This window comes from Mucilaginibacter sp. SG538B, from assembly GCF_013376065.1.
Taxonomy (GTDB): Bacteria; Bacteroidota; Bacteroidia; order Sphingobacteriales; family Sphingobacteriaceae; genus Mucilaginibacter; species Mucilaginibacter rubeus.
This window is the reverse complement of the sequence record NZ_JABMJI010000009.1, coordinates 57672-100720: the sequence shown is the minus strand read 5'-3', so window position 1 is coordinate 100720 and position 43049 is coordinate 57672. Positions and strand designations below refer to the sequence as shown.

The 43049-nt window shown below is 42.2% G+C and carries 32 protein-coding genes (1 of these 32 only partly in view); 16 read left to right on the top strand and 16 right to left on the bottom strand.

Features of this window, described 5'->3' with window-relative positions; all coding sequences use genetic code 11:
- Nucleotides 1-92: 92 nt before the first annotated feature.
- From FHW88_RS29205 to ligD, 8 genes are all read left to right on the top strand, one after another.
- Nucleotides 93-3392, top strand: a complete 3300-nt coding sequence (locus FHW88_RS29205; RefSeq protein ID WP_218117336.1) for an ABC transporter permease — start codon at nt 93-95, stop codon at nt 3390-3392.
- A gap of 620 nt (nt 3393-4012) precedes the next feature.
- Nucleotides 4013-4387 carry a hypothetical protein gene (locus FHW88_RS29200; RefSeq protein WP_176629006.1) on the top strand — a complete coding sequence of 125 codons (375 nt, stop codon included), beginning with the start codon at nt 4013-4015 and terminating at the stop codon, nt 4385-4387.
- Between the two features lie 465 nt (nt 4388-4852).
- Nucleotides 4853-5020: a hypothetical protein gene (locus tag FHW88_RS29195; protein WP_176629005.1), complete on the top strand. Its 168-nt coding sequence runs from the start codon at nt 4853-4855 to the stop codon at nt 5018-5020.
- Between the two features lie 49 nt (nt 5021-5069).
- Nucleotides 5070-5681, top strand: a complete 612-nt coding sequence (locus FHW88_RS29190) for a DUF2652 domain-containing protein (protein ID WP_176629004.1) — start codon at nt 5070-5072, stop codon at nt 5679-5681.
- Nucleotides 5682-5718: 37 nt separating this feature from the next.
- On the top strand, nt 5719-6726 hold the full coding sequence (locus tag FHW88_RS29185) for a bestrophin family protein (protein ID WP_176629003.1): 1008 nt from the start codon (nt 5719-5721) through the stop codon (nt 6724-6726).
- Between the two features lie 56 nt (nt 6727-6782).
- Nucleotides 6783-7784, top strand: a complete 1002-nt coding sequence (locus FHW88_RS29180; RefSeq protein WP_176629002.1) for a hypothetical protein — start codon at nt 6783-6785, stop codon at nt 7782-7784.
- A 24-nt stretch (nt 7785-7808) separates the two neighbouring features.
- Nucleotides 7809-8261, top strand: a complete 453-nt coding sequence (locus tag FHW88_RS29175) for a carboxymuconolactone decarboxylase family protein (RefSeq protein ID WP_176629001.1) — start codon at nt 7809-7811, stop codon at nt 8259-8261.
- A gap of 65 nt (nt 8262-8326) precedes the next feature.
- The gene (gene ligD, locus FHW88_RS29170) at nt 8327-10402 is read left to right on the top strand and encodes a DNA ligase D (RefSeq protein WP_176629000.1); all 2076 of its coding nucleotides are present in this window, start codon (nt 8327-8329) and stop codon (nt 10400-10402) included.
- Between the two features lie 218 nt (nt 10403-10620).
- Here ligD and FHW88_RS29165 read toward each other — a convergent pair whose 3' ends face one another.
- Nucleotides 10621-11238 (bottom strand): DsbA family protein, encoded by a 618-nt coding sequence (locus FHW88_RS29165; RefSeq protein WP_175489946.1) that lies wholly within the window; start codon nt 11236-11238, stop codon nt 10621-10623.
- A 312-nt stretch (nt 11239-11550) separates the two neighbouring features.
- Here FHW88_RS29165 and FHW88_RS29160 point away from each other — a divergent pair, with 312 nt between their 5' ends.
- From FHW88_RS29160 to FHW88_RS29145, 4 genes are read left to right on the top strand one after another with little or no spacing between them, the layout of a single operon-like run.
- Complete coding sequence (locus FHW88_RS29160) at nt 11551-12117, top strand: DUF2652 domain-containing protein (RefSeq protein WP_176628999.1); 567 nt, start codon at nt 11551-11553, stop codon at nt 12115-12117.
- Nucleotides 12118-12149: 32 nt separating this feature from the next.
- Nucleotides 12150-13160, top strand: a complete 1011-nt coding sequence (locus FHW88_RS29155) for a hypothetical protein (RefSeq protein WP_176628998.1) — start codon at nt 12150-12152, stop codon at nt 13158-13160.
- A gap of 42 nt (nt 13161-13202) precedes the next feature.
- Nucleotides 13203-13541 (top strand): YciI family protein, encoded by a 339-nt coding sequence (locus FHW88_RS29150; RefSeq protein WP_090525871.1) that lies wholly within the window; start codon nt 13203-13205, stop codon nt 13539-13541.
- Nucleotides 13542-13586: 45 nt separating this feature from the next.
- A complete protein-coding gene (locus FHW88_RS29145) occupies nt 13587-14831 on the top strand; it encodes an RNA polymerase sigma factor (RefSeq protein ID WP_176628997.1) in 1245 nt (414 codons plus the stop codon).
- Here the strand turns inward: FHW88_RS29145 and FHW88_RS29140 are convergent.
- On the bottom strand, nt 14824-15327 hold the full coding sequence (locus FHW88_RS29140; protein WP_176628996.1) for a hypothetical protein: 504 nt from the start codon (nt 15325-15327) through the stop codon (nt 14824-14826). The two genes, FHW88_RS29145 and FHW88_RS29140, sit on opposite strands and share 8 nt — an antisense overlap.
- A 301-nt stretch (nt 15328-15628) precedes the next feature.
- Here FHW88_RS29140 and FHW88_RS29135 point away from each other — a divergent pair, with 301 nt between their 5' ends.
- Nucleotides 15629-17233, top strand: a complete 1605-nt coding sequence (locus FHW88_RS29135; protein ID WP_218117335.1) for a sigma 54-interacting transcriptional regulator — start codon at nt 15629-15631, stop codon at nt 17231-17233.
- Nucleotides 17234-17310: 77 nt separating this feature from the next.
- Nucleotides 17311-19389, top strand: coding sequence for a sigma-54 interaction domain-containing protein (locus tag FHW88_RS29130; RefSeq protein ID WP_218117334.1), 2079 nt, complete (start codon nt 17311-17313; stop codon nt 19387-19389).
- A gap of 192 nt (nt 19390-19581) precedes the next feature.
- Here the strand turns inward: FHW88_RS29130 and FHW88_RS29125 are convergent, their stop codons facing one another.
- The 13 genes from FHW88_RS29125 to FHW88_RS29065 form a co-directional block, all read right to left on the bottom strand.
- Complete coding sequence (locus FHW88_RS29125) at nt 19582-20322, bottom strand: SDR family NAD(P)-dependent oxidoreductase (RefSeq protein ID WP_176628995.1); 741 nt, start codon at nt 20320-20322, stop codon at nt 19582-19584.
- 51 nt (nt 20323-20373) lie between these two features.
- Nucleotides 20374-21228, bottom strand: coding sequence for a helix-turn-helix domain-containing protein (locus tag FHW88_RS29120; RefSeq protein ID WP_090525875.1), 855 nt, complete (start codon nt 21226-21228; stop codon nt 20374-20376).
- Between the two features lie 166 nt (nt 21229-21394).
- On the bottom strand, nt 21395-24088 hold the full coding sequence (locus tag FHW88_RS29115) for a sigma 54-interacting transcriptional regulator (protein WP_175489947.1): 2694 nt from the start codon (nt 24086-24088) through the stop codon (nt 21395-21397).
- A gap of 380 nt (nt 24089-24468) precedes the next feature.
- Nucleotides 24469-25503: an alpha/beta hydrolase gene (locus tag FHW88_RS29110; protein WP_176628994.1), complete on the bottom strand. Its 1035-nt coding sequence runs from the start codon at nt 25501-25503 to the stop codon at nt 24469-24471.
- A gap of 179 nt (nt 25504-25682) precedes the next feature.
- Complete coding sequence (locus FHW88_RS29105; protein WP_176628993.1) at nt 25683-26474, bottom strand: alpha/beta fold hydrolase; 792 nt, start codon at nt 26472-26474, stop codon at nt 25683-25685.
- Nucleotides 26475-26667: 193 nt separating this feature from the next.
- Nucleotides 26668-27180, bottom strand: a complete 513-nt coding sequence (locus FHW88_RS29100) for a Dps family protein (RefSeq protein WP_218117333.1) — start codon at nt 27178-27180, stop codon at nt 26668-26670.
- Between the two features lie 43 nt (nt 27181-27223).
- Nucleotides 27224-29266, bottom strand: a complete 2043-nt coding sequence (locus FHW88_RS29095; protein ID WP_176628992.1) for a ferritin-like domain-containing protein — start codon at nt 29264-29266, stop codon at nt 27224-27226.
- A 120-nt stretch (nt 29267-29386) separates the two neighbouring features.
- Nucleotides 29387-30862 carry a PLP-dependent aminotransferase family protein gene (locus FHW88_RS29090; protein ID WP_090525879.1) on the bottom strand — a complete coding sequence of 492 codons (1476 nt, stop codon included), beginning with the start codon at nt 30860-30862 and terminating at the stop codon, nt 29387-29389.
- Between the two features lie 268 nt (nt 30863-31130).
- Nucleotides 31131-31886 (bottom strand): SDR family oxidoreductase, encoded by a 756-nt coding sequence (locus tag FHW88_RS29085; RefSeq protein ID WP_090525880.1) that lies wholly within the window; start codon nt 31884-31886, stop codon nt 31131-31133.
- Between the two features lie 51 nt (nt 31887-31937).
- The gene (locus tag FHW88_RS29080) at nt 31938-32288 is read right to left on the bottom strand and encodes a Spx/MgsR family RNA polymerase-binding regulatory protein (RefSeq protein ID WP_090525881.1); all 351 of its coding nucleotides are present in this window, start codon (nt 32286-32288) and stop codon (nt 31938-31940) included.
- Between the two features lie 35 nt (nt 32289-32323).
- Nucleotides 32324-32752, bottom strand: a complete 429-nt coding sequence (locus FHW88_RS29075; protein WP_090525882.1) for a cupin domain-containing protein — start codon at nt 32750-32752, stop codon at nt 32324-32326.
- A 180-nt stretch (nt 32753-32932) separates the two neighbouring features.
- Nucleotides 32933-35239, bottom strand: coding sequence for a sensor histidine kinase (locus FHW88_RS29070; protein ID WP_176628991.1), 2307 nt, complete (start codon nt 35237-35239; stop codon nt 32933-32935).
- A 157-nt stretch (nt 35240-35396) separates the two neighbouring features.
- Entirely contained in the window at nt 35397-36503 is a 1107-nt protein-coding gene (locus FHW88_RS29065) for a sigma-54 interaction domain-containing protein (protein ID WP_176628990.1), read from the bottom strand.
- Nucleotides 36504-36904: 401 nt separating this feature from the next.
- Between FHW88_RS29065 and FHW88_RS29060 the strand changes: the two genes are divergently transcribed.
- On the top strand, nt 36905-38827 hold the full coding sequence (locus FHW88_RS29060) for a sigma 54-interacting transcriptional regulator (protein ID WP_218117332.1): 1923 nt from the start codon (nt 36905-36907) through the stop codon (nt 38825-38827).
- A gap of 310 nt (nt 38828-39137) precedes the next feature.
- On the top strand, nt 39138-41465 hold the full coding sequence (locus FHW88_RS29055; RefSeq protein ID WP_176628988.1) for a histidine kinase dimerization/phosphoacceptor domain -containing protein: 2328 nt from the start codon (nt 39138-39140) through the stop codon (nt 41463-41465).
- A gap of 693 nt (nt 41466-42158) precedes the next feature.
- Here the strand turns inward: FHW88_RS29055 and FHW88_RS29050 are convergent.
- On the bottom strand, nt 42159-43049 hold the 3' portion of the coding sequence (locus FHW88_RS29050) for a TIM-barrel domain-containing protein (RefSeq protein WP_176628987.1). Its footprint extends 1257 nt past the window's final position; 891 of the gene's 2148 nt are visible here — the last part of the coding sequence; its start codon lies beyond the right edge, outside the window; its stop codon occupies nt 42159-42161.

The window sequence follows — 43049 nt, the reverse complement described above, 5'->3', positions numbered from 1 at the left end:
CTGTTGATCTGCCAGACAGCCTCATGGGTTTAGGCCCTCTGATTTACTTTCAGGTATTGAAGAAATGCCGGCCACTTGAAAAGCTTACATCAATGCACACATGGCATTTCCTTCCCTTGCTCATCACTTTAGGCATTCCGTTATGCTATCCCGCAAAAGCGACATGGCTAAACGCGTTCTCCCCGGTTTCAGTCCTGCTTTACCTGGTGGCGGCTCATCGGGAAATAGTGGCCATGTATCATAGCCGAACCTTTATCGAGGGTGACCGTAACAGGAACGAAATAGAATGGCTTCACCGGCCTTTGATAATGTTAGGCGCAGTCTGGCTGCTCTTGTTAATTTTAGGGACCGGACATTATTTAATGATCAAAAATCCGGTACTATCCGCGATTGAACACTTCTTGTACCTGCTGTCAGCCATGTTGTTGATCTGGCTCGCCTTCCGGACTTTTATTCGGACACAAGGAAATTTGGATGTACCAGGAACCTCAGCTATAAAGCTTAACTTGAATGCTGATCTGAGACGTAAGGGTGGCCAATTGAAAGCAGCTTTGAAGCTGGAACACTACTACCGGGACCCGGAACTGGACCTCCGGTCGCTGGCTGAAAAAATGGATGTTCATCCTAATGAACTTTCCAGGATCATTAACGCGGTATTCAAAAAGAGTTTCAATGAGTTGATCAATGAATACCGGATCAATGACGTTATGCGAAAAATGCAGGACAGAAATTATGACCACCTGACCTTGCTCGGCATTGCTTATGAATCTGGTTTTAACTCTAAATCCACTTTCAACCGGACATTCAGGGAAATGACAGGACAAAGTCCCGCCGAATATAAAAACGAATTAAAAAATAAGCGCCCAACTTATAACCTGGGACGAACAGGACACTTCGCTGGCCGACCTTCGGGTCATAAAACAGCCACGATTCAGGCTAAACTGGAATTAAAGCGAAAACTCATGTTGAAAAATTATTTAAAAATCGCCTGGCGTAATTTAAAGCGAAACAAGATCTACACGACGATCAACATTACCGGATTATCCGTTGGTATTGCAGCCTGCCTGCTGATATTCCTGGTCATTAAATTTGAAACGAGCTTTGACGATTACCACCAAAAGCGTGACCGGATCTACCGGGTGGTCAGGATCAGCAACGGGCCCGACGGGGTGCATGCGGGCGTTGGCACACCGTTGCCGATAACCGAAGCTTTGAAACTTGACTTCCCGCAACTGGAGCAGGTGGCCAATATCATGCAAAATTCTAATTCGCACTACACCGTGGATGACCTGCAACATACAGGCGTTGCCCGAAAGTACAGGGAGCCGCTGGCTTATTACGCCGATCCGGAATTGTTCGGCGTGTTCGATTTCAAGTGGCTGGCGGGTGATCGAAATACCGCGCTTTCGGCACCAAATACCATTGTGCTGTCCCGCGAGGAGGCCAATAAATTTTTCGGCGATTGGCGGACCGCCGTGGGCAAAACGGTGAAGTTCGAAAATGCGCGCGACCTGCAAGTCACCGGGATATTTGATGATACACCGGTCAACACTGATATCCCGATGAAACTAGCCGTTTCATGGGCGACATTAACGGTGGCAGGCGGAGAACTTTATGATAGCCAGCAAGACTGGGTTAGTACCTTTGGGGCGAAGAACTGTTATGTGGTTTTGCCGCCCGGTTTAACGGCCGAACGGTTTAATAAGGACCTGCTTGCTTTTGCAAAGCGCCACTTGCCCGCAACTCAGCAAAAAGGTGGAAGCTACCAATTGCAGCCATTAAGCGATATACACTACAATACCGACACGACCGTTTACAGCGGACATCCTTTCAGCAGGCAGCTGATCAATGTGATCGGCCTGATCGGATGCTTTCTGTTGCTGATCGGCTGTGTTAATTTTATCAATCTGGCTACCGCGCAGGCGGTCAACCGTTCAAAAGAAGTGGGGGTGCGAAAGGTAATGGGCAGCAGCCGGCTGCAACTCGTTCTGCAATATATGAGTGAGACTATGATCATTACCACCCTGGCGGTATCGTTGGCCGTTGTGATGGCGGTATTGGCCGTGCCGATGCTCAATAACTTGCTGGATACTGAATTACGCCGTTCTTTTTTAAATGATCCTGTTATCATCATGTTTTTGTTGGGCGTCATTGCCGCCGTTACGCTGGTCGCCGGGCTTTATCCGGCCTTTGTACTTTCCGGTTTCAATCCCGTCGCAGCAATGCGTAACCAGGTGACCGCCGGCAGGGCCAGCGGCATGTCGCTCCGCAGGGTATTGGTACTGGCACAATTTTGCATCGCTCAGTTTTTGGTGATCGGAACACTGGTCCTGCTGCGTCAAATGGACTATTTTCAAAACAAACCGCTAGGATTCAATAAAGACGCAGTGATCACTGTCCCGGTTCCTGCAGACAGTTTGAGCCGATTGAAATTAAACAGCCTGAAGAATGAGCTGCTCACGCAATCCGGCATCAAAAATGTCAGCCTGAGTTTGTTCGGGCCATCTGATAAGAGCGGTTGGGCTACGGATATCAAGTACGACAACGCTGCCAAACCGGCAAATTTCGCGGTTAACTTAAAATGGGCAGACCGGGAGTATTTCAAATTATACGAAATGCAATTCGTTGCCGGCGGGCCATATCCGCAAGGCGATGTGGTAAAAGGCTATGTGGTCAATGAAGCGCTGGTTCGGCAACTCGGCATCTCCGATCCGAAACTGGTCATTGGCAAATATATTATGCTTTGGGACCGCAAGGATCTCTACGCCCCGATCACCGGCGTTGTTAAAGACTACCATATCAGATCTTTGCAAAACGCCATTCCACCGGTTTTGATGGGCGCTTCTTTGAATCAGTACGCAAAACTTAACATCAAGATCGATCTGCACCATGTTGATCAAACGCTTTCAGCAATTGAACGGCTATGGAACAAAACCTATCCTGCAGGAGTCTATGAGTATCAGTTCCTGGACCAGACCATCGCCAATTTTTATAAAAAGGAAAATGCGCTTGCGGTGCTGTATGAGATCTTCGCATCGGTTGCCATTTTTATATCTTGCCTTGGCCTCTATGGTTTGGTTTCGTTCATGGCGGTACAACGAATCAAGGAAGTCGGCATCCGTAAAACGCTGGGCGCGTCGGTGATCAATATCGTCTATTTGTTTTATAAAGAATTCACGGTGCTCATTCTAATTGCCTTTGCCGTCGCTGCGCCGATTGGCTATTACTGCATGGAAAAATGGCTGCTGGATTATACCTACCGCATTCAGATAGGACCCGGCGTATTTGTGATAGCCATCGCCAGCTCCGTTTTTATTGCCTGGGCTACTGTCAGCTCAAAGGCGATCAAGGCGGCGTTGACCAATCCGGTAAAGAGCCTAAAGAGCGAATAATTTTTTAATGTTACCCAGATCAACGGGATTGTAAGAGGCACTATATGGATATTCCGGTATGCTTGACCATGCTGTTACGTGCTTTTTAGGGCAACGAATTGTGTTAGTGGATCTTAAACTTGGCTATTTACTTCAAGAAGATAGCGTGGTCAAAGTGTAACGGAACACTGTGAACTCTTTTTCGGAATGCACTGGTCAACAGATCCGGATTATCCATGCTGGCTTTTGAGTCGGATTTTTTTGCGTTGAATTATGGCTGGGACAGAACATCTAAAAAAAGACCGGTAATTGATTCCTTTATTTTAAAAAATATATTTTCGGTCTGGACAACTTGCGATGCCTGCCAAACGCTGCTTTTCAAGTATATCCCTGCCACATATAATAACATTCAAGTTTCGTATTTAATCGTCCAATCGTAACGCTCTATTTCGTCAATCCAACCCGTTTATTGTCGAAATAAGGTCTATAACTTTACTATGAACACACGCTTAGTCTGAAAATCAATATTTTAAAAACTGGCATCGGTCTTGTCTCGCTCTCCCTATAATGATAGCTTAAACACATCTGGTTTAACTACAATTCCAACAAACAAAATAATTAACCCTCAAAAAATTAAAAAGATGAATAGTGAACAATTAATTGAATTAACCCGGGAACTGATTTATCACGCAACGCATTTTGACGTGGAATACGTTAATAAAGCGTATGCTGATAAATTACTTATTGTAAAAGTTGACGAAGATGGTGTCGTTGACACTATGAATAAAGAACAACTCATGGTTTTCATAAAGCAAAACAAAGATTTAAACACCGAACCATTATCTACTAAAACCGAATATCACTACGCTGTATGTGATGGGGATATGGGTATGGTTGTAATTACGCGTGAATTGGTTTTTGATGGAAAATTGAACAGAAAATATTTTACAGTGATTTGGGAATATCTATCAGGCAGATGGCAGGTTGTTAAAGAATCGGCAGTGGTTCGTAATTAATAAATCACAACCAGTTTCTACCTCATATTATCTTCCGTCTTCCGACCGCAATGGCCTGTACAGGTCTCCATTATCAAACAACCAACAGCGTACTGTCTTGCTGTTGGTTGTTTGAGTTTTAAAACATATTTCCGAAGCCTATCACTTTCCTGGCCGTGAAAAGCCCGCCATTTTAATTCGCTTATCACGGGTGTAAAAAAGCTTTCGATTCCGCTTTGCTTCTCTCAAGGCCCTATCCTCTCCTTCAATACGCTGTATTTGGTGTAACATCAGCATGTTCGGCGAAATAAGGTGCAATTAAAACTCAATCAAATCAACAAACAACTCAAAACCAATTAATTACCAGATGGCACAAGGCTTGCAAAAAGTAAAAAGCCGTCTCGCTGATGATTCAGAACATCAATACAGACTGAGCAAGGCGATAAATAAGGCTGGCAACAATTTAAACATTAAAAAAACATCAACATGGGAAACTGGCTATTCGGATCGCACAGCGATCCTCACAAAAAGAACGATCAATCAGAAGAAATGGCATCAGAAGGTTACGATCCAAATGAAGAAAGCCTTGAGGAAGGAGGCGAATATATGGACGACTCATTAAGGATGATTGAACAGCCGCTTCAGGATGAATAAAGCGAGCTGAATATATATCCACATAAAATCTAATTAAAACATTGAAGGAATGAACGAAGATCATAGGGGAACCATTTTTATTGTAGATATCAGCGGCTATTCAAAATTTGTTACCGAGACGGAGAATGAAGCAGGAAGCCTGATTGTTTGCAGTCTGCTTGAGTCAATTATTGATGCCAACCGGCTTTCATTCAACATTTCAGAAATTGAAGGTGATGCTATACTTTTTTACAGGCATGGCTCGGCTTTCCCTGTTAAAGAAATCCTTTCACAATTTGAACTTATGCTCGAGGCATTTAAAAACAGGCTCAAAACCTTTAAAGAAAGTTTTCCGCAAACCAGCTTTCTTTCAATTAAACTGGTGGTGCATTACGGGGTGATCGGGAGATTTGCTGTTGGGAGTTATTCCAAACTATTCGGTCAGGCTGTTGTAGAAGCGCATAGGCTTTTAAAAAACGGCATTGATACGCATACCTACGCGCTGATCACTAAAGAATATTTCAACGAACAGCGACAAAACGATTTTATGCTACCAGACGAAGCCACCGAGGTTTGTGAACTATATGATGTTGACCGGCTTTGCTACACCTATTTCCCGTTCAATACCGGTCCGCTCCCATTATACGCGCAGGATTTAAACCTCGGGCAAACAGGCACCTGAAACCATAAAACTTCATTCAAAACAATCATCTATCAATATGCACGCCGGAAAATCATATAAACTGCCAGAGTTCCTGGTTTGGACCAGACGAAAAATATACAAGCTTTTTGTGCTTGGCCTTATACCTGTCATCCTTTATGAGGTGCTGGGGTTTAAATGGCTTGATATTCCCTGGGCTATTATAGGATTGGTGGGTACAAGCGCCGCATTTATAGTTGGTTTTACTAACACGCAAACTTACCGGCGTACCGACGAAGGGCAACAAATGTGGACCAGCATATTCAGTCAAAGCCGGGCATGGGGACTTATCAGCCGCGATTTTTTTAATAATCCAGAGAAAAGCAAACTACTTATTTATCGCCACATTGCCTGGCTCACGGTTCTGCGTTTTCAGCTAAGGGAAGAGCGCATTTGGGAAAGCGTTGGTAAAAAGCACAACGCCGAGTACCAACAATACTATACCGTACCCGAATGGAAAACGCCACTTGAGAGTGAACTCATAAATTATCTTCAGGACGATGATTTGAGGCACATCATCAATACCAATAATAAAGCCACCCAGATTATGGCCTTACAAAGCGGAACTATTAAACAATTGTATGAACAAGGCGAAATTGCCGTGCTACAATTTGTAGAAATGGAACGCGCCATTCGCGATTTTTATACGCAGCAGGCTAAGGCTGAGCAAATAAAAAACTCACCCTATCCCCGTCAATATGCCATTATCAATACCTTTTTTGTCTGGCTGTTTTGCATCATCCTCCCTTTTGGCATGCTTAAGGATTTTGATCAGCTCAATAACGAGGTGCAAGGTATAATGAAAGGATACATGGTTTGGTTAGTGGCACCGTTCAGCACGCTGATATCATGGATCTATACATCTCTTGAACAGGTTGGCGAAAGCACCGAAAACCCGTTTGAAGGCAGTGCTAATGACGTACCCATTTCGCAAATGAGCCGGAGCATTGAAATTGAATTAAGAGAGTTTTTGGGCGAAAAAGATCTGCCAATCGAATTAACGGCTCAAAATAACATTGTAATGTAAGCGATACCTGATTTAAAACTCTGAAACATAATTAATGAACCTAAAATAAATTAAAGATGGAAACATTAAACATGGAAATTAAAAACACGGCACCTGTTTTAACCAATCTTTTACAGATTGTAGAAAGCGGTTTGCTTTCAGAAAACATTTACCTCACACTTACAGACGAAGGTTCAGAACAATCTTTATCCGGCTTAAGGATAAACAAACTGGGTGTTACCGAAGCACCAATCCCTGAAATCCTAAAGCTTTTAGGTATCCGCAGTATCACCTTAAATGCAAGTCATGATTTTACCGAGCTGTCAAAACTAACGGTAACACTACCACCTGCGGAGGTTGAACAATACTTATGGACATTTTTCAGGGATAAAACTGTTATTGCCGAACTACGCTCATTATTTAGCAATTGCCACACTATTGCTTTTGATGATTGGGCAGCCATCACAGGTGCCTCTAACCTTTGGAACGGTTTATTGGCTGAGGTTATAAGGCCACTGGGCAAGAAAGATCTTGAATTTATCTTTTACCTGGGAGATCCCGGGAATAAACTTTCCTTCCAGGTAGATGAGGCAATCGATCTTATCAGCGAGTTTTCGCACCATGGCCAGGTAACCTTTGCCCTTGATGCAAGCGAGGCGATGAAGCTATGGATGGTATTGAACGGTGTAAACCCCGATACTCCATTAGAAGGGCAAACCCCGTCCGATCTTAACAAAAAATACTTCTCCATTTATAGAACGATGGACGTTAGCCGCCTATTGATATACTCAGCCGACAATGCAATATTATTCTCAAGCGATCAGCAATTTGTACTTAGTCGAAAAAAAGTTGAGCACCATATTGAAATAAGCGCAAACGCAAGGCAAGATTTTATTGCCGGCTTCAGCATTGGCTTGTTAAAGCACCTTGACATTGCTCATTGTATAGCACTCGGTCTTATTGTATTTGGCTGCTACGGCGAATTTAACTCAAAACCCGATCAGCAAGATCTGTCGCTATATATCCAAAACTGGATCAAAGATCTCGAAAAACCCGATAGCATACACCTTTACGAATAAATAACAATCTTAATTTAATTATCAATGGAACAAAGAATCGATCTATTTGCCAAAGGGGCAAACACACTTAAATCGCTCTTTCAGGCTGGAGCTTACCTAAAACATTCTAAGATAGAAGCACCGCTTCAGGAACTGATTTTTTTCAGGGTATCCCAAATGAATGGCTGTGCTTATTGCCTGGATATGCACTCAAAAGATGCCCGCGCGCACGGTGAAACCGAGCAGCGTTTGTATGGAGTAAGCGCATGGCGCGAAACACCGTATTTCACAGATCGTGAGCGTGCAGCTTTAGGCTGGGCTGAGGCCGTAACTAAATGCGACGTGTCCGACAGTGTTTACGAACGTGTAAAACCTCATTTCACCGATGAAGAGCTTATCGATCTTACACTCGCTGTTACAACCATTAACACATGGAACAGGTTTAACCTTTCCTTTCCACAGGTTGCAGGAACTTACCAGGTAGGTCAGTTTGGTTGATCAACCTTTTGCATGGGCCGGGCTTTACCAGCCCATGCAAATTTCAGCAAACAGCCAACACAACCATGACAACCACCCCGAATCTTGATATGGATAAGAACCCCGCTTTTAACGATGAAAAACAACCAGGGCAATTAACGTTAGATGAACTGCTGGCAAACGCTCCCTTAGCAACGTTGCCGCCGGATTTTAAACCTATGAAACCGACTCTGGTTGATGCTCCTTTTAACGATCCCGACTGGCTATTTGAAAACAAATGGGATGGTTACCGGGCAATTGCCGTTATTAATAAACATAACACCAAACTGCTTTCACGTAACGAAGTTTCATTTGCCAAATACTATCCCATTATTGATGTACTAAATACATGGCCATGCAATGCAGTTATTGATGGCGAGATAGTAGTAATGGGTAACGACGGAAAAACCGATTTTGGAGCTTTGCAAAATTGGGAAAGTGAAAAAGACAGTACACTGGTATACCAGGTATTTGACATCCTATGGTATGAAGGCCGCAATCTGATGGGGTTACCGTTGAAACAACGGCAGGCAATTTTAAAGTATATTATACTACCGGGCAACCATATTATCCGCCGAAGCATACCTGTACCTGCTAATGGAACAGTTCTGTTTGCAAATGCCGAAAAGCACGGCTACGAAGGTATAGTTGCCAAACGTGCCGATAGCGTTTACACGCCAGATAAACGCTCAAAAGCCTGGTTAAAAATAAAAGTACAGCGCAGGCAGGAAGTAGTTATAGGTGGATTTACTAAAAACAAAAGCACCATCAAACCATTCAGCGCTTTACTATTGGGCGTTTACGAAAACAACAAATTGCGGTTTGCTGGAAAAGTTGGAACGGGCTTTTCGATAGACTTGCAAACCAAAATGCTGCAAAACTTTACGCAATATATTACTGATACCAATCCTTTTGATACTGAAGGCACAAGCCAGATATCACCGCTAAATAAAAGGGCGCCGGGCGAAACATTTACATGGCTTAAACCCGAGCTGATATGTGAAGTTAATTTTGCCGAGATCACTAAAGACGGGCTTTTAAGGCAGGCATCATTTAAAGGGATGCGCATTGATAAACAGGCCATTGATGTAATTTTAGAAACACCTAAAGATATCATTGAAACCATAGCCGGTGAAGAAAGTAAAGGGAGTACTTCTCTATCATCTGATCAGCCCCCAGCAACCACTTTTATTCCGCGGGGCAACGATTCGGCAACAATTAATTTTAACGGATCCGAATTGCAGTTTACTCATCTTAATAAGATTTACTGGCAACAGGAAATGGTGACAAAACGGGACATGCTTAACTATTATATAGCTGTTGCCGAGCATATGCTCCCCCATCTCTACGGCAGGGCGATGTCATTAAATCGCTTTCCTGATGGTGTTGGCGGCCCGCATTTTTATCAGAAAGATGTTACAGGCAGGGCCCCTGCCTGGGCTACCACTTATGCACACGATACAGCCAAAGGTGAACATCATAATTATATAGTAGGTAGCGATATTTCGAGCCTGTTGTGGATGGCCAGACAGGGCTGTATTGAGATAAACCCATGGCTAAGCCGTGTTAACTCACCCGAAAATCCTGATCATTGTGTGATTGATCTTGATCCTGACGAACATAATACTTTCGATCAGGTAATTGAGGCGGCGCTTATGGTAAAGAGAATAGCTGATATGCTTGGCATTCCTTCATTCCCAAAAACATCCGGATCAACCGGCATCCATATCTACATTCCACTGGGCGGGGGATATACTTATGAACAATCGCAGGTGCTTGCTAAACTCATCGTATCTGCCGTTAACAAGGAGTTACCTCATTTTACTACGCTTGAAAGAATGACAACTTCCAGGCACGGCAAAATGTACCTTGATTTTCTACAAAACCGGCCTGAGGCTACTATAGCCGGTGTGTATTCGCTCAGGCCTAAACCAGGTGCAACCGTTTCGATGCCGCTACATTGGGATGAAGTTAAACATGGACTAAAAATGCGTGATTTTACTATTTTCAATGCTATAGACCGGCTTAAAGAAACCGGCGACCTTTTTAAAGGGGTATTAAACAACGGCATTGACCTGCTCAACACAATTCAAAAAGCAGAGAACCTGTTTGGTAACCATTGATTTATGACGACGTGCTAAATAAAATATATTAAAGGACAGCTTGCCACCCGCCGTAACGAAGATGACGGGTGCCAGCTTATCGAGGATGTTGTAATGGGTATGCACTTTCCACCCGTTCGTGCATAAAACAAACCTACGCCGGCATAGCATAGCTATGCAAACCGGTCAGCAACGCGATAAGTCGGCGGGCGGTAACACCTTTAACTATATCTGATTTATCAATCACTAATCCTTTTCATCAGCTCTGCAAATACCGTCACCGGCTGGGCACCGGTTATTGAATACTTTTCATTGAATAGAAAAAAGGGGATTTTGCCAATGCCTATACGTTGTGCCCGGTGTTCATCGGCCCTTACTTCGGCCGAATAGTTATCACTTTCCAAAAGTGGTTTCGCATCAATACCAATTTCAGAGGCCAGCGTGATCAATTGTTTTTTACTGCCGATATGTTTTCCCTCCTCAAAATAGGCTTTAAAAATCCTATTATTCATTTCCACTTCTTTACCCTCATCTACAGCAAAATGAATTAGCCTGTGTGCATCAAAAGTATTTGTTCGGATCACTTTATCAAAATCGATGATCAATCCTGCTGCCTGGCCAGCGGCTGCTATAGTATCTATTGTTTGCTTTGCTCTTAGTGGAGATAATTTATATTGACGCGTTAAGGTGATATACTGTGTTTCATTATTATCAACCGCTATTTCCGGATCAAGCTCAAAGCTACGGAGCACAACGTTTGGCTGCTCACCGGCATGTAGCTTAATAGAGTTTTCTAAATGCTTTAAACCGATATAGCAATAAGGACATGCCACATCAAACCAAATTTCAATTTTCAATACTTTATGTTTAATCTAACTAACAACCAATATGACCGGATTGGACAAGATTTATAATATTTTATTTCATACCTATAAATCCTATCTTCAATAATTGTCCATATTTAATTGTACTGACCTCATTTAAAACACCATATTTCGTGACTTCTACTACCCGTCGTCGAAATGAAGTATAAAGCCAACCCACAAAACAAGATAAAACACTAACCAACAACACGTTAATACGTGGCATCTACATTGCCAAATTCATGCTCAAATACAGCATTCTAAAGTGTCGTAAAGTGTTGTTTTATAAAATGAACCGATTACACCATGGAAAAAGATTTAAAAGGCAATATCTTTATTATTGATATCAGCTATTATATAAACTATATTGAAGATATCGATAACGAGATACGCGCATGCATTATTGATAAATTATTAAGATCTATAATCAGGGCTAATCATTTATCCTTTCTGATATCAGAGATAGAAGACGATACCATACTCTTTTTTCGCTATGGACCAGCCTTTTCGGTTCGGATAATTTGGGGACAACTGGAAGCAATTCTTGCCTCGTTTAGCTGCGAATTGGATTTGCTGAAATATTATGTACCTGCAGCCCATCAGCCATCTGTTAATATCGTTATACACTATGGTAACCCTGGTAACTTTTCAAAAAAAGAGCGCTCGGAGTTGCAGGGAACTATTATAGCCGGTCCTTATAGTTTGTTAAAAAATAAAACGGTACTGCATACGCATGCCTTAATTACAAATCAATACCTCGAAGCGCAAGTACAGGAAGCAATACCTACCGAAGGCCGGGTTTGTGAATTATACCATGCAAGTACGCCTCGCAATTTGTCGCTGCAAATTGGCAGCTTTTCAAAAACAGCATAAGCCAACCGCAATTATTAATGCTAAATATTAAAATGATGCAAGCGTTTGAGATGGAAATTGTGAATTCGGCCCCGGTATTATCAGCACTTGTTGAAACGATAAAACAGGCGGGCAAATCAAAAAACACATACCTGCTATGTGAAAAGCAAAGAAAAATGACGGACTCTAAACTTCACAAAACATCACCAAATTCATTAGGAATAAAGGAATTAACGTTACCAGTTTTTTTTAAAAAATTAGGTATCAAAAGCCTGATGATGTGCAATGGCTATGACCTGTCATCATTAACCAAATATGAGTTTATTGTTTTAAACGAAAATAAATGCGAAAACTCCTGGCATGACATAAGAAATGACCAGCTAATTGCCGACCTGCATCTCCTGTTCAAAAAATGCAGGGCAATAACTTTTAACGATTGGACAGATCTGGTAGGCGCGTCGGGCTTGTTGACAGGGCTATTTGACGATGTGATAAAACCGCTTAATAAATCAAACCTCGACTTTATTTTTTATTTAGACGATCCAGGCAAAACGCTTTTTTATCAGATTGATAACATCCTTCAAATAGTCAGCAAATTTGGTGTTAAAGGTAAAGTTACTTTTGTACTTGATGAGTTTGAGGCGGTTAATCTTTGGATGGTACTCAACGGTGAAATGCCCAATACAACATTCAATATCAATACGCCTTATGGTTTAAAAAAGAAGTGCTTTTCCATATTACGCACTATGAACATCAACCGCCTGCTCATCTATTCGGTAAATAGCGTGATCCTGTTTTCAGAAGACCAGCAATTTATATTTGCACGAAGAGATTTTGATCAGATAGCCGAAATTGCCGCTGATGCAAGGGATAAATTTATTACCGGCTTTAGTTTCGGATTACTCAGCAAGCTTGATATTCAGCATTCTATAGCACTTGGCCTTATTATGCTTGGAGTGCAAACCGAAATGAATATCTCCCCCGACACTGCGCAACTTCTTTTGTACATAGAAAAATGGCTTGCCGATCAGGATCAAAATAATGATAAATATTTGTACCAGTAAATACCGACTTTTGTTTAACCATCAAATCATAGATAAAAGATTATGAAAGAATTTCTATTTCTGTTTAGAAGGGATTACAAAACAGCCGAAAACCAACCCACTCCCGAAGAATTAAAAACGCATTTAGAACATTGGCAAACCTGGTTTGACGAGCTTGCAAAAAAAAATATACTTGCCAGGCCAACTCAGCGCTGGGATGGCGTAGGAAAAGTTATTGAGCGGGGTAAAAGTACTACCAATGGCCCATTTGCCGAAATTAAAGAATCAATAGGCGGAATGATCATCATCAGGGCGCTTGATTATGATGAAGCTGAAAAAATTGCACAAGGCTGTCCTATTTTTGAACTTAACGGTTCGGTAGAGATCAGGATGGGATTATAAACTAATGAGGCTGACGAAGATGATTGTATACAGGGCGAGGATTTTATGAATAAACCGGATTTAATTCCAAACCTTTTCCGCACCGAATATCAAAAAATAGTATCGGTGCTCATTTATCTATTTGGCATCGAATATATTGAAATAGCTGAGGATATTGTAAGCGACACCTTTCTTTCAGCAACCGAACTTTGGGCTACAAAAGGGACCCCCGAAAATCCAACAGGTTGGCTCTATACCGTAGCAAAAAACAAAACCCGCAATTATATTAAACGCCACAAGGTTTTTGAAGAGAAACTGGTTGCGGCGTTGAAAACAGAAGAAACTGTAAGTAAAGAAATCGAGGTCGATCTATCTGTTAAAAATATAATCGATAGTCAGTTGGCAATGATCTTTACTGTTTGCAATCCGGTTATATCAAGCGATTCGCAGGTGGCACTCGCTTTAAACCTGCTTTGCGGCTTTGGCATTCAGGAAATTTCGGCTGCTTTTTTAACCAATAAAGAAGTAGTATACAAACGGATAAACCGGGCCAAAGAAAAGCTCAAAGAAGCCAAAATAGCGATTGAACAGCCATCGCTTAGCCAGATCACCGCCCGGCTTGATAGCGTTTTAAAAACCCTTTATCTTTTATATTCTGAAGGATACTACTCTACCTCACAAAATATTCTGTTGCGCAAAGATCTTTGTGAAGAAGCCATGCGCCTCACTTTATTACTTGCCGGCAACAACACAACAAACACGCCTGAAGTTAACGCGCTACTGGCCCTGATGAGTTTCCACTCCTCCCGCTTTGATGCCCGGTTAAGCGATGCCGGCGACGCTATCCTATACCAGGATCAGGACGAAAATTTATGGAACCAGGAATTGATTGAAACGGGCTTATATTTTTTAGACCGATCGTCGCGCGGCGACCATTTAAGTAAATATCACTGCGAAGCCGGAATTGCCTATTGGCACACCCGCAAAGCCGATTCGCCTGAAAAGTGGGAGAATATCCTACGGCTGTATGACCAGCTATTGCTTATAGAATACTCCCCTACCGCCGCGCTTAACCGCGTTTTCGCACTATCAAAAGTAAAAGGAAAACAAAAAGCCATTGCAGAGGCAGAAAAACTAAACCTTACAGATAACGTTTTTTACTATTCGTTACTGGGAAACCTGTATACCAACGTTAATGATAGTAAAGCATTGAGCAATTACAAAACTGCTTTGAACCTTTCAGCCTCAAATACCGACAAAGCTACGATTCAAAAAAATATCGAACTTTTAAAAATAAAGATGGCTAATTAAGTCTACCGCCATTTTCGAAATGTCTTTTAGTTATTAAAGAAATTGGCAAACCAACCAGTACCATGTGCCAGATAACGCTGATGACAACAGCACTTAACTCTACCGGAGCCGGTTGAATTTTGCTAAACGGGATAATTACCAGGTTCATGAACAGCCCAATGGCAATCCCCAGTAAAAGCCCCGAAATAACAGGCCATTTTCTTAACGGGCTTATTACAGGGTACAGGTAAAAATAAACTGCGGCGATAACGAATGCTATCATTAAATGCAATAATGTACCGATAATAACCGTGGTGGTGCCTCCCGAAAATGCTTCAGCGCCATAAATCGCGCTCGCGATGTATTGCATAACCTGTGCCGGGCTCAGTCCCAGCTTGAAATAAAATACTACCGATGCTGCCATGCTATCCAAAATGCCGGCAATGATTCCCGCTGTTAATATTGTGCGGGCAGCACCTATTTTTTGTTCGGTGTCTGCCAGGATGTTTTGTCTCATATCCGTTTTAGTTGAATTGAAAACCTAACAACAACCGACATTTTATTTTTGGACAACCGCATTGTTTTTTTCACGACGAATTTCTGCCTGGGCTACTTATTTCAGATGCAGCAGAAGGAATATAGCTAAAAGGAGTTAGGCGTTATTTGGTGGCAGAAGTCACAGCCGGGCGGTATTTCGTTCGTGTGCTATACCCCTTATCCCATCAATACACTTACCATTAAGCGTTTATCATAACTGGCATAGTTTTATATAAATCCAAATTGGCTTTTAACCTTTCGGTAAAGTCATTTTAAATTATATGAAAGATACAAGTACCGAATATTTCACAGACGATATGATCACAGTGGCAGAAGACATGGAGGCTGCTGAACCTGTAACCGAACAAGAATGGGAAACCACACTCCTGCTTGATTTTGGTAACGCAATAGCTGCCGTAAGGAGTAAGGAAGATCTTTTTGATACCGTAAAGTTGTTTTTGCGAAGATTAAATATACTTCGGGGATATGCCATCAGAATGATTAACGATGATGGCAAAACCATGAGTACCTATGTACATGACCGTGCCGTTACCACTCCTGATGATCCTCTGATACTTGAGGTGGCCAAAGCGCGCTATCCTATTAAAGATGGGATACAGGATAGGGTGTTAAATAGCGACACACCCGTTTTTTTAATAGTTGATGAAGAGATTGCGCGAGGCCACGATGCAGGGTATCTGCATTTTTGGAAAAGTGTGGGCTTTGTAAAAGTAGCCGGAATGCCTTTGCAAACAGCCTCCCGAAAATGGGGTATTTTATGGCTGGCCATGGAAGAAATCAACATTCAGCTTGTTGAAAGCCTTTGTTCGCTGATATCAATTGCCATATCAAACATCAAAACCAACGAACAAATCCTCATTCTTAAAGAAAAACTGGAACAAGAAAACCAATACCTTAACGAGCAGCTTAGCAATAGCTATAGTGCCGAAATTGTGGGGCAACATCCTGCAATGCACAATGTATACAAACTCATATCTCGGGTTGCGGGTGCAAGCTCTTCGGTATTGATACTGGGCGAAACCGGTACAGGAAAAGAACTTATTGCAAGGGCCATACATCAGGCTTCTCCCCGAAACAACAAATTAATGATCAAGATCAATTGTGCGGCAATGCCGGCAAACCTCATAGAGAGCGAACTCTTCGGTCACGAAAAAGGATCGTTCACCGGCGCGTTTGAACGTCGCATAGGCAAATTTGAACAGGCACACAACAGTACGCTATTTTTAGATGAAATAGGTGAGCTCCCGTTAGAGTTACAGGTAAAACTATTAAGGGTTATCCAGGAACGTGAGTTTGAACGGATAGGCGGAAAAAACACCATTAAAATTGATGTAAGGATAATAGCAGCCACCAACAGGAATCTTGAAGAAGAGGTAGAGGCCGGCAGGTTCCGTGCCGATCTTTATTACCGTTTAAATGTTTTCCCCATTCAGCTACCGGCCTTAAGGGAACGCAAAGAAGACCTTATTCCCTTAGCCAACTTTTTTATCAGCCGCTACAGCAGGCAAACCGGCATAGCGGTAAAAGGCATGACTGCCGAAGTAGCCCGCACTTTGCAAGACTATGACTGGCCGGGTAATGTACGCGAACTTGAACACTTGATTGAACGCAGCATCCTGCTCACAAACGATAACAAGCTAAGAGACGTTCATCTTCAGGGAATTAAAATAGATCAATCTGTTCAAGACGACGCTCCGCCATTAACCATGGAAAGCAGGGAGCGCTATCACATAATTGGCACGTTAAAACGCTGCAGCGGAAAAATAGGCGGCGAAGGCGGAGCCGCCGAGATATTAGATATTCCGTCAACCACACTTCATTCAAAAATGAGAAGGCTGAAGATCACAAAAAAAGAATACAAGTAACATCCCCTTTTTGACGGCGAACAGGGTAAAAAGGGATCTTAGACAAATAAAAAAAAGAAAAAGGAGGCTAAATGCTAATGGAAAGTGAAGACGAACGGGACGAGATAATACTTTTGTTAAAATGCGAACTGGCAAAAGTTAAAACGCAGGCGCAATTAATGGTAGCGATCGACAAAACCTTAAAAAAACTGGTAAACTTTAGCCAGGCCACATTGCTGTCATGCCAGGAAGATGAAAGTACTTACCGGATCTTTTTTATGGGTAAGGCCTCTGGTGGCTCTACTGGATATTCAAGCTATAATGAGATCATATCCTGTTCGTATTCGTTTTGCGACGATTTATCCGGGTTTATTTCAAAAGCTGATAAAGCACAAATTTTCGATATCCGCACATTTAACTTAGCCGTAGCACCTCAATGGCTTAAGTTAAACTACGCGTCGGGAGCCCGTGAACTCATTGTAAAAAACCTGCCCGGTGCCGGGGATACTAAACATACTCTTATCCTCTTTGCAGATAAGTTAAACTCGCTTACAGATACACATATACAGTATGTAGAAACAATAGCAGGGCAAATCGGCAAAGCCATTAATAACATCGCTGCCCACGAAGCTGTATTATACAAAGAACACAACAAAGCATGCCTGCTTAAATTTGCTACTGACCTTGCTGCTGTCAAAAAAAAGGGGGATCTGGAAGCCGCTATTTTTAATATTCTGGATCAACTTATAGGCATAAAGCTATCTATGATCAGGCTAATAGAAGATGATGGAATTACTTTAGTTCCTTATCTATATGATAAAAACGCCGTTTTTAAAGATGAAGAGCTATTTAAACAACTATTGGCAAAAAATATAACTATCGACGAACCTATTTCGGCCAGAGTACTGGATAGTGATGAGCCCGTTATATTTAATATCGAAGCTGAGCAAAAGAGTGGCAACAGCAGCCCGTATATAACCCTTTGGAAAAAGGCGGGTAAAAAACATATGTACGGCGCCCGTCTATGTATTGGGAATGAAAATATAGGAACACTTTGGCTGTTGATAAACGAACTGAATACCCATCTGTTGAAAGGCCTTTGCTCACAAATATCGGTAGCCATATTCAACATCAAAGCCAACGAACGGTTATTGGCCTATCAAAAGCAACTGGAAACGGAAAATGATCATTTGAAAGAACAGATCAAAACCATCCACAATTTTTCGGGGATAATTGGTATCAGCCTGCGAATGCAAAAGGTTTACCAGTTGATGTCGCGGGTGGCCGATTCAAATTCAACAGTGCTTATTTTAGGAGAGACCGGTACCGGGAAGGAACTGATTGCGCGTGGGATTCATGACGCCTCGCCCCGGAAAAACAAATTGATGATAAAAGTAAACTGCGCTGCTCTTCCGCCCAATCTCATCGAGAGCGAGCTTTTTGGTCATGAAAAAGGATCGTTTACCGGTGCTTTTGAACAACGGATAGGCAAGTTTGAGCTGGCCAATAACAGCACTTTATTTTTGGATGAAATTGGTGAACTACCGCTGGAGCTGCAGGTTAAATTACTCCGTGTTATCCAGGAGCGGGAGTTTGAACGCGTAGGCGGAAAAAGCACAATAAAAGTTAATGTGAGGATAATAGCAGCAACTAACCGCAACCTGGAAAAAGAGGTAGTGGCAGGTAAATTCCGATCTGATCTGTATTACAGGCTTAATGTATTTCCAATCAATTTACCATCATTACGTGAACGGGTCGAAGACATACCCCCATTGGCAAACTTCTTCCTCAATAAATATAGCAGGCTTACAGGATACAAAGTTGGCTCAATAGCACCCAAAGTTTTGCAGCAATTGAAATCGTATTTATGGCCGGGAAACGTACGGGAGCTGGAGCACATTATTGAAAGAAGCGTTTTAATGACAACCGGCAACGTATTGCGGGAGGTACATTTGCCAAACACAAAACAAAGCGATAACCAGGCCATCCCCCATTTTAATCAAACTATCGAGGAGATGGAACGAAACCATATTATTAATATCCTGAAACAATGCGAGGGCAAAATTTCAGGAGCGGGCGGTGCGGCCGGGGTATTGGCTATTCAACCAACCACCCTGCATTCTAAAATGCGAAAATTAAATATCGCTAAAAGGGAATACATGAACCATGCACAGTAAGCTAATAGAAAAAAGGGATTCACTATTTGAATAAATGAATCCCTTTAGCGCGTGCATATTGAAGGTTCAAAGGTAAGAGCCCAGTCCGCCTCCCTAAATCAACGCTAATATTTTGGTACCGGTCAATTATAGCCTTTTAATTATCGTAAAACTGCTCCGTTAAATTTCGCCACCATTTATTAATCGGTACATTTAGCTAACGGATATGCCACCATCAACAGGCAACACCACCCCGGTAACCCAATTGGATCCTGAATCGATCAATAGCGCTGTATTAGCTACAATATCTTCAACATCTCCTCTTTTTTGTAAGGGGATAGTTTTTGCTTCACTTTGCTGGATAGCGAGTATAATATCTGCCGAAAGGCCGGCATTTTCTAAAACGGGGGTATCTGTAGGGCCGGGTGCAACGCAATTTACACGAATGCCGAGCGGTGCCAGTTCCAAAGCCCATATCTTTGTAAGCATGTTAAGGCCGCTTTTTGCCGAGCCGTAAGCGCTAAGCTGAGCGTAAGCTTTTATACCATGGCTACTGCTTACGTTAATGATTTGCCCTTTGGTGGCAGATAAAAATGGCACACAACCCGCAGTGAGTAAGCTTGGAGCTATCAGGTGAACCTGGTACATCTCCTCTAACTGGTCCCTGCTTATTTCGGGCAAGGGTGTAATGGCCACATGGCCTGCATTGTTTACCAGCACGTCAAGTTTGCCGTTCCATTCATCTTTTATGAAATCGATGATCTTGTTTTCCTGTGCGTTTTTCAGGCTATCGTATACGATGGTATAAATGCCGGGTAACTCTGCCGCCAGTTTTGATAACTTAGCGTTGTTTCGGCCGGTTGTCAATACCCGCCAGCCTTTGTTATAAAAATGTTTGGCAAGCCCCTCTCCTATACCCGAAGATCCTCCTGTTATTACAATGTTCTTTTGCATTTTTTGTGTATCTAAAATTGTGTTCTAATTATTCATTTGAGTCCCTTACAATCATGCAACCGCGTTAAAAGGACGCTGGAAATGAAGCCTGAATGTTTGCGGAGCAGTTTTAACCTGTTTACTAAAAAAACGGATAAAATAAGAAGGATCATCATAACCAAGTTTATAGCCAATTTCCTTTACCGAGAGATGCGTGTAAACCAAAAGCCGTTTAGCTTCCAGTATTATCCGTCTCTTGATTATTTCATTGGGTGTGTAGCAGCTGTGTTTACAAATCCGTTTATTCAATGCTTTTGCACTGATATTTAAAATATTAGCATACGATGCCACATCGTGGTGTTTAAAAAAATTGCGCTCAACTAACTGGATAAAGAACCTGCAAAAAACCGAATCGTGCTGAGCAGATAGAATATCCGGCCCCTGAATACGCTGGCAAATACGTGCAGCCTTAATGACGATCTGTTTTAATAAAACCCGGACCATTTCTTCCAGGTTAATATCATTTTGGGTTATCTCCTGCCTTACCTCGTCAAAAATAGATAAGATGATGTCTGCATCCACAGTGCTAAGTGCTATACCAGATACCTTTTGAACTTTATCAAAAAGCAGTTCATCGCAGGCTATTTCCTGGCTATGGAGGCTTACTCCATAAAGATCCTGATCATAGTATATGATGCTGCCCCTGAAGCCTTCAGAAAGCTTGAGCATTTGCGCGGCAGTTACAAAAACAATCCCGTCCTGTTGTACCAAAACATCTGTAAAATCAATACTCAACCTGCTTCCATGCCTTACATACACTATCTTAATAAAATCCCTGAGCTGATCGATGAACTGGTCGGACTGGTTTCGCCCCTGAAAATCCAGGATCCCAAATCTGTTAAAGGCTTTTTGTTTAAAGTGTTCCATCTTAATAATCCATATCGGCAGCAATGCCGCTCTGTCTAATGGACTACAATCAATATACCATGAATTAAATAATTGACTATCAGAACAATAAACAACAACCACCTTCCACCGCACACCTAATACAGCGGATTAAAAAGTACTTTAACGATATTGCGAGCAATCGCTGTCAGGAGGCTTGCGACAAATAATCCGTTTTGGAGATCTTCAGCTTTTTCATTTTAGCATGTAAGGTAGTTGAAGGCGTACCCAACACATCCGCAGCCCCGCCTGATCCTGCTATTTTCCCCCCGCATATTTTGAGTGTTTGAATGATGTGGGCACGCTCAATTTCTTCGAGCGTTTGATTAACTGACAGGTCTTTTCCAAAACGGGTTTTAGGTAGGTAGATCTCCCTCAACGTGCTGCCGTTGGTTAACAAAACGCTTCGCTCCAGCAGGTGCTCAAGCTCCCTGACATTACCTGGCCATTGGTAACTTTTCAGCTCCTGCATTACTTTGGCTGATATAGATGTCACTTTTATGCCGGTATTTTTACAGTGGCGGGCAAGGAAGTAATTGGCCAGCGGAGCTATATCCGCAATCCGTTTGCGCAAAGGCGGCAGACTGATGGGGAAAACATTAAGCCGGTAATAAAGGTCGGCCCTGAACCGGCCTGCATTTACTTCTTCTTCCAGGTTGCGGTTGGTGGCCGCTATGATCCGTACATCAACCTTAATGGTAGTTTTACCGCCTATCCGCTCAAATTCGCGCTCCTGAATAACCCGCAGTAGTTTTACCTGCAATTCTAAAGGCAACTCGCCTATCTCATCTAAAAACAAAGTGCTGTTATGCGCCTGTTCAAATTTACCGATCCGCCTTTCAAGCGCGCCGGTAAATGCGCCTCTTTCATGGCCGAAAAGTTCGCTTTCAATCAGGTTGGCAGGAAGAGCGGCACAGTTAACTTTTACCATTAACTTATCCTTTCGCGGTGAGCTTTTGTGAACTCCCCGTGCTACTAATTCCTTGCCTGTCCCGGTTTCGCCCATCAGCAATACCGTTGAATTTGTTTTGGCTACAATCGACATCAACTGATAAACCTGTTGCATTTCAGGGCCGCTACCAACAATTTCGGCAGAATTATAAATGGTGTTTATCTGTTCTTTCAGGTGATCGTTTTCAACCTCCAGCATACTTTTATAGGTAATAAGCTGCTCGTTAACCAATACATTCGAAATAGCGGTAGAGATCTGCGCGCAAATTCCTTTCAATATGGCAAGGTTAACCACATCCGTTTCCATAAAAAGAATGCCGAGATCTTTACTTCCTGTTCGTAATGCTACACCAATCATTTTCCGCAGCCCCATATCGCTCCAGGTACGAACGTATTGTGGAACTACCGGGCGCCTCATTTCCTGATCGGTGATAAAAAGAATTGGTTCGGTGCTCCGCAACACCTTATCCTGTATCCCATCCTTAATATCAAACCTGGTCGCGATCATTTGCTTAAACCCCGGGGCATTTTTAAAAGTAGTAGTGCTGTCATAAACATACGAACTGGTTGTCCCCCCCTCGTTATCGATAAGCCTAATGATATAGCCCTTTACCGAGCTTAGCTTTTTTACCGCCTTTTCTACAGCTACAGAAAAATCGTGTTTGCTGCGCACTGCAGCGATATCATGGCTAAAATCCAACAGGAAAGATTTTTCTCTTTCCTTATTCATGATCTCCTCGTTGGCAGCAATGTTACTTGCCGCCGTAAATAACTGACTGGAAATACGTTCAACAATATTCAATGCCGCAGCATCAAATGTTCCCTTTTTGTCAGCAAATAAAATAAGGCTTAACTCAAGTTCGGTTTTACCGGGCAGCAAGTTGATCACCATTTCGCGGGCACCGGCAGCATAGTTTAGTTTAAACCAGAGCGGAACTTTATTGAGATCAAAAGTAGTCATATCAAGCACCACAGGGCCATCACAGCCCGATGCTGCGCTATAAATGCCATCATTAACCGGATTTGCGCTCTCAAGGGCTGCAACGTGCCGGGGGAATTTTTTCGTGGGCGAATCTGGATCAGTTACATATACACTGTAGTTTTCTCCTGCCTCATCGAGGATGGTCATTACATTATGTGTAAACTTTACAAGCTTTTTAAGGCCGGTATTAACAACGGTAAGTAAATCTTTTCTATGCCGTACGGTTGCCAGGTTATTGCTTATATCCAGTAAAACCTCATTTACCCACTCTTTAAATTCAATTTCTTCATTTATTTTAATGTTTGATACCGCGCTGGAAAGCTGGGAGCTTATCATCGATATGAAAGCCTTAAAATCGTCAGAAAAAGCCCCGATACGGTCTGAATACATCAAAACATGCCCGATAGTTTCCATTTTACTTTTTAGCGGAACTATCATTGCTTCTTTTATCCCGCATTCGTAATTCACTTTTAAAAAGCCGGGAATACCGGGTTTATGTATAATATCGTCCAATAAAAATGATACCGGCATATCAGAACCATGCGCCTGGCTTATAAACGGATCGTCAAGAAAAAAACGTGAGGCGAGCAATGACGGCAACTCGTCACGATGCTTGATCTGTAGCGCCTCCCTGTCAATTAAAAAAGGATAATAGGTTTGCTGCTGCTTATCAACCAGTGATACAACCGCGTGTGTAAAGTAAAACAGGCTTTTAAGCCTTGATGAAAAAACCGTAATTAAATCTATCTTGGTTCTTACCTGGGTGATATCATTACTTAACTCCAGCAATACCTCCTTCTCATTTTCATAACACCGCACGTGCTTTTTAAGTACTTTGAGAAAATTCTTTTTGTCTGTCAACTGATTTTCGAAATCATCAATCACTGTTAAAAATCCTGGCTTTTCCATTTTGTAACAATTGGGGTAAAAAGGCACCAACGCAGATTTTACCGCGCCCATGGTACAGGCCGGCAAAACCAACAATCATAAAAAATGCAGTGGCGGATTCAATTTTAAGCGATTTGCGCTATAGCAATACCTTCCCGTCTCTTAACCGGCGTTAGCTTGACCTCTAACATTACGATATTTCCTAAAACATGCCGTTATCCTATTGCATAGTATTGCTATCAAATCCCTCCGCACCGAACACTCCCACTACTCGCATTTACAGTTGATTGACAATCGACCTTCCGGAATTGGACATAACCGATAACTTTTTCCGAAACAGGCTTAAAAAGTAACGCCCCCGGTTATCCCGGAGGCGTTACTTTTGATAAGATTATAGTTGACTATTTAAGTGCCTTTTTAATCTCGGATGCCACCTGTAACATCGCGGCCCGTGTGCCGGGAACATTGGCAATTGGGTTAAGCAAACCAAAATCGTGGATCATACCATTGTAACGTACCGACGTTACTGTCACACCCGCTTCATCAAGTTTGCGGGCGTAAGCTTCGCCCTCGTCACGCAGCACATCGTTTTCGGCTACTAAAATGAATGCCGGCGGCAGGCCTTTTAACTGTGCGGTGGTTGCCTGTAACGGTGACGCGTAGATCTGTTTGCGTTCATTAGGATCGGTAGTGTAATTATCCCAAAACCATTGCATCATTTTTTTGGTAAGGAAACGCTGGGTAGCGAACTGATTGTACGATCCGGTTTCGAAATTGGCATCTGTAACCGGCCACATCATCACTTGCAACTTAATTTGAGGGCCTTTTTTATCTTTTGCCATGAGGGCTACTGCTGCGGTCATGTTGCCGCCAACGCTATTGCCTACTACTGCCAATCGTTTACCGTCTACCCCTATTTGCAATCCGTTTGCCGCAACCCATTGAAGAGCGGTGTATTCCTGGTTGATAGCAGTAGGATAATGAGCTTCGGGTGATGGCGTATAGTTTACAAATACCGCCGCCGCACCTGAGTTAACCACCAGGTCGCGTACCAAACGTTTATGGGTAGGAAAATCGCCCAACACCCAGCCGCCTCCGTGTATGAATAGAAATACCGGCAATATCCCTTTGGCCTTAGCTGGTTTAACCACGTTTAAAACAAGAATACCGCCTTCGGCCGTAATTGTTTTCTGCGTTACCTTGATGTCTGAATAATCGAACTTTACAGATTCCTGGGCACCTGTAAGTACGGCCCTTGCTTCTACTGGACTAAGCTCTTCAATTGGCTTACCTTTGCCGGCGTTCAAAACTTTTAAATACGCTTTGATATTACTTTCAATATGCCGGTCCTGTGCCGGATCAATAGTTTGCGCGTCAACTTTACCGCAAACAGCTACCGCAAAAAGGGCGGTTAAAATTGTAATTTTTGTCTTCATTTTTTTGAGTTAGTGTATGAGTTTAACACCACAAAATTACCTTGACTCCTTATGACACTCAATGCACATACGGCTAAAAGCAATGGACTTTTTTCCCTATGGAAGGCGAATCAACTCAACAAAAAAGCCCCGTCGCTTTGCGCTCCGGGGCAATAACAAATGTCTACTAATTAAAACAACTATTTTTTCTCCGAGGCGGCGATGATCACCTTGCCTACAGCATCCGGGTGCGACATAAAAATCACATGGCTTCCTTTGATTTCAGTGACGCGTGTATTTGAACGTTTGTACATTTTACGTTCAATTTCAGGGTTGATACTTTTATCTTCGGTTGCTACGATGCCATAAGTTGGCTTAGTTTTCCAGGCAGCATCCGCCACGGCGGTCTCAAAGCTTCCGCCAAAAATAGGTTCCTGCGAGGCAAACATAAAATCGGTTTCGGCCTGGCTTAAATCGCCTGCAAAACCGCCATGAAATTTGGCTTTATCATAGTAAACAAAACCTTTTTCATCCGGAGGTAAAATACCGTATTCAGGCAAAGTTGGCGCGGTTGCAGCCCATTGTAAAGTATTTTCACCTTTATCAGGCTGATATGCTGCAACGTAAACAAGACTGGCAACTTTTGGATGCATACCTGCTTCGGTAATCACCACCCCACCCCATGAGTGGCCCACTAAAATAACCGGGCCATCCTGCTTATCGAGAATACGGATGGTAGCATCCACATCATCTTTGAGCGAAGTAAGTGGAATTTGCACGGCCGTAACATGGTAACCTTTTTTAGTAAGAATCTCGAAAACACCTTTCCAACCCGAGCCGTCGGCAAAAGCGCCGTGTACAAGTACTACGTTTTTGATCTTGTCCTGCGCATTTGATAAAACTGGCGACAGTAGTAAAAAGCTTAACACAAATGCCGTAATAAACCTCCGGCCCATACTTAATTTTGATTTGTTTGATTGTTCCATTTTCATAGTTAATTTTTTTTAACAAAGGTATTTTGGCTTCAAAAGCTCATCAATGGACAAAGAGGCGCTACTAATGGACATTTTTCCCTTTCGATTCTACCACTCCGAAAAAATTGATTTGATCAGATGATTTCAGAAAACAACGGGCAAAAAAATAGCGGGATGTTCTCCCGCTATAAAACAATAAATCGTTGTAAATCTACTTTGTTAGATGAGCCCTTAGCATCCAGGCCATTTCTTCGTGTGTTTCTAAAAGCGCGGTAAGGTAATCGCTCGAGCCCATGTCCTGGTATTTTTCGGCAAAGGGGGTAATGTTACCGCGCAGAAACATGATGATGCTTTCATGATCGGCTAACAGCTCCTTGACATATCCCTGACTGTTGTTTCTATTTTCGAGCTTTTCGGTTAAATGAGTAAGCTGTAAAAACTGGGTTAATGTGGCCGGGGCATAGTGACCAATTTTACGCATCCGCTCCGCAACACCATCAACCACCTCTTCAAGCTGCTGATATTGCGATTCAAAAAATACGTGAACCGTGTGAAAGTCGGCACCCTCAATGTTCCAGTGTGCGTTTCTGGTTTTGGTATACAGGATAAATTCGTCGGCCAATAGTTTTGCCAGTTCGTCAGACACAGCCTTTCTGCCTGCATCATTAATTCCAATGTTTGTTTTTATGTTGATATAATTGTTATTTTTTGTTGGTTGGTTCATAGTTATCCCGCCAGGCAATGGCTTTATTTATTGCTATTGATCTTTAGTTTTTATCATCAGTAAAATTGTTATACCAGTGCGTGCCATCACAAAACGGTTTATTTTTTGAGCCTCCGCAGCGGCACAGGGTATAATGTTCTTTCGATGCTCCTTCCAAAAAATCGGCATCCAGTTTTATGCTTCCTTTTACACGGTACGGTCCATTTTTTGAAACTGTAATAGTAGGTTCGTTAATTACCGGTAAGTTCAGCTTAGGGTTGGCAAAACTGAAACTTAATGCTCCCGATGGGCACCTTTTAGTTTGCTGACTGATCCTTTCACCGCTGGCTGCCGTTTGATCAACAAAAGGTTCTTTTCCCAGCCTGAATACTTCGGGCAATTCATCAGTACAAAAACCCGAGTGCTGGCAGATACCACGGTTATCGCATACGGTAAAATCGGTTGCGGGATATTTATCCAACCGATCAGGCGTTCGGCCGGATAATTTACTGCTATCAAAACCTATGCGGGCATGGGTGCCATCACAAAACGGTTTATTTGCCGAACCGCCGCAACGGCATAATGCCATTTGAGGCTCTGCAAGTAGCCTCTCGCCTTTTGAATTAAGCAGATTACTTACACCTTTTACCAGGTACGGCCCGTTGGTGGATGGATTAATCTCAGGCTCAAGTTTTGCAGGATCAACGAACTCAACCTTCGGGATAATTTTTTGCGCCTGCGCGGTTTTTTTTATAAAAAGCTCAGAGAGTGCCTGTAGGGCCGCAGATGCTTCTTTCACCTCTGGTGGGGATGTTTTTTGCTCGGCTAAGGCGGTGGCTTCTTTGGCAAGGTTAAAAAGCCGCTCACAGAAAAACACCCATGCTGATTCTTTATGCGGCAGCAACGTAATATCCCTATTGTAACCAAACCCAGGGCCGGCCATTAACGCGGCATTTGCCGGATCACCGAGAGGCATTTTGGCAAGCGCCTCGCCCATTGGGCGAATTACGGTAGTCATTATCCGCAGTGTAGCACGGGATAGCATTTCCAGCTCTTCCTCAGTTTCATCGCTGTGGGCAAAAAAGCGGAGTAACATTTGCAACATGGTATCATAACTCATGTTAAAGATATCGGCCGCGCAATGCGTATCCTCATCAAGGATTAACGTGCCTCCGGTAGCATCGTCATAAAACCGGGTCATGGGGTTTGAGGCCATTTTCCTCACGGGATCGAATACTGTATTCGTATTCGCTCCTTTTTCCATTTCGCTGATGTATTGCTTCCTGATGGTATCAAAGATCTCAAAATGGCAATCAGGGTGCTGTTGTGTTGGTGCTTCTCCCTGCTCCACAATCATTTCAATAGCCTGCAAGGCAGATTCCCTGTTTACTACGGAGATCAGCTTTCCGCTCAAGTCGACATAACGGGCATTGGCCTGCGCCTCCCTCGGGCCGATAAACAATACATCTTCAGGGATACATTTAAAGCCCGATGCTACCTTGTGATAAAACTCTCCAACAGTTGTAAAATCAATTTCATAAGGTTCCTGGAATTTAAAGGCTTCGGAGCCGAAGCGGGCTATCAATTCAGGTTCGGCTTTAAAATGCCGGGGCTTTAATTCGGCATATTCCAATTCCTGTTCTCTTACAACTTTATTACGCAGTTCATCATATTGAGCATGTACAACGGGTTCAAGTACGCCTTCTTCCGGTAGTTCAAATATCACCAGCCGCTCAATTGTAGCAAGCGAAAATGGCTCAAGAGTTAACTTAATGCCGAATGGAAAAGCGGATACAGGTAAAGGAAAATTGGCCCTTTTAAAATTAGGTGCACCACCTATTGCAGTGAGCATGTTGTTAACCTGGGCAAGGTGCAGCATTTCTTCTACCGCTACCATGGCTAATTTTCGCTTCCAGGTTTTTACCATGGTAAGTTGCTCTTCAGTCATTCCCCCTTCATCAAGGTTCGATTTTAGCGAATATGCTGCATAGAGATATACACAGGCCAGGCCATGTTCCAGTTCGGATGCCCGCGAGAGCAAATAAATAAGTTCCTCTCTGCTTTCTACGTCTTTAACTGCCGATTCACGGTGAGTTGGATTATTCATATTTTAGATGTTTTAATGAGCAAAATTATTGAGGGCCGACCTGCCTGAAGGGGACCAGATGGGCCCCCTCCAGGTAATCCAGGCTTTGGCAACGACGGGGGCTTCATTCATCGTCATAATTCAAGAACAGGAAGTTAATTTCACCAGGATATCCACGGCTTTTGAAATCTCCTCTTCAGAGAGTGATGCAAACCCAAACCGGATCCCGTTATCATTCGGGTTGCCGGCTAGCCTGAACGGCATGCCAATCATACAAAGCCCGGCATGGGCGGCATCATTAATTATTTTATTTACAGGATATTGCCGCTTAAACCTAAGCCATATAGCCATGCCGCCAAGCGGCCGGGTAAACTCAACTGCGTGCGATAGTTTTTTGGTAAGCAGATCACAAATAAAGTCACAGCGCCGGGCGTATAATTTGTTCGACCGGTTAATATGCCGCACTAGATCACCATTAATGATCATCTGCGCCAGCATAAATTCAATAAAGGTATCCCCTCTTAAATCAATCAAACGCTTCAGATCCGTCGCTTTTTTTACGATATCGGGCGCGGCTATCATATAGCCCACCCTTATTGAAGGCGCAAGCAGTTTTGTAAACGATCCAATATAGATTATTTTACCGCCATGAGGGCTGCTGGCCAATGGAAGGATAGGATTATTGGTATAATGAAAATCGTAACCATAATCATCCTCAATTACATAAAACCTGTACCGTTCAATCAGTTGAAGCAATTGCTGCCTCCTCTCGGCCGACATGGTTATGGTTGTAGGATGATGCAGATGAGGAACAATGTAAAGCATTTTTACAGGCGACTTTTTCAGGATCTGTTCCAGTTGATCCAAAGCCGGCCCTTCTGCATCTATTCCTATTTTTGAAATGTGAGCGCCGGTGTTTTCAATGATCTCGTCGGCATAGCGGTAATTGGGTTCCGTGACCACTACATGATCACCTTTGGCTAATAATACCGTAGCCGCTATATAAATGGCCATCTGCGCTCCGCGGGTAATCACCAGATCATCCTTCCTGATATTTAAGCCCCTGGTTTCGTTTAAAAACAAAGCAGTTGCTTCTTTAAGCAACGGCAGGCCACCCTGATCCCTCAAACACATTAATTGCTTAATTCTGGCACTGGTGGCCTTATCCCGGTATACTTTACTGATCTCGTTAAAAGGCGCAAGTTCCGGATCTGGATAGCCATCATTAACTACAATATCCCAACTTTTGGTTGTCCGGTGCTCTGGCTGTGATCCCCCTTGTAAGGCCAGGTTTCTTGCAGTCATGTTATCGCAGGAAGAAAAAGAATTTGGTGGCTGAAACGACCGTGGTTTGATTATTGGAAGCTCGGGCGTTACCCTGTAGCCCTTCCTATCTACTGACTCTATCCAATCTTCCGTCATCAGCTCTTCGTAGGCATTTATAATCGTTTTACGGTTAACGGTGATAAATTCGGCCATTTGCCGGGTGCCCGGGAAGAATGTACCAGGCGGAATTAAGCCTTCCCTTATCAGGCTTATCAGGCGATTGGTAATTTGCCTGTAAACAGGGAGCTGGTTTTGCTTATCGATAACAATCAGGTTGTGGTAAGGAAGCATCTTATTTTGTAATTAAATTTGTTTGCTGCCCTACTGAAAAACCCGATTCAAAAGCTTGCCAAGGCAGGGCATTGCACTTTCACAACCCACATACCAGATATCAATTATTTAAAAATCAACAACTTATCAAAATAAACAACATCAAACCACTCCATATTTGGTGCCAAGGCACTCTCTTACACTATATAAAGCGGATATTTTGTCAAAACAAAAACGCCCGTCACTTTGATGATGACGAGCGCTCAAACCATAAAACAAAAAAGATAAACTATGCCTTTTTAGGCTGGTTCATGTACCAATTTTCGAAGTTGATATTAAAGATCTTAGCATCTTTACCCGGCACCAGCATACCGTCATTTAATTCTACACCATAATAACTTGCATGTACATCAGCAACAACTTTACGAGGATCTCCATTTTTAGTTAAATACATCTGAACAAGATCTGATAGGTTGAACTTATCCGGCCCGGCTATTTCAACAATTTTATTCAATGGCTCCATCAATGCTACTTTAGCAACCGCAGTGGCTACATCGGCAGACGCAATTGGTTGAATATGTGCCGGCGACAGGCGGACAGTATCTCCTTCAGTTGCAGCATTGGCAATCCCGCTTAAAAATTCAAAAAACTGAGTTGAGTGGATAATTGAATATGGAACACCTGATGCTTTGATCAAATCCTCCTGTGCCTGTTTAGCACGGAAATATCCGCTATCCTGCAAACGATCTGTCCCAACAACTGATAACGCCAGGTGATGCTTAACGCCCGCAGCAATTTCGGCTGTAAGCAGGTTTTTGCCCGATGTTTTGAAAAACTCCATAACCGCGGCATCTTCAAACGAGGGCGAATTTGCTACATCAATTACAACATCTGTTCCGTTCAAAACCTCGGCAACACCTTCGTCGGTTACGGTATTTACGCCGGTTGCCGGTGAAGCCGCTATAACTTCATGACCTTGCTCTGTAAGTTTATTTACAACCTGCGAACCTATCAGTCCGCTGCCGCCTATTACTACTATTTTCATAATTTGTATTTTTAATGGCCGGTAAAGGCCGTTTTATAATTCTGTTATTTATTAATTGTGCAGAAAATGATCCTGGTAAATATCTTCATCAAAGCCAAACAAAAGAAAATCTCCGTCTTCAATAACCGGGCGTTTGATAATACACGGCTCTTCGACCAGTAATGCGAGCGCGTTTTCAGCCGTTTTTATTGAAGCTCTAACTTCAACCGGCAATTTTTTCCAAGTGAGGCTTTTGGTATTGACAAATGTGGAATAACCAGCTTTTGCATCCCAGACTTTGAGTTTATCCGACGAAATGCCTTGTGTTTTAAAATTCTGAAATTCAAAACCTACATTGTGTGCTTTTAGCCAGGCTAAAGCCTGGCGCGTGCGTATGCAGGTGGTTAAACCGTAAACTTTCATAAAGTTTGCTTGTTATTGATGAGGTTATTCCTTAATTATTTTGCAGCGGTTATGAACGGCAATTCTTTTGGGCCGATGAAATAAACCAATAGCTTGGCCTCTTCGGTTTTGCTCATATTTTTGCTTTCGGCATGTAAACCGTTAGGGTCTTCCCAAAATGCTTCGCCCTGTTTGTAAATATGGGTTTTGCCATTAAAAGTTGAAGATATATTTCCTTGTAATACATAGGCGATAGTAGGGATCGGGTGTCTGTGAGCTCCGGATACTTCGCCGGGTGCAAACTTCACAATCACCATTTTAACCTCCTGGCTTTTGATTTGAGGTGTAGTAATGATCCTTTTAAAAATAACTTCAGGTTCGTACTGTGTAACATTTACGTTTGCACATTTGGGGTCCTTTTTTGCCTGGGCATTAACGCCTAAAGCTGCACAGAACGCCAATAAGGTTAAACTTATTTTTTTCATAATAGAATAATTATACCCAAACCCGTTATTGAGTTTGTAAGGCAAAATTATACCGTATATAAAGGCTTAAACTGGTCCAGAGATCAGCCTTGAGAGGGACCAGGCAGCATTGCCCGGAAGTGGAGATAAGGAAATTAACTAAATATGTAAAAGAAACGGTAATTGAAACGAAACGCCATTTTACAATAGCGAAACCTCGCTGCCGGGTAATACAGCAGATGACTTTTCAACTTTGAATTGTATGGTCACAACAACTCCCCGGTTGCTTTTAATATCAAAGCTGCCACCCAACTGCTTACTGAGGGCCTTCATCATTTCCATACCCAATGAGGAGGTTTCGGCGAGTTCAAAATCAGGAGGCAGGCCCTTTCCGTTGTCTGTAACACTAAGCGTAATTGTATCCGGCGGTGATAAAAGTGCTTTAATAAAAATCTCTCCCCCATCTTGATCAAATGCATATTTAATACTATTGGTAATGGCCTCGTTTAATATCAGGCCCATAGGTACAGCCTGTGATATATCCAGGCTTACAGCATCCAGTTCTTCTCTGAATTTAATTCTTCGCCTGTTGCAATCGTAGCTGGTGTTCAGATATCGGGCCAAATCGTTAATATAATCGGCCATTACAATAGTCGCCACATTACTTTTATTATATAGCTTTTGATGGATAATAGAAATGGCCTGTACCCGGTTCCGGCTATCCTGTATCGCCTCGATGGCATCGGTATTTTGCAGATATGCCGATTGCGTGTACAATAAGCTCATCACTATTTGCAAGTTGTTTTTAACACGGTGGTGTACCTCCCGAAGCAGCCACTCTTTTTCTATAAGCAGGTCTTCTTGCCGTTTCAATAAATCATCCTTATCAGCAAGTAGTTTTTCTTTTTCTGAAAGTAGGGCTGACAGTATATGGTTTTGCCTGTCAATCTCTTGCTGTTTAATTTGCAGGCGTACATTGCTCCGTTGTTTGCCGCGATAGGCAATATATATCACAACCGCAAACACTACCGAAATAAGTACCCCGGCAAACGTGATATTTCTTTGCCGGTTAACTTTTTCCAGCTTGCCTTTTTGTATCTGCGCATTATTATTGAGGCTCTGAATGGTTTTATCTTTTTTAATAGAATTATAGTTGGCTTCTAATTCGTTAATTTGTTTAACCGTGGCGGCATTAGTGAGCGAATCTTTCATGCGCCTCATATATTGAAACCCCTTCAACGCGACATCAAAATTCCCCTCGGCCGAATCAATTTTATATTTATACCCGGAGATAATTATCCGTGAAGGGGTCGATAATCTTTTTAAGGGCAGGGTTTGAAGATATTTCAACTCATCCAATAGTTTTGTCCACTGTTTTGTTTGAATGAAATGCTGAGGAAGTGCGTCGTAATTTTCAACAAATCTGTCTACTGCATAAAACAGCGGATCATCATTAAGCGTACCATATAGCTTACCAAATACTTTTCTAAATGCTGGCACCTGTTTTTCTGCTTCCTCATTCCGGTTAAGAAAATTGTACAGTTGCATTTTTCTTGCAACATACTTACTTTGTTCTCCGAGGGTTTGGCTTGGAAATTTTTTTGGTGTTTCGCTTAAATAAGTAAGGGCAGTACGATATTTTTTTTTCGTTATACAACAACCAATAGCCCCGTCAATAGCACTGTAATAATAATTTTGGTTTCTTATTTTAAGCGCTAATTCGGCCCCTTTTATAAAATATGGTAATGCTACACTGTCCTTATTGTTCTTCCTGTATGACAATGCTACAGCAATATTAAAAAAAGAAGCATCATAGTCGCTCCTACGCACGTCGGCATCACAACTGTTTATACATTCAATACGGGTAAGTAATTCTTTTTGAAGCTGATCTTTACGCGAGTATACTTCGGCTAGGAGGTAGTAACCGTAATAAATCCTCGGAAACTTCATAGCCTTATAGTCCTGTATTACAATGAGCATCTCTTTTTCCGCTTTGTCAAGCCGTCCTTCGTTTAGGTCGGCATCTGCAATTTTGCCGAGGGCGTCGGCTATTTTAAGGCGGTCTGTTCCCTTTTTATAAAGCTCATACGCCTTATTATAACATTTTGCGCGTGTAGCAAGCAGGCGTTTATCATTAAAAGATAAATTGTTTCCATACAAGGTCCAGTATTCAGCTTCTTTTGAATAGTTACTTGTTTTATGGTAATAGCCGGTTATCTGGTTAAATAATGAGTCGGCAGCTTTGAAATCCTCCTGCTCAATAAATGTTAGTGCCTTTTCAAACAAAGCACGGTGCAGAAAATCGGTCGATCCTATTGCCTGGCTCAACGTTATTGCCGAGTTAAAATAAGTACGGGCAGTATCAAGGTTTTTTAGATCCCAAACAGGCTTCTCCTTAAAATGTCGCCCCAACTTTATTAGCGCGACGATCCGGTTAGTATCCTTTTTAGTTTTGTTGAGTTCGGTTGTTAAAGTTTTGAAATCCTGGGCATAAGCAAATAGCGACAAACAGCAAAGTAAAAACAGAATAAAAGAATGTCGTATCGCTGAATGCTTCATGAAAATCTACTATAATGCACCGGGATGTAGTAAACCCTAAACAAATGTTTAGCGCTAAAAGTAGCTATTTTTCATGATCCGAAGCAGGCAATACCTAAACTTATGTTTATGCTTTTTGCGGAAAATAATCCTGCTTACCAATATTGAGCTTTTTCATTTTGGCATGTAGTGTAGTTGGCGGTACACCCAGCCATTCGGCCGCACCACCTTCGCCGGCAATTTTACCGCCGCATTTTTTTAATACCGCAATGATATGGCACCGCTCAACATCAATAAGTGTTTTGTTTTTGAAAATGTCCTGATCACCAATGTTTTTGTTTGTATCATTCGGCAAGCAAACCTCTCGTAATACACTATCGTCAGATAGCAGGATACTTCTTTCAATCAGGTGTTCCAGTTGCCTCACATTTCCGGGCCATGAATAGCTTTTGAGTTGCTGCAGTGCTTTATTAGATATGAAACTGATTTTTTTACCGGTTAATTTGCAATAACGAAGCAGGAAAAAGTTTGCCAGTTCGGCAATGTCCTCCTGTCTTTCTCTTAACGGCGGCAAGCATATCGGGAAAACATTGAGGCGATAGTACAGGTCTGCCCTAAAACGATGCGCGTCAACCTCCTCCTCCAGATCGCGGTTGGTAGCTGCAATGATCCGGACATCAACTTTTATGGTTGTTTTCCCTCCAACCCTTTCAAACTCCCGCTCCTGGATCGCACGTAATAATTTAACCTGCAACTCCAACGGAAGTTCGCCAATTTCGTCAAGGAAAATGGTACCCTGATGGGCCAGCTCAAATTTGCCAATTCTACGGTCCATGGCTCCTGTAAATGCTCCTCTTTCGTGACCAAAAAGTTCGCTTTCTATTAGGTTTGCCGGTAGTGCCGCGCAATTAACAGTCACCATCGGTCTATTTTTTCTGGATGATGACAGGTGGATCCCCCTTGCAATAACTTCCTTTCCCGTACCTGTTTCGCCGAGCAGCAAAACTGTTGAATTACTTGGCGCAACCATGTTCATCAGCCTATACAATTTTTGCATCTCGGTGCTGTTGCCAATAATGCCGGGATATTGATTGTTGAAGACAGAGCCCCGCGCCGGACGATTTGTACCCGTATTTGCGCCCGAATCAATCAGGATACCTTGAGGTAAGTCAAACTGTAAATTCAGGTTCTGCATTTTGGCTTCCGGTTTGGATGTTATTCTTTCAGTGATCATTCCAATTTTATTTAGGGAGATTTCATTACAACTGCTTCGAATTTTATGCCACAGCCATAACAATTAAAAAAAGAACATTTTACCTTGTTAGCCGACGATATATCGGCGCTTTCGTTTTTTTGTGAATCTTATTTCGTCGGTTTACATTGCGAGTATCGGGCACTTAACGATGGGCGCTCTTATAAAATTCGCCGAAGATTCTCAAATACCTTAGTTTTCAGGACACATTTGGCAGATTATTAAAATAGGCCGAAATTGTATCATGTTATTTTGACCGCGGCACACGTATTGGATAGGATGTTTCATAACTAAAAGACTATTTAGCTAAATTTTCCTGGTCGAAAGAGTTTCGTTAAGGAGAATGGCATTGTGAAATAGCTTTATTTTTGCATAATATATTGATGAAGAAAATACTGATAGTAGAAGACGAATCTCTTGTAGGGCATCATTTAAAACTGATCTTAACATCGGCCGGATATAAAGTTACAGGCATATCAGAGTCAGTTAATGAGGCATTATCTTCTATCGACGAACAAAAGCCCGACCTGGTATTGCTTGACATTCACCTGAAAGGTGCACTAAACGGCATTGATCTTGCCAGGAAACTTACTGAACGGAATATGGCTTTTGTATACCTCACCGCAAACTTTCAAGGCACCTTATTGGAAGAAGCCAAATCAACAATGCCATTCGGTTTTATAGTTAAGCCATTCCGTGAGGACGACTTGCTCACTACGCTTGATGTTGCTTTTTACCGGCATCAAAACAGTATTGAATCAAGCAGGCAGCAAGAAATGGAACTGAACCAAAAGCTGAAAGATATCCGTAATTATGACGGCGATAAGGTGCAAAAACTATTGCGGCTCGCCGATAAGCTGCAGGCATATGTGCCGTTTGATTACCTTAATTTCATACTCAAAAACGCAAATATCCCAAGCATCACCAGCGTTGGTTTTTTAAGGATAGGCTTTGATGAATACCAGGTGCTTGGAGAACAGGAGTTGGTGAATGTAACCGGCACAGATCATGCCACGCTGAATAACATCTATACCTCGTTACCAGCTGTAAACAGAGCAAAATACTTTAATGATGAGGAAGTTGATCACCTTTGCAATCAAAATCCCTTGAGCAAACTAATCGCCGATACCTATGACTTCGAATCAGCGTTGTTTTTTCCAATTTTGCAAGACAACTCAACCTTAATAAGATACGAGTTTTACTGCCGAAGAAACAATACCTATGGCCAACAGCATATTGCATTATTAAGCCGTTTGATTAACGTTTTGGGTAGCGTGCTTGAAAATGACAGGCAAAAGATCACTGCAGATCAACAGCCTTCAGTTCCCTCCGCCGAACCAGTATCGTTTAAAGAGCGTACCCGCGATTTTGACGGCATTGTTGGGCAAAGCCGCCCTATGCTAACTGTACTTGATCATATCAATACTATTTCGCCACTTGATACCTCAGTACTTATTCTTGGTGAAAGCGGCACCGGTAAGGAAAGAGTAGCTAAAAGCATCCATTCGCTATCGGCCAGGTCGGGCAAGCCTTTGGTGGTTGTTAATTGCGCGGCACTACCGGCCAACCTTATCGAAAGCGAGCTTTTTGGGCATGAAAAGGGTGCCTTTACCGGTGCTCTTGAAAAACGGACCGGTAAATTTGAAATGGCCAACGGCGGCACAATTTTCCTGGATGAGATAGGCGAACTGCCGATAGACCTACAAGTAAAGCTGCTTCGTGTATTGCAGGAACAGGAAATTGAACGTCTTGGCGGTAAGGGGCCTATAAAAATTGATGTTAGGATCATAGCTGCTACTAACCGCGATCTGGAAAAAGAAATGGAAGAAGGGCGTTTTAGGCTCGACTTATATTATCGCCTCTTTGTATTCCCTATCATTATCCCTTCTTTAAGGGAAAGAATTGACGATATACCTGCGCTCACTGATCATTTCATCTCGCACTTTTCAAAAAAATATAAAAGACAAATTAACGGGATCTCTCCCGAAGCGATGGCCCAAATGCTTGATTACGCATGGCCTGGGAATGTCAGGGAACTGGAGCATTTTATTGAAAGAACTATACTATTGTCAAAAACCTCAATTATAGAACAGGTTTTATTGCCCAAGCAGCCAGGTAATAAAACAAGCCTTGAACCCCAGGCAAGCACAAGAATGAAAACTATCGATGAAAATGAAAGGGACTATATCATAACCGTGCTAAAAAATTGCAACGGCCGAATAAGGGGTGCTGGCGGTGCCGCCGCGGTAATGGGACTACCTCCTACTACTCTTCATTCAAAAATGAAACGACTGGGTATTAAGTAGCCCAACTCCTTTTTCATAATATCACCGGAGTTATTACAATCTACAATAATCCGGATATCTATACCGACTACATATCGGACGGTGCTCTAAGTCCCGTCCGATATATCGCCTGCTTTGCATTCCAAACAAAAGACAAACAATTGATTTTCAAAACCTTATCCAGATGGCACAATCTTTCGTTTCCTGTATTTCATCTTAAGAGATGAGATGCCGGAAACTGAAACTATAATTAACTGATCCGCACCGGTATTAACACCCTTTTGAATAGCTATAACTCAAAAAAACTTTAGTTAAACCACATATCACGACGATGAAAAGGCTTGCCATTTGCATTTTTTTGATAAGCTACGCCTTCGTCGCCGGTGCCCAAAATGTAGTAAAACTGCTCGAAAAGCTTAATAAAACGAGGAAGGACACCAACCGTATCAACATGCAGCTTCAATTAGCCCGGCATTATTTGTACAAACCAGGCAGACCGCATACAGACATGGACAGCGCCGTATATTATATAACCCAGGCCGAAATGCTTAGTAAAACTATCCATGCCACAGCGTACCTGGATAGCGTGGTTTTTATTAAAGGAGAACTCGCTATAGAACAGAACAATTTGAGCCTGGCAAATCAAATTTTTACAGAAGCTGCTAACCATTATCAAACACATCGTCAACCATTAAAAGAAGCTAATGTATGGCGTTATTTTGCAAACCACATGCCTGCGTCAGATAAGGCTAAAACTGATAATAAACTAAAAATCCATAATAAGGCTTACGAAATTTATTTAAAAAACGGGTTCAAACTTCAGGCGGCTGATGAACAGTTCGATATCGCGTTAACTTATCAAAACGCCAATCAATTTGATAAGGCTGAGCAATATTATATTCTGGTAATCAAACAATTTGAGCTGTTAAAAAGCCCCCGAATTGCCGAGGCTTATTATAACCTTGCCGATACCTATTACAGAAAAGGCGATATGCCGAAAGAATTACTTGCCCGCATAAACTGCGTAAACGCTTATGAGGCCAACTCCAAACACGATACTTATTGGGGGCAGTATTATTATTTTACTTTAGGCGTTGCTTACTATAATAAACGGCAGTTTGGGCAAGCGCTCGTTTATCATCAAAAGTGCGTAGACATTGCAGCAAAGCTAAATGCTCATGAGATATATAACCTTGGTGTTCATGAAATACTTACCTGTTATATTAACTTAAAAAAATATCAAACAGCCATTGTCTATCTCAAAAAGACTTATCAAAAATTCCCTCAAAAAACAGTGATTGAGGAAAGCATGTTTCTTTCGGCCGAGATGAAGCTGTACAATCATACGAAGAACAACGCAAGTGCCGAAAAAATGATCCCAAGATTTAAAAAAATCCTTTTGCTGGTTCGTGACGGTATACCCGAGGAGAGCAAGAAAAATTATTACGCCATGGATAATTTTATTGCTACTTATGATCCGCTACCAAAGCATTACCTGCTAACCAGGCAATGGTTTAAACTGGCTAATGAGTTAACGATGCTGGAAGCGCTGCCCACCGGTAAGATGTCGGTGCTCTCAAAAATGACCATATATCAGCATAGGTTCAAGGTCGATTCGGCTAAAGGCGAATTTCTTGCAGCGCTAAAGGGCTTTCAGCGGATCAAAATTATAAAAGACTCCCTTACCAATATTGCAACGAGCAAGCAAATCAGTGAGCTTGAAACGAAATATTTATCAGTACAAAAGGATAAAAAGATCCAGGAACTCAACAACCAGTCAGCAATTCAAAAAAACAACCTTGAAAAAATTCACCAACAGCGAAATATCACTTTAGCGGGTGTATTGATAGGCTTTTTATTGGCCGGAATATTATACTTCGCTTACCGAAGCAAGCAACGAAGCAACTTTAAGCTAAAAAACAAACAAAAAGAGATCAATATCCAAAACACTTCGCTCTCTTTCCTTCTGAACGAAAAAGAAAAACTGCTTCAGGATAAAGACAATTTATTAGGGCGTCAACAGGATTTGCTTACTGAAAAAGAATGGTTGCTCCGCGAGGTTCATCACCGGGTTAAAAATAACCTGCAAATTGTGATGAGCTTACTGTATACACAGTCGGCATATTTGCAAAACACCGACGCCAGAGATGCCATAAGGGACAGCCAAAACCGGGTGCAGGCTATTTCTATCATCCACCAAAAGCTTTATAGTAAAAGCAATGTGGCAACTATTGTAATGGCTGATTATATCACCGATTTAATTAGATATCTCTACACCTGCTATGATTGCGGACATCGCAAAATCAGATTTAAAGAAAACCTTGATCAAGTGAATCTTGATATATCACAGGCCGTACCTATGGGCCTTATATTGAATGAGGCTATCACCAACAGCATTAAATATGCATTTGATAAAACCGGAGGCGAGATACTTATTAATGCGAAGCTGTCGGCACCGGAAACCATCGCCTTGCTTATTAGTGACAATGGCAAAGGGCTTCCTTCGAATTTTGACTTAACAGAGACATCATCCTTAGGAATGGAGATGATGAAAGCACTTAGCAAACAACTGGGCGGAACCTTTGAGATTAAAAATGGGCCTGGAGTAAACGTGCTTGTAATTTTTAAAGTTGAAAGACAAATGAGGATAGTGTCTTGATAATATGCCGATCAATTTTTTTAACGCAAATTCATTTCATCCAAAAGCGTCAAAAGTGGAATAAGGGGTTCGATTGAGATCCCTCCGGCAACTTAAGGAGGTGAACAGAATTATCTGTCTCCTTTTTTATTAAATACAAACTACTGATAATAAATGAATTACATACACAATTTAAGTCTCAAAACAGGTTCTACGTTTCCACTAAAAATCCAAATCTTTAGACCAATAATGAAAAAACTCTACTAAAGTAACTGCGAGGTTGATAAAAAATTCGAATTCCCATCAAGGTTACTTTCTATAGAATCTCTTTGAGTTGCTTCGTTACTGCAAGGTCTGGCAATAAGATAAAGAAAATCTAATATTACTATTGCATCCTCATCCTGTACATTGATGCCATTAGCTTTTTAAATTTTTATTGCTTAGCTAGTCGAGACTTTTCTAATCGAGAAATTCTTTGGTGCTTTATATGTTATGGTTTCCATTTGCAAATCGATAATGTGTTCATCATAAAGTCGTCTATTCCTCCGTCTGCTGCCAAATTACAGATCTGCCGTATTAAATCAATGACCGATTATTTGCGGCCCTCCATTTTGCAGCGTGATATCAAACTCCAAACCAAGTTCAAATAAGCCTAACCAATTGATTCCAAACCACTATCATTAACAAAAGGCTATTTACCACTTTAATAACTTATTAATCGGTCATGGATTTAAAGGTTATTTTTTCAATATTATCAGGTTTGCCTTTTAGGGCGGGAGAGATAGAACCAATTAATTTCCCATTCTTTTTAATGGCAGTAATCTTGCGGAATGAATAGTTGCCTTTTTCGTAATCAAATGTTTCACCGTCATCATCATATAATGAATAAACACCGGGCTTGTTGCCATAATACCTGATCTCGAGATCTACCTTCTGTCCTGCTTTTGGCGCATGCAGCATTGCAGGCATCATAGGTATAATTCCACCATCCTTAACATACACAGGAATTTTATCCAGGCCCGGCTCAACGCTAATCACTTCACCTCCGCCTGCATATTTCCCGGTATAAAAGTCATACCATTTGCCTTTGGGTAGTATTACCTTTCGGCTGGTTTCACCCGCAAATACGGGCGCTACCAATAAATATTCGCCGGCCATATACTGATCTTTAACTTCTTTGGTTATGGCTTCTTCATATGGGTTCTCTTCCAGGTTTATCTGTTTCTTTTCAGTTTTGGCCTCTGAAACTCCAAAGCCGTCTTCCATATACATAGCCCTGAAAGGCGGGATCCCTGCAAAATGATATTTAGCAAATTCGCTGTACCAGTATGGCATCATTTGCATCCGCAGGTTCGCCATAGCTTTTACCTGCTCAGCAACTTCAGGAAACGACCACGGTTTAGTACCACTTGCCCATGCATTGATCATGGCCATCGGCGAAAACACGTTTGATTGGAACCTGCGCAGCCACTCCTCTCCTGTTTTGGATGATCGTACTTCTGGCGTCCATAATACACCGGCAAAACCGCTGTTTACCAGCGCTGTGATAAAATCGCGGTGATCATAGTAATCATTATAGATAACATAAGGGAATGATGCACCGCC

What these genes read in the sequence shown, in the direction of transcription:
- FHW88_RS29150 (WP_090525871.1), top strand. Translation starts at nt 13,203, where the DNA reads ATGAAAGAATTTCTATTTCTGTTTAGAAGGGATTACAAAACAGCCGAA.
- FHW88_RS29110 (WP_176628994.1), bottom strand. Translation starts at nt 25,503, where the DNA reads ATGAAGACAAAAATTACAATTTTAACCGCCCTTTTTGCGGTAGCTGTT.
- FHW88_RS29100 (WP_218117333.1), bottom strand. Translation starts at nt 27,180, where the DNA reads ATGAACCAACCAACAAAAAATAACAATTATATCAACATAAAAACAAAC.
- FHW88_RS29190 (WP_176629004.1), top strand. Translation starts at nt 5,070, where the DNA reads ATGAACGAAGATCATAGGGGAACCATTTTTATTGTAGATATCAGCGGC.
- FHW88_RS29105 (WP_176628993.1), bottom strand. Translation starts at nt 26,474, where the DNA reads ATGAAAATGGAACAATCAAACAAATCAAAATTAAGTATGGGCCGGAGG.
- FHW88_RS29120 (WP_090525875.1), bottom strand. Translation starts at nt 21,228, where the DNA reads ATGGAACACTTTAAACAAAAAGCCTTTAACAGATTTGGGATCCTGGAT.
- FHW88_RS29180 (WP_176629002.1), top strand. Translation starts at nt 6,783, where the DNA reads ATGGAAACATTAAACATGGAAATTAAAAACACGGCACCTGTTTTAACC.
- FHW88_RS29140 (WP_176628996.1), bottom strand. Translation starts at nt 15,327, where the DNA reads ATGAGACAAAACATCCTGGCAGACACCGAACAAAAAATAGGTGCTGCC.
- FHW88_RS29095 (WP_176628992.1), bottom strand. Translation starts at nt 29,266, where the DNA reads ATGAATAATCCAACTCACCGTGAATCGGCAGTTAAAGACGTAGAAAGC.
- FHW88_RS29145 (WP_176628997.1), top strand. Translation starts at nt 13,587, where the DNA reads ATGAATAAACCGGATTTAATTCCAAACCTTTTCCGCACCGAATATCAA.
- FHW88_RS29175 (WP_176629001.1), top strand. Translation starts at nt 7,809, where the DNA reads ATGGAACAAAGAATCGATCTATTTGCCAAAGGGGCAAACACACTTAAA.
- FHW88_RS29155 (WP_176628998.1), top strand. Translation starts at nt 12,150, where the DNA reads ATGATGCAAGCGTTTGAGATGGAAATTGTGAATTCGGCCCCGGTATTA.
- FHW88_RS29085 (WP_090525880.1), bottom strand. Translation starts at nt 31,886, where the DNA reads ATGAAAATAGTAGTAATAGGCGGCAGCGGACTGATAGGTTCGCAGGTT.
- FHW88_RS29060 (WP_218117332.1), top strand. Translation starts at nt 36,905, where the DNA reads ATGAAGAAAATACTGATAGTAGAAGACGAATCTCTTGTAGGGCATCAT.
- FHW88_RS29185 (WP_176629003.1), top strand. Translation starts at nt 5,719, where the DNA reads ATGCACGCCGGAAAATCATATAAACTGCCAGAGTTCCTGGTTTGGACC.
- ligD (WP_176629000.1), top strand. Translation starts at nt 8,327, where the DNA reads ATGACAACCACCCCGAATCTTGATATGGATAAGAACCCCGCTTTTAAC.
- FHW88_RS29115 (WP_175489947.1), bottom strand. Translation starts at nt 24,088, where the DNA reads ATGGAAAAGCCAGGATTTTTAACAGTGATTGATGATTTCGAAAATCAG.
- FHW88_RS29065 (WP_176628990.1), bottom strand. Translation starts at nt 36,503, where the DNA reads ATGATCACTGAAAGAATAACATCCAAACCGGAAGCCAAAATGCAGAAC.
- FHW88_RS29205 (WP_218117336.1), top strand. Translation starts at nt 93, where the DNA reads ATGCACACATGGCATTTCCTTCCCTTGCTCATCACTTTAGGCATTCCG.
- FHW88_RS29080 (WP_090525881.1), bottom strand. Translation starts at nt 32,288, where the DNA reads ATGAAAGTTTACGGTTTAACCACCTGCATACGCACGCGCCAGGCTTTA.
- FHW88_RS29075 (WP_090525882.1), bottom strand. Translation starts at nt 32,752, where the DNA reads ATGAAAAAAATAAGTTTAACCTTATTGGCGTTCTGTGCAGCTTTAGGC.
- FHW88_RS29195 (WP_176629005.1), top strand. Translation starts at nt 4,853, where the DNA reads ATGGGAAACTGGCTATTCGGATCGCACAGCGATCCTCACAAAAAGAAC.
- FHW88_RS29160 (WP_176628999.1), top strand. Translation starts at nt 11,551, where the DNA reads ATGGAAAAAGATTTAAAAGGCAATATCTTTATTATTGATATCAGCTAT.
- FHW88_RS29055 (WP_176628988.1), top strand. Translation starts at nt 39,138, where the DNA reads ATGAAAAGGCTTGCCATTTGCATTTTTTTGATAAGCTACGCCTTCGTC.
- FHW88_RS29090 (WP_090525879.1), bottom strand. Translation starts at nt 30,862, where the DNA reads ATGCTTCCTTACCACAACCTGATTGTTATCGATAAGCAAAACCAGCTC.
- FHW88_RS29200 (WP_176629006.1), top strand. Translation starts at nt 4,013, where the DNA reads ATGAATAGTGAACAATTAATTGAATTAACCCGGGAACTGATTTATCAC.
- FHW88_RS29135 (WP_218117335.1), top strand. Translation starts at nt 15,629, where the DNA reads ATGAAAGATACAAGTACCGAATATTTCACAGACGATATGATCACAGTG.
- FHW88_RS29125 (WP_176628995.1), bottom strand. Translation starts at nt 20,322, where the DNA reads ATGCAAAAGAACATTGTAATAACAGGAGGATCTTCGGGTATAGGAGAG.
- FHW88_RS29130 (WP_218117334.1), top strand. Translation starts at nt 17,311, where the DNA reads ATGGAAAGTGAAGACGAACGGGACGAGATAATACTTTTGTTAAAATGC.